Origin of the sequence: Litorimonas haliclonae (assembly GCF_965138505.1) — a bacterium.
GTDB lineage: Bacteria > Pseudomonadota > Alphaproteobacteria > Caulobacterales > Maricaulaceae > Litorimonas > Litorimonas haliclonae.
On the sequence record NZ_CBCSCO010000005.1, the window covers coordinates 172,548 to 230,065 of the forward strand.

The 57,518-nt window shown below is 51.4% G+C and carries 52 protein-coding genes (2 of these 52 cut by a window edge); 31 read left to right on the forward strand and 21 right to left on the reverse strand.

Annotation, left to right across the window (positions count from 1 at the left end):
* Together ACNA05_RS11865 and dapB are read left to right on the forward strand one after the other, a co-directional pair.
* Nucleotides 1-1,695, forward strand: partial view of an FtsK/SpoIIIE family DNA translocase gene (locus tag ACNA05_RS11865; RefSeq protein ID WP_415811712.1) — the 3' portion only. 750 nt of this gene lie to the left of the window's left edge; the window shows 1,695 of its 2,445 coding nt (coding positions 751-2,445); its start codon lies off the left edge, out of view; the stop codon is at nt 1,693-1,695.
* A 141-nt stretch (nt 1,696-1,836) separates the two neighbouring features.
* The gene (dapB, locus tag ACNA05_RS11870) at nt 1,837-2,646 is read left to right on the forward strand and encodes a 4-hydroxy-tetrahydrodipicolinate reductase (protein ID WP_415811713.1); all 810 of its coding nucleotides are present in this window, start codon (nt 1,837-1,839) and stop codon (nt 2,644-2,646) included.
* On the opposite strand, the gene ACNA05_RS11875 is transcribed toward dapB, so the two are convergent.
* Complete coding sequence (locus ACNA05_RS11875; protein ID WP_415811714.1) at nt 2,635-3,132, reverse strand: hypothetical protein; 498 nt, start codon at nt 3,130-3,132, stop codon at nt 2,635-2,637. The genes dapB and ACNA05_RS11875 overlap by 12 nt on opposite strands.
* Before the next feature lie 163 nt (nt 3,133-3,295).
* Here ACNA05_RS11875 and ACNA05_RS11880 point away from each other — a divergent pair, with 163 nt between their 5' ends.
* The 4 genes from ACNA05_RS11880 (at nt 3,296) to ACNA05_RS11895 (ending at nt 5,232) form a co-directional block, all read left to right on the forward strand.
* A complete protein-coding gene (locus ACNA05_RS11880) occupies nt 3,296-3,853 on the forward strand; it encodes an NADPH-dependent FMN reductase (RefSeq protein ID WP_415811715.1) in 558 nt (185 codons plus the stop codon).
* Between the two features lie 4 nt (nt 3,854-3,857).
* The gene (gene nth / locus ACNA05_RS11885) at nt 3,858-4,541 is read left to right on the forward strand and encodes an endonuclease III (RefSeq protein WP_415811716.1); all 684 of its coding nucleotides are present in this window, start codon (nt 3,858-3,860) and stop codon (nt 4,539-4,541) included.
* A gap of 162 nt (nt 4,542-4,703) precedes the next feature.
* A complete protein-coding gene (locus ACNA05_RS11890) occupies nt 4,704-4,976 on the forward strand; it encodes a hypothetical protein (RefSeq protein WP_415811717.1) in 273 nt (90 codons plus the stop codon).
* A 103-nt stretch (nt 4,977-5,079) separates the two neighbouring features.
* Nucleotides 5,080-5,232, forward strand: coding sequence for a hypothetical protein (locus tag ACNA05_RS11895; protein ID WP_415811718.1), 153 nt, complete (start codon nt 5,080-5,082; stop codon nt 5,230-5,232).
* Nucleotides 5,233-5,241: 9 nt separating this feature from the next.
* Here ACNA05_RS11895 and ACNA05_RS11900 read toward each other — a convergent pair whose 3' ends face one another.
* Entirely contained in the window at nt 5,242-6,660 is a 1,419-nt protein-coding gene (locus ACNA05_RS11900) for a serine hydrolase domain-containing protein (protein WP_415811719.1), read from the reverse strand.
* A gap of 682 nt (nt 6,661-7,342) precedes the next feature.
* On the opposite strand from ACNA05_RS11900, the gene ACNA05_RS11905 reads away from it, so the two are divergent.
* Nucleotides 7,343-8,122 (forward strand): DMT family transporter, encoded by a 780-nt coding sequence (locus ACNA05_RS11905; RefSeq protein WP_415811720.1) that lies wholly within the window; start codon nt 7,343-7,345, stop codon nt 8,120-8,122.
* 5 nt (nt 8,123-8,127) lie between these two features.
* Here ACNA05_RS11905 and ACNA05_RS11910 read toward each other — a convergent pair whose 3' ends face one another.
* The gene (locus tag ACNA05_RS11910) at nt 8,128-9,057 is read right to left on the reverse strand and encodes an ATP-grasp domain-containing protein (RefSeq protein ID WP_415811721.1); all 930 of its coding nucleotides are present in this window, start codon (nt 9,055-9,057) and stop codon (nt 8,128-8,130) included.
* Nucleotides 9,058-9,173: 116 nt separating this feature from the next.
* Between ACNA05_RS11910 and ACNA05_RS11915 the strand changes: the two genes are divergently transcribed.
* The 3 genes from ACNA05_RS11915 (at nt 9,174) to ACNA05_RS11925 (ending at nt 12,485) form a co-directional block, all read left to right on the forward strand.
* Nucleotides 9,174-10,160 (forward strand): adenosine kinase, encoded by a 987-nt coding sequence (locus ACNA05_RS11915; RefSeq protein WP_415811722.1) that lies wholly within the window; start codon nt 9,174-9,176, stop codon nt 10,158-10,160.
* Between the two features lie 114 nt (nt 10,161-10,274).
* Entirely contained in the window at nt 10,275-10,949 is a 675-nt protein-coding gene (locus ACNA05_RS11920) for a LolA family protein (RefSeq protein ID WP_415811723.1), read from the forward strand.
* Between the two features lie 96 nt (nt 10,950-11,045).
* Nucleotides 11,046-12,485 (forward strand): cryptochrome/photolyase family protein, encoded by a 1,440-nt coding sequence (locus tag ACNA05_RS11925; RefSeq protein WP_415811724.1) that lies wholly within the window; start codon nt 11,046-11,048, stop codon nt 12,483-12,485.
* Between the two features lie 69 nt (nt 12,486-12,554).
* On the opposite strand, the gene ACNA05_RS11930 is transcribed toward ACNA05_RS11925, so the two are convergent.
* From ACNA05_RS11930 to ACNA05_RS11955, 6 genes are all read right to left on the reverse strand, one after another.
* Nucleotides 12,555-12,896 (reverse strand): DUF6481 family protein, encoded by a 342-nt coding sequence (locus tag ACNA05_RS11930; RefSeq protein WP_415811725.1) that lies wholly within the window; start codon nt 12,894-12,896, stop codon nt 12,555-12,557.
* 176 nt (nt 12,897-13,072) lie between these two features.
* Complete coding sequence (locus ACNA05_RS11935) at nt 13,073-15,175, reverse strand: TonB-dependent receptor (RefSeq protein WP_415811726.1); 2,103 nt, start codon at nt 15,173-15,175, stop codon at nt 13,073-13,075.
* Between the two features lie 14 nt (nt 15,176-15,189).
* Nucleotides 15,190-15,372 carry a hypothetical protein gene (locus ACNA05_RS11940; protein ID WP_415811727.1) on the reverse strand — a complete coding sequence of 61 codons (183 nt, stop codon included), beginning with the start codon at nt 15,370-15,372 and terminating at the stop codon, nt 15,190-15,192.
* Nucleotides 15,373-15,567: 195 nt separating this feature from the next.
* Nucleotides 15,568-16,185, reverse strand: coding sequence for a CC0125/CC1285 family lipoprotein (locus ACNA05_RS11945; protein ID WP_415811728.1), 618 nt, complete (start codon nt 16,183-16,185; stop codon nt 15,568-15,570).
* Nucleotides 16,186-16,297: 112 nt separating this feature from the next.
* Nucleotides 16,298-16,780 (reverse strand): hypothetical protein, encoded by a 483-nt coding sequence (locus ACNA05_RS11950; protein ID WP_415811729.1) that lies wholly within the window; start codon nt 16,778-16,780, stop codon nt 16,298-16,300.
* Between the two features lie 67 nt (nt 16,781-16,847).
* Complete coding sequence (locus ACNA05_RS11955) at nt 16,848-17,759, reverse strand: LysR family transcriptional regulator (protein WP_415811730.1); 912 nt, start codon at nt 17,757-17,759, stop codon at nt 16,848-16,850.
* A gap of 91 nt (nt 17,760-17,850) precedes the next feature.
* Here ACNA05_RS11955 and ACNA05_RS11960 point away from each other — a divergent pair, with 91 nt between their 5' ends.
* From ACNA05_RS11960 to ACNA05_RS11980, 5 genes are all read left to right on the forward strand, one after another.
* Nucleotides 17,851-18,444 (forward strand): FMN-dependent NADH-azoreductase, encoded by a 594-nt coding sequence (locus ACNA05_RS11960; RefSeq protein ID WP_415811780.1) that lies wholly within the window; start codon nt 17,851-17,853, stop codon nt 18,442-18,444.
* 9 nt (nt 18,445-18,453) lie between these two features.
* A complete protein-coding gene (locus ACNA05_RS11965) occupies nt 18,454-19,212 on the forward strand; it encodes a pirin family protein (RefSeq protein ID WP_415811731.1) in 759 nt (252 codons plus the stop codon).
* Nucleotides 19,213-19,335: 123 nt separating this feature from the next.
* Entirely contained in the window at nt 19,336-19,716 is a 381-nt protein-coding gene (locus ACNA05_RS11970) for a hypothetical protein (protein WP_415811732.1), read from the forward strand.
* The gene (locus ACNA05_RS11975; protein WP_415811733.1) at nt 19,713-19,907 is read left to right on the forward strand and encodes a helix-turn-helix transcriptional regulator; all 195 of its coding nucleotides are present in this window, start codon (nt 19,713-19,715) and stop codon (nt 19,905-19,907) included. Before ACNA05_RS11970 ends, ACNA05_RS11975 begins: the two co-directional genes overlap by 4 nt.
* Nucleotides 19,908-19,942: 35 nt before the next feature.
* Nucleotides 19,943-20,914, forward strand: a complete 972-nt coding sequence (locus ACNA05_RS11980) for an alpha/beta fold hydrolase (RefSeq protein WP_415811734.1) — start codon at nt 19,943-19,945, stop codon at nt 20,912-20,914.
* A 349-nt stretch (nt 20,915-21,263) separates the two neighbouring features.
* Here the strand turns inward: ACNA05_RS11980 and ACNA05_RS11985 are convergent, their stop codons facing one another.
* From ACNA05_RS11985 to ACNA05_RS12015, 7 genes are all read right to left on the reverse strand, one after another.
* Nucleotides 21,264-23,396 (reverse strand): sodium-translocating pyrophosphatase, encoded by a 2,133-nt coding sequence (locus ACNA05_RS11985; RefSeq protein WP_415811735.1) that lies wholly within the window; start codon nt 23,394-23,396, stop codon nt 21,264-21,266.
* 333 nt (nt 23,397-23,729) lie between these two features.
* A complete protein-coding gene (locus tag ACNA05_RS11990; RefSeq protein WP_415811736.1) occupies nt 23,730-24,062 on the reverse strand; it encodes a cupredoxin domain-containing protein in 333 nt (110 codons plus the stop codon).
* On the reverse strand, nt 24,059-25,894 hold the full coding sequence (locus ACNA05_RS11995; protein WP_415811737.1) for a sensor histidine kinase: 1,836 nt from the start codon (nt 25,892-25,894) through the stop codon (nt 24,059-24,061). Before ACNA05_RS11995 ends, ACNA05_RS11990 begins: the two co-directional genes overlap by 4 nt.
* Nucleotides 25,895-26,077: 183 nt before the next feature.
* A complete protein-coding gene (locus tag ACNA05_RS12000) occupies nt 26,078-27,916 on the reverse strand; it encodes a sensor histidine kinase (RefSeq protein ID WP_415811738.1) in 1,839 nt (612 codons plus the stop codon).
* A gap of 83 nt (nt 27,917-27,999) precedes the next feature.
* A complete protein-coding gene (locus ACNA05_RS12005) occupies nt 28,000-28,446 on the reverse strand; it encodes a group I truncated hemoglobin (RefSeq protein WP_415811739.1) in 447 nt (148 codons plus the stop codon).
* Nucleotide 28,447: 1 nt separating this feature from the next.
* The gene (locus tag ACNA05_RS12010) at nt 28,448-29,434 is read right to left on the reverse strand and encodes a DUF3034 family protein (protein WP_415811740.1); all 987 of its coding nucleotides are present in this window, start codon (nt 29,432-29,434) and stop codon (nt 28,448-28,450) included.
* Nucleotides 29,435-29,473: 39 nt separating this feature from the next.
* The gene (locus ACNA05_RS12015; RefSeq protein ID WP_415811741.1) at nt 29,474-30,274 is read right to left on the reverse strand and encodes a 1-acyl-sn-glycerol-3-phosphate acyltransferase; all 801 of its coding nucleotides are present in this window, start codon (nt 30,272-30,274) and stop codon (nt 29,474-29,476) included.
* 67 nt (nt 30,275-30,341) lie between these two features.
* Here ACNA05_RS12015 and ACNA05_RS12020 point away from each other — a divergent pair, with 67 nt between their 5' ends.
* Nucleotides 30,342-30,917, forward strand: a complete 576-nt coding sequence (locus ACNA05_RS12020; protein ID WP_415811742.1) for a hypothetical protein — start codon at nt 30,342-30,344, stop codon at nt 30,915-30,917.
* A gap of 83 nt (nt 30,918-31,000) precedes the next feature.
* Here ACNA05_RS12020 and ACNA05_RS12025 read toward each other — a convergent pair whose 3' ends face one another.
* Nucleotides 31,001-32,248 carry a mechanosensitive ion channel gene (locus ACNA05_RS12025; RefSeq protein WP_415811743.1) on the reverse strand — a complete coding sequence of 416 codons (1,248 nt, stop codon included), beginning with the start codon at nt 32,246-32,248 and terminating at the stop codon, nt 31,001-31,003.
* 333 nt (nt 32,249-32,581) lie between these two features.
* Here ACNA05_RS12025 and zapE point away from each other — a divergent pair, with 333 nt between their 5' ends.
* From zapE to ACNA05_RS12045, 4 genes are all read left to right on the forward strand, one after another.
* Nucleotides 32,582-33,691, forward strand: a complete 1,110-nt coding sequence (gene zapE, locus ACNA05_RS12030) for a cell division protein ZapE (protein ID WP_415811744.1) — start codon at nt 32,582-32,584, stop codon at nt 33,689-33,691.
* Between the two features lie 202 nt (nt 33,692-33,893).
* The gene (gene mdh, locus ACNA05_RS12035) at nt 33,894-34,862 is read left to right on the forward strand and encodes a malate dehydrogenase (protein ID WP_415811745.1); all 969 of its coding nucleotides are present in this window, start codon (nt 33,894-33,896) and stop codon (nt 34,860-34,862) included.
* Nucleotides 34,863-35,070: 208 nt separating this feature from the next.
* On the forward strand, nt 35,071-35,817 hold the full coding sequence (locus tag ACNA05_RS12040; RefSeq protein WP_415811746.1) for a hypothetical protein: 747 nt from the start codon (nt 35,071-35,073) through the stop codon (nt 35,815-35,817).
* A 128-nt stretch (nt 35,818-35,945) separates the two neighbouring features.
* The gene (locus tag ACNA05_RS12045; RefSeq protein ID WP_415811747.1) at nt 35,946-36,494 is read left to right on the forward strand and encodes a GNAT family N-acetyltransferase; all 549 of its coding nucleotides are present in this window, start codon (nt 35,946-35,948) and stop codon (nt 36,492-36,494) included.
* Here ACNA05_RS12045 and ACNA05_RS12050 read toward each other — a convergent pair.
* Nucleotides 36,491-37,210 carry a LytTR family DNA-binding domain-containing protein gene (locus ACNA05_RS12050; RefSeq protein WP_415811748.1) on the reverse strand — a complete coding sequence of 240 codons (720 nt, stop codon included), beginning with the start codon at nt 37,208-37,210 and terminating at the stop codon, nt 36,491-36,493. The genes ACNA05_RS12045 and ACNA05_RS12050 overlap by 4 nt on opposite strands.
* A 225-nt stretch (nt 37,211-37,435) precedes the next feature.
* Between ACNA05_RS12050 and ACNA05_RS12055 the strand changes: the two genes are divergently transcribed.
* The 10 genes from ACNA05_RS12055 to ACNA05_RS12100 all read left to right on the forward strand — a co-directional run bounded on the left by ACNA05_RS12055 (nt 37,436) and on the right by ACNA05_RS12100 (nt 51,598).
* Nucleotides 37,436-37,930, forward strand: a complete 495-nt coding sequence (locus ACNA05_RS12055; protein WP_415811749.1) for a DUF2141 domain-containing protein — start codon at nt 37,436-37,438, stop codon at nt 37,928-37,930.
* 30 nt (nt 37,931-37,960) lie between these two features.
* Complete coding sequence (locus ACNA05_RS12060) at nt 37,961-39,442, forward strand: carotenoid oxygenase family protein (protein WP_415811750.1); 1,482 nt, start codon at nt 37,961-37,963, stop codon at nt 39,440-39,442.
* A 175-nt stretch (nt 39,443-39,617) separates the two neighbouring features.
* Nucleotides 39,618-40,811, forward strand: coding sequence for an ADP-forming succinate--CoA ligase subunit beta (gene sucC, locus ACNA05_RS12065; RefSeq protein WP_415811751.1), 1,194 nt, complete (start codon nt 39,618-39,620; stop codon nt 40,809-40,811).
* Between the two features lie 30 nt (nt 40,812-40,841).
* Nucleotides 40,842-41,726, forward strand: coding sequence for a succinate--CoA ligase subunit alpha (sucD, locus tag ACNA05_RS12070; protein ID WP_415811752.1), 885 nt, complete (start codon nt 40,842-40,844; stop codon nt 41,724-41,726).
* A gap of 67 nt (nt 41,727-41,793) precedes the next feature.
* Nucleotides 41,794-44,760: a 2-oxoglutarate dehydrogenase E1 component gene (locus ACNA05_RS12075; RefSeq protein ID WP_415811753.1), complete on the forward strand. Its 2,967-nt coding sequence runs from the start codon at nt 41,794-41,796 to the stop codon at nt 44,758-44,760.
* A gap of 29 nt (nt 44,761-44,789) precedes the next feature.
* Nucleotides 44,790-46,367, forward strand: coding sequence for a 2-oxoglutarate dehydrogenase complex dihydrolipoyllysine-residue succinyltransferase (gene odhB / locus ACNA05_RS12080; RefSeq protein WP_415811754.1), 1,578 nt, complete (start codon nt 44,790-44,792; stop codon nt 46,365-46,367).
* A gap of 95 nt (nt 46,368-46,462) precedes the next feature.
* The gene (locus tag ACNA05_RS12085) at nt 46,463-46,897 is read left to right on the forward strand and encodes a hypothetical protein (RefSeq protein ID WP_415811755.1); all 435 of its coding nucleotides are present in this window, start codon (nt 46,463-46,465) and stop codon (nt 46,895-46,897) included.
* Nucleotides 46,898-46,963: 66 nt separating this feature from the next.
* Nucleotides 46,964-48,349 (forward strand): dihydrolipoyl dehydrogenase, encoded by a 1,386-nt coding sequence (gene lpdA, locus ACNA05_RS12090; RefSeq protein ID WP_415811756.1) that lies wholly within the window; start codon nt 46,964-46,966, stop codon nt 48,347-48,349.
* Between the two features lie 313 nt (nt 48,350-48,662).
* Nucleotides 48,663-51,008, forward strand: a complete 2,346-nt coding sequence (locus ACNA05_RS12095; protein WP_415811757.1) for a TonB-dependent receptor — start codon at nt 48,663-48,665, stop codon at nt 51,006-51,008.
* A gap of 104 nt (nt 51,009-51,112) precedes the next feature.
* Entirely contained in the window at nt 51,113-51,598 is a 486-nt protein-coding gene (locus tag ACNA05_RS12100; protein ID WP_415811758.1) for a DUF302 domain-containing protein, read from the forward strand.
* 29 nt (nt 51,599-51,627) lie between these two features.
* Here ACNA05_RS12100 and scpA read toward each other — a convergent pair whose 3' ends face one another.
* Both scpA and ACNA05_RS12110 read right to left on the reverse strand, forming a co-directional pair.
* Nucleotides 51,628-53,766, reverse strand: a complete 2,139-nt coding sequence (gene scpA, locus ACNA05_RS12105) for a methylmalonyl-CoA mutase (RefSeq protein ID WP_415811759.1) — start codon at nt 53,764-53,766, stop codon at nt 51,628-51,630.
* Nucleotides 53,763-55,052: a methylmalonyl-CoA mutase family protein gene (locus ACNA05_RS12110; RefSeq protein ID WP_415811760.1), complete on the reverse strand. Its 1,290-nt coding sequence runs from the start codon at nt 55,050-55,052 to the stop codon at nt 53,763-53,765. Before ACNA05_RS12110 ends, scpA begins: the two co-directional genes overlap by 4 nt.
* Nucleotides 55,053-55,252: 200 nt before the next feature.
* Here ACNA05_RS12110 and ACNA05_RS12115 point away from each other — a divergent pair, with 200 nt between their 5' ends.
* Nucleotides 55,253-56,035 (forward strand): ferredoxin--NADP reductase, encoded by a 783-nt coding sequence (locus tag ACNA05_RS12115; protein ID WP_415811761.1) that lies wholly within the window; start codon nt 55,253-55,255, stop codon nt 56,033-56,035.
* A 33-nt stretch (nt 56,036-56,068) separates the two neighbouring features.
* Here ACNA05_RS12115 and ACNA05_RS12120 read toward each other — a convergent pair whose 3' ends face one another.
* On the reverse strand, nt 56,069-57,518 hold the 3' portion of the coding sequence (locus ACNA05_RS12120; protein ID WP_415811762.1) for an LPS-assembly protein LptD. 944 nt of this gene lie beyond the right edge of the window; the window shows 1,450 of its 2,394 coding nt (coding positions 945-2,394); its start codon lies beyond the right edge, outside the window; the stop codon is at nt 56,069-56,071.

The window sequence follows — 57,518 nt, forward strand, 5'->3', positions numbered from 1 at the left end:
CCGGCCGGAACAACTGACCTCTTCCGGGATGTGCCAGATACGCCTCCGTCTGCGCCGACTCCGAAACCAACACCCGTGGTGGAGCCTCAATATGTAGCTCCAGCGACTGTGCCGGCCCCAAAAAAGAAAAAGACAAAAAAGAAGAAAGTGGCGCCGCCTCAGCCTCAGTTCAATTTCCCGGAAGGGTCAGAATTTGTCCTGCCGGGCCTTGATTTGTTGAAAACGCCGCCGCCGCGCGCCGCCATCCACGATAAGGCCGCTTTGGAAAAAGCCGCAGAGCATTTGCATCAGGTCATGGGTGAATATGGCATAGAAGGCGAAATGGGTGCGGTGCGCCCGGGCCCCGTCGTGACCCTGTTTGAATTCGAACCTGCCCCCGGCGTGAAAAGCCAGCGGGTTATCAATTTGGCCGATGATATTGCGCGAAACATGTCTGCCAAATCCGCCCGTATCGCGGTCGTCCCAGGCCGAAATGCGATGGGCGTCGAAATGCCGAATAAGCGGCGCGAAACTGTTTGGTTAAAGAACATGCTCGCCTCGGATATCTTCGTAAATAGCGAAGCAACCCTGCCGCTGATAATGGGCGAAGATATTGGCGGAGAGCCATTCGTGGCTGACTTGGCAAAGATGCCGCATTTATTGGTGGCGGGTACGACAGGTTCCGGTAAGTCCGTTGCCGTGAACTCCATGATTCTCTCGCTGATGTACACGCTGACGCCGGATCAGTGTAAATTCATCATGATTGATCCGAAAATGCTGGAATTATCCGTTTATGATGGTGCGCCTCATTTGCTGGCCCCTGTAGTGACAGAACCGAAAAAGGCGGTGGTCGCACTGAAATGGACGGTACGTGAGATGGAAGATCGTTACCGGAAAATGTCCAAAGTCGGCGTCCGAAACATGGCGGGCTTCAATGAAAAAGTTGCCGAGTTCAAAGCCAGCGGCGAGACTCTCAAGAAAACGACGATGACGGGCTATAATAAAGAAACTGGCGAGCCGGAATACGAGGTTGAAGAGCTCGAATTCGAACCCATGCCTTATATCGTTGTGGTCATTGATGAGATGGCGGATTTAATGATGGTCGCAAAGAAAGAAATTGAAGGCTCCGTCCAACGCTTGGCACAAATGGCGCGGGCGGCAGGTATTCATATGATTACCGCGACGCAGCGTCCGTCCGTGGACGTAATTACCGGGACCATCAAGGCCAACTTCCCAACCCGCGTGTCTTTTCGTGTCGGTTCTAAAATCGACAGCCGGACTATCCTTGGCGAGCAGGGGGCGGAGCAGCTCCTGGGGAACGGGGATATGCTCTATATGGGAACCGGACGCCCGCGGCGTTACCACGGACCATTTGTTTCCGACGGAGAGGTCGAAAAGATTGCGAAATTCGTCAAAGCGCAGGGCGCGCCGAGTTATCTGGAAGATATCACCACGGAACGCGACGAAGACTCCGATGTGTCAGGCGGAAACAGCGGATCCGGCAATACGGATGAGGAAGGGTCACTCTTTGATCAGGCCGTGGCGATTGTTGCGCGCGACCGCAAGGCCTCTACGAGTTATATCCAGCGCAAACTGTCTATCGGTTATAACCGCGCCGCTGATTTGATTGAGAGGATGGAAGGCGAGGGGATGATTAGCGAAGCGGCTTCGGGTGGAAAACGTGAAGTCTTCCTTCCAGAAGAAGAGCCGTTTTAGACCTCGATACTTCTTTCTTCCAAACACGGCGATAGTTACAAGAGAGAGCGATCTACATTGCGGTCCATGCCGAATTACGACTTCGGAGAGGATTAAACTAAACACTTTCCCCAAGCGGACGGCGGCGTTAAACCCGTTCTTATGACCGACCATTTGAAAGTTTCAGTCCTCGGCGCGGATGGCCGTATGGGACGCGCCGTTATTTCCGCTCTGTCAGAGACTGCCGGCGTGAAACTTGCGGCGGCGCTAACCCACTCCGAAAGCGCTGATCTGGGCAAAGACAGTGTGGCGCTGGCTGACGCCAAAGGCGAGCCTGTTGTCCTGACGGATGATATGATGGAAGCCCGCAAAGGCGATGTGATTATCGATTTCTCAGCCCCCAAAGCCAGCCTCACCGTAGCGGAAGCTATCAAAAACAGCGGCGTGAAAGCCATTGTCAGCGGAACCACCGGCATGTCGGCCGACCAAACAGAGGTATTTCACAAAACCTGCGCCGGGCTGGTTCTGCTGCAATCCGGCAATTTCTCGCTCGGCGTGAATATGCTGGAGGCTTTGGTCGAACTCGCCGCCAACAAGTTACGCGAAGGTTGGGATATCGATGTGCTGGAAATGCATCATCGTCACAAAGTGGACGCGCCGTCCGGGACTGCTCTCATGTTGGGACGCGCAGCCGCGAAGGGACGCAATGTCGAACTGGAATCGGTACAAAAACTCTCCCGCGAAGGACAAACGGGGGCAAGACCCGAAGGCGAGATTGGGTTTGCGACCTTACGCGGCGGCGGGGTCATCGGCGAACATTCCGTCACAATTGCCTCCGAACTAGAAATGCTGACGCTGTCCCATTCCGCTTTTGACAGGTCGGTTTTTGCCAAAGGCGCGGTGAGCGCGGCGATTTGGGCGGCCAAGCAAGCGCCGGGCCGCTATGACATGAAAGATATGCTAGGCCTCTAATCCGGCGGGAGCTTCCATTTCTTTAGCAATTTCCTGGCTTAGCGTGCCCGGCGCGCGGCGATGATAGGTTCGGGCGCCCAAATAGCCAATGCCCGCCCAAGCGGCGAGAACCAACATGTAGATGGAAAACTGCCAGACCAGAAAGCCCGGCTCGAAGACGCGAGACCGCCCGGTGAACTGATAGAGCTGCTCCAAAAGGAAAGAAATAATCACAAACAGGACCGGCGTTGACAGGACGATTGCTGCCAGTGTTGCGGCCACATAAAGCGGCGCGCGCGGATTATGCAGTCGGCGATAAACGCTCAAATAGCCGTCTTTGGACAGGCCGTGCACTGACATGCCGTTTTGGATCTTATAGTCGTAATCATCGCGGGCATCCTGCGCCACGGTCCGATAGCCCCACGCCGCGCGCAGGCCATACACGGCGATGATAACTCCCAATATGACGAGAGCCCAAACAAAAGAAATTCCATGAACAACAGGCATGTTTGGTTATATGGTAACGTTTATTCGATTGTGCAAGATGTTTCCGGCGCGTCTGACATCTGTCATAAGGGCCGGCCCGTATGATGATATAATCGGGGCACGCCTTGCAACGCGCGTCCATCCTGTTTATCGCAAAAGAAATAATTTCATAAGAAAGACGTTCATGTCCGCTCCTAAAATTGCCCTGATTTGCGGGTCTCTTCGTAAAGACTCGATCAACAAAAAACTGGAACTTGCTTTGGAAAAGCGCCTCATGGCGGAAGGGGCAAAGCCGGTCCTGATTGATCTTGGAGCGTATGACCTTCCGCTTTACCACGGGGATCTGGAGCTTCCGGACGGCGTCAAGCGCTTAGTAACAGACTTAACGGCCTGCGCCGGGGTTATCGTTGTGACGCCGGAATATAATGGCGGCCTCCCACCTCTTTTAAAGAACGCGATCGATTGGACCTCCACTTTCAGCACCGATCACTTTACCGGTCCCGTTTGGGGCCTTGCATCCTGCACCCCTGGCCCGATGAGCGGGATCATGTGCATGCGCCAGCTTAATTATATCCTTATGCGCGTCGGAACCGAAGTTGTCCCGACTCAGGTCGGCGTCGGCAACGCGGCCACCGCATTTGACGGGGACGGGCATTTGGTCTCTGAACCATCATCTAGCTTGGCCGAAAAAATGATTGCGTCTCTGTTTCTGCGGATAAAGCAGAAAGCCGCGATCGAGTAGGCCCGTGGCCAAGAAGGAAAAACTCTATAAGGATTTGCCGCGTCCGCGGCTAAACCGCGCGCAAATCGCGGAGATTTACGCGCATCTGCGCCGTCTGGATCCGTCGCCCAAGACCGAGCTAAATTATTCTAATCCGTTCACGCTCGTGGTCGCGGTCGCATTGTCGGCGCAATCGACAGACGTCGGGGTGAATAAGGCGACCACGGCGTTATTTGCCAAAGCCGATACCCCGGGGAAGATGGTCGCACTCGGCGAGGATGTGGTGCGCGATCACATCAAAACGATTGGCCTTTACAAGAATAAAGCTAAAAACGTCATGGCCTTGTCTCAGATGTTGATTGACGATTTTGGGTCCGTTGTGCCGCAGACGCGCGATGAGCTGATAAAGCTGCCGGGGGTGGGACGAAAAACAGCCAATGTGGTCATGAACGAAGCTTTTGGCTATCCCACCATGGCGGTGGATACGCATATTTTTCGGGTCGCAAACCGGACGGGGATGGCGCCGGGCAAAGACCCATATGAGGTTGAGCTAAATTTGCTGCGCGTCACACCGGAAGAGTTTGCTCTCGGCGCGCATCACTGGCTTATTCTGCACGGGCGCTATACCTGCGTCGCGCGCAAGCCAAAGTGCTATAACTGCGCCGTTTCCGATATCTGCAAATACACGCCGAAAACCGAAGCCCCGTAGCCGGGGTTTTCGGCTGTAACAACCAACGAAAACTAGTTACCCAAATTTTTAATCTCGTCTCAATTGCCGCGTCGACGAAAAGTGAGCTCCAGCGATCCTTTCACATTTGCCCTCACCGGCGTTGCTAGGGAAATTTGTCATCACTTCTCCAAATTCTATGCAATGAAGGCATCCGCCGCTTTGACGTCACGTCGTTTCGTAAAGCTGCGCTTGTTCGTAGGGCAATCGAAGCATGTTTTTGAGCGCACGACGAGCTTCGAGAAATCTCGACTGCAAGGACGAGGCCTTGGATTTTCATTTGAACCCCCGCCCAACCTTGCGGAAAAAGATACGGCCATGCCGCACTTCGGCAAATTCGGCGCGTTGTTTGGCGAAGCGATTACGCTACTAAGATCCGCTCGTCCGGAGCTCTATAGGTCAGTTTCGCAGCTCTAGACACGCTCCGAATTTTTGACTTTCAAAAATCCGCTTAAGCGGCTAAACTATGGTTATTATCAGGCATGAGCCGCGATTTTAACTGACGTTGCATGGAGGCATTATGTCCAAACGTCACAGAAAGACTAAAGAATTCTCTTCTTCCGAGGAGAATGATTATGATTACGACTTGTCTATGTATGAGGCGCCCAAAGGGAAAAAACCCAAAGGCCGCCAAAAGCGCGAAAGCCATAAAAAAGCCTATTACGACGACTGATTAGAGCCGCTATTCCAGCGTCTCCAGGATGGCCGCTGTAAAAGCGGGCCCGTCGAAATAATTCCCTCTCCAATCATAACCGCGCCGGACAATGACCGTTTGGCGGGAGGGAATAATAATTAAAAACTGCCCGCGATTTCCGAGCGCGGCATAGGTATCGTTTGGCACGCCGGGATAGTTTTCATACCGCCAGAATTGCGCGCCATAGCCGCGGCCTGGCTCGCTTGCCATTTCCCCCAAACGATTTTCGGGCTGCGCCGGAGCACGCGCCGCGACATAATTGGCCCAGCCTTCGGGCAGGACGCGTTCGCCCTCCCATAGGCCGTCATTTAAATAAAGCGTCCCAAGACGGGCGAGATCCCGCGCCGTGGTCCAGACCTGACTGGACATGACGAAGTCTCCGCCCCAATCCATTTCCGGATTTGTGTCATACATGCCGATTTTGTGAAGCAGCGCTTTAAAGGGATAGGCAAAATACTTTTTATCATTCTCCATGGCTTCGCGCAGGGACCGCATGGCGAGCATGGTGTCATTATTGGCGTAACGCCACCGCGCGCCGGGCGGCGCTTCGAGCGGATTTTTCGACGCGTTCTGAACGACCAAACCGCCGCCGAAATAAACATCGTCCGTCCGGTTTCCTGCCGGGTCGCTATTCAGCCCGCTTGCCATTTGGAGAAGGTTCTCAACGGTTATTTCCGCGCGAGGGTCTCCCTTGCGCGACCAGGCCTCAAGCCCCGCCTTACCTTTGACGTCAAGTATTCCGTCCTGCTGCGCCGCGCCGATGACAGAGGCGGCTATTGATTTGGCCACAGACCAAGTACGCTGAGAGGTGTCTTTATCAAATCCGTCTTTATATTTTTCCGCAACAATCCGTCCGTTTTGCACAATGAGAACGGCAGAGGTTACGCCGCCAAAGTCCGATTGGAAGGCTTTCTCGACCGCCGCGTCTAAGTCTTCAGATTTAATTCCTGCCGGCAGCGGCGCGTTCGGGAGGCGGTCTCCCATCGGCCAGGCCAGCTCGGCCGGATCAATTTTGGGCGCTTTTAATTTCACGCGGGGTAAATGTTTCGCCTCTTCAAGGCCCGCGCCTTGCGGCAATGCGGTGCATCCCAAATGCTCTCGCCACACAGAAAGGCGAGGCGGCATATCGTCTGCAAAAGGGACGCTGACCATTTTTTTGGCCGCGTCGATTTCGGCGTCCGGCACCTCCGCCATGGCGGCGCTGTAATCGCCGTAAATATTATTTAATTCGTCCTGCGCGATTTGTTCTGGGGTCTTGTCGCCGTTAAAGGTCGCAGAGCAAGTGAACATGGCTTTATATCCTGCGGCCAAAGCGCGGTCTTGCCGCGTCGGGGCATCGTCTTGTGCCAGGGCGTTTCCAGCGAATATCAGGGGCGCCACAGCGCAGCTTAGAATTAATTTTTTCATCTCAGTCTCCTTTTAAGTCCCGTTCGCCGCGTTACGCGGGACCGTAATAAGCGCCAGTGAAAGATCTGCGTTCCCACGTGGCCAGCGCCACCTTGCGCTGTTCGGTCAAGTCACTGATAAACATGAATTGATCTTCAAGGTCAAAGGAATTGGCTTTGAGTTTATAATGCGTGCCGAGCTCCACTTGGTCGACGACCACAAAACAGGACTTTTTAATTCTGATAAGCGTTCCTATTTCACATCGGCGGCGCGGCGATTTTATCCATAAAATGCGCCTCAGCGGGCTGCAGACGTTTCAAGTCGATTCCGCCGTTTTTCGTTTCTTTTGGAAGGCGTTTAGTATGAGGCTTTTAAACGGTCGATGTTGTGATTGACGGGGGTGCTAGGCCAATCATAATTTCCGAGAGACTGGAAGGGTTTTATATTTTCGTCCGCCACATGTCCTCTTTCCTCTGGATCAGGAAATTACTGCAGCCCTGCGCTAACCGTTCCTAATTATTTAACATCTCTCTACGTGTTTTCATACAGACCCTATAATCCGTCGCAAGTCCCCTTATCGTGTAATGCCAAACTGGAATTTCTCTGCTATTGCTCCGGCATGCCGCGCCCTCTCATACTTTTATGTCTGACCTTACTCACTTTGATCGCATTTGCCGCGAATTCGGTTCTGGGGAGATTGGCTTTGGCCGAGAATGATATCGGCGCGTGGAGTTATACCCTCATCCGGATTGTTTCAGGGGCCATGGTTTTGTTATGCCTGGCCGGAGTTAAGCGGAGTGTTTCTAATGGCTCATGGATCGGCGCCGGCTCGCTTTTGGTGTATGCCGTCTTTTTCTCCTTTGCCTACCTGATATTGCCGACGGGTACGGGGGCGCTTATCCTCTTCGCGGCTGTACAGCTCACCATGTTGGGGTGGGGCTTTTCCCAAGGCGAAAGGCTAAACGGCCTCCAATGGGCAGGATTTATTTTGGCTGTTGCCGGATTGGTTTATTTATTGAGCCCTGGATTAGAAGCGCCATCTGCTCCGGGCGCGTTGCTCATGACAATGTCAGGAATTGGTTGGGGGGCTTATTCTATTTTAGGCAAGGGCGCAGGAAACCCAACAGCGCGCACGAGCGGGAATTTCTTCAAAGCCTGCTTAATTCTAATCGTGCTGAGCACACCTCTTTTATGGGCGTTGCCTGAGCCGCTTCCGACCGCGAAGGGGTGGGCATTAGCGATTGCGTCCGGAGCTATTACGTCTGCGTTGGGATACGCGCTTTGGTATCATGTATTAAAAGATATCTCTGTTACTCGCGCCGGAATCGCGCAATTAACAGTTCCTGCTCTGGCCGCCTTTGGCGGCGTTATATTTGTCTCAGAGCCCCTGACATTTCGATTTGTAACCGCGTCAGTCTTAATTCTGTCCGGCGTGGCTGCTGCGACTCTGACACGGTCAAAGGCGCTGCACAAAATTAATTGATATATTTATCTCTCGGCCCGATTTAACCGTTTTGCCAAAGCAGCAGCAAAGGTTTTCGCCCCTTTATTTTCTCCCTCTTCGCCGCCGGCAAAGTTAAGGTAGAGGTAGGGTTCGATCATCTCCATTTCGATGAGCTTTAGACCATCATCCTGCCCGCGTAGGAGGTCAATCCGGGCATAAAGCGGTGTGAAGTCAAGATTGTTGAGAATGTTTCGGGTCGTTTCACGCTCTTGGTTTGTTGGTGTATAGGCTTCTTCGCTCCCGCCATAGATGGATTGGATGCGATAATCTCCGGCCTTGGGTTTTTTGAGCACAGCATGAGAGAACTTCCCTCCGAAATAAAGGAAGCTATATTCGCCTTCGCTTTGGACGCTTGGCAGAAAGGCTTGAATCATGGCGGCTTCGGGGGGTAGCTTATCTTTCGCAGGAAAGGGGTCTCCCTTGGTGTAAAGTGCTTGGCGCCAGGCGCCGCCGCCAACCTGCGGTTTGATAACGAGTTTATCGGTTTCCAAGGTCTCAAAGGCGGCATTAACTGCCCGTTCGGTCGCGCGTTCGACATGCAGCGTCCGGATGACGGGTGCGCCCGCGCGAGACATTTCCTCGAGATAGGATTTATTGGAATTCCATTTCAGAATGTCAAAACCGTTCAGCAATTTTGTTCGGCTATCGATTTTCGCCATTTCAGACAAAAATGTGTCCTCATTCCCTTCGAAATAATCCCACACAAAAAGGGGCAGCATGGCGTCAAACTCTTCGGCGCGATCCGAGGCGTCGCGCCACGGCATCAATTCAACATTTAGGCCTTCTGCTGCGAAAGCCGGGCGCAATTTACCCATTTGCTCTTCAAGCTCGAATTGGTCGTTACGGGCCTCATCGGCGCCAGGCATCATATTGTCGGACGCCAAAATAGCGACGGAAAAGGAAGCTTTAGTCATGTTAAAAAATCCAATCAGGAATTGAACAATTGGGCTTAATCCGATAGCGCATTGCCGGAAAGATATAAGCGTTTTCTTATATTGACCATATAGGGACGCCCGAAAGGATTTAAACCATGAGTATTGATTTTGATGTATTGGGAATTGGCAACGCCTTGATGGATATCCTTGTCCCCGTGGAAGACGCGTTTCTGTCGGAACACGGACTGGACAAGGGAAGCATGGCATTGATTGACAATGATCGCGTCCGCGTATTGGGCAAAGCCTTCAACTCAAGCTCTGAAGCGCCGCGTGAAATCGCAGGCGGGTCTGCTGGAAACACCGTCGTTGGAATCGCCAAGATGGGCGTGAGCGCGGCTTATTTGGCCAAAATTGGCCAAGACGGGGTCGGCACACGTCTGGCCGAAGGCTATCGCGAGGCCGGTCTTCACTTCTCCTCTACACCTTCCACCACCGGTACGCCCAGTGGACAATGCCTCATTGCTGTTACGCCTGATGGACAACGCACCATGAGTACCTGCCTCGGGACGAACACAGAATTTGGCTTGGAAGATATCAATGAAGAAGAAATCAAGCGCGCCGGGACTATTTATCTGGAAGGATATCTGTTCGACGATGAATCCGCCAAAGCCGGTTTCGTAAAGGCCGCAGAGATCGCGCAAGCCAATGACCGCAATGTCGCGCTGACCTTGTCAGACAGCTTTTGTGTGGGTCGCCACCGCGCCAGCTTTGCCCATCTGGTGGATCATCACGTCAACATTCTTTTCGCGAATGAAGATGAGATGATGGCTTTGGCAGAGGCTAATGATCTGGACACGGCGATCAAAGCCTTTGCGCGGGAGGGTTTGACGCTCTGCGTGACGCGAAGCGAAAAAGGCTCGCTGATCATAGACAGCGGAACCCGTTACGAAATTCCGGCGGCCCCCGTCGAGAAAGTGGTGGATACAACAGGCGCAGGCGATCAATATGCCGCGGGCGTTCTGGCCGGGCGCGCCAAAGGTTTGTCATGGGATAAAGCCGGATACCTAGGTTCTCTCGCGGCGGCGGAAGTGATTTCGCATTTCGGCGCCCGTCCGGAAAAACGCGTCGAGTTACCGGAGTAGAGGCCCTTTAATCTCTCGCATTTGTAATGTTTTTGAGCGTGTTGTTCAGGCTGGATTTACCTCTCTATCCCTATAGAGACAGGGTAACAAACCCGATCCGTAGGGAGTCGCGAGATGAAAAAATTATTTTTAAGTACAGCCATTGCCGGATTGGTCATGGCAGGTCTGGCAGGCGTAAGCGCCGCCCAGGTCAGTCAAGCCAACCCATTGACTCAGGCTCCGGGTCAGTCAGCTTTCACTGATCCGGCCAATGTTCGCGCCGATTTGGCCCGAATTGACGGGGCTATGAATGCGACGACGACTTTCACCGGGAATTTCAAGCAATATTCACCTGACGGCAGCGTCGCGACCGGAAAAGTTTATCTTAGCCGCCCTGAAAATTTGCGGTTTGAGTATGACGCGCCTAATCCGCTGCTAATTGTGGCAGATAACGGGATGTTGGTTCAGCATGACAAAGACCTGCAAACTTATGACCGGGTGCCTCTCACCTCTACGCCTTTATCCTATTTTCTCCAAGAGAATCTAAATCTGGCTGAGGATACGCAGATCGTGGGCTTGTTGAAAAATGCCTCTAATTGGCGGGTGACAGCCAGAGACGGCTCCGGCGAAATGGACGGCGCGATTACCATGGTGTTTGACGCCCAAAACCTGGCGCTAAAAGAATGGATAATTACCGATGACTTTGGCGGTGAAACCCGTGTTGTCTTATCCGATCTGAGCTATAATGCCCGGCTGGACCCGCGTTTGTTTATTCTGCGCGAAGACAGTAACCGCCGCGATCGCCGCTAATTAAATTAACCGCCCTTTATCGGGTGGAAATAAATCTCAAAAACTTCGACACATTGAGTGGGGGTTGTGCGTAAACATTCTTGAGAAAGGATGTTTATGACACAGGAAAAGACTTCTGACGCCCCGGCGATTGTTTGGTTTCGCCGCGACCTTCGCTTGGCGGATAATCCCGCGCTGATGGCCGCGGTGGAAACAGAGCGGCCTCTTGTCTTGCTTTATATCGACGAGACAGACTTGGAGCGCCCTTACGGGGCGGCAAAAAAAGTCTGGCTGCATCACAGTTTGAACTCACTTTCCAAATCCATTCACGACAAAGGTGGAAAGCTCCTGCTCCGCGAAGGACCCGCCGAAGCTGTTTTGGACGACGTTATTAAGCAGAGCGGCGCAGAAGCTGTTTTCTGGAACCGTCGATATGAAGCCGATGGTATAGAGCGGGATTCCAATATTAAGGCCTCACTTCAAGACCGCGATATCGAGGTCGAAACCTTTAACGGATCTCTGCTGACTGAGCCGTGGGAAGTCGAAACCCAAGCCGGAGGGTATTATAAAGTTTTCACGCCTTACTGGCGGGCCGCGAGCCAAGTCATTGGTCCCCGCATGGCCGCTAACCCCCCGCTGAAAGCTCCGAATGAATTAATTCCGTTTCAGAAAAATTTGAAAGAGGACGAATTAGATCTCTTACCAAAAAGCCTTGATTGGGACGAAAAGGTAATGACGGATTGGAGCCCTGGAGAAAATGGGGCGAGGGACAGGCTCAATTCCTTCCTGAAAGGCCCCATCAAAGAATATACCGACGCGCGAAATATTCCTTCCAACGAAACAGGAACCTCCCGACTTTCGCCTCACCTGGCCGCGGGCGAAATCTCGCCAAAACAGATTTGGCAGGCCGCGCGGGACGGAAAACACGATGCAGATAAATTCCTGTCTGAAATAGGCTGGCGCGAATTTTCCTATGTCCTGCTGTATCACAATCCAAAACTCGCGGAGAAAAATTACAAAGCCGATTTTGATAACTTCGAATGGCGCACAGATAAAAAATCCTTTGAAGCTTGGACGAAAGGACAAACAGGCTATCCTTTCGTCGATGCGGGAATGCGAGAGCTCTGGCAAACCGGCTGGATGCATAACCGCGTTCGCATGGTGGTGGCGAGCTTTCTCATCAAACACTTGTTGATTGACTGGCGTGACGGTGAAGCCTGGTTTTGGGACACATTATTAGAGGCTGATCCAGCGGCGAATTCGGCTAGCTGGCAATGGGTTGCCGGGAGCGGCGCTGACGCCGCGCCTTACTTCCGGATATTTAACCCATTTGGCCAAGGAGAAAAATTTGATGAGGACGGGGATTACGTTCGGAAATTCGTCCCGGAATTAAAAGATATCCCAAATAAATATATTCAAACGCCGTGGAAGGCGCCGAAAGAGATTCTTAAAAAAGCCGGCGTAACGCTCGGCGAAACCTACCCCGAACCTCTTGTCGAACATACACACGCGCGGGAAAGGGCCTTGTCTCGCTATAAAGAAAGCCGGGGCGAATAAAGCGCTTGAATTTAGCCAAGAAAAAACCCGCCATTAGGCGGGTCTTTCAGTTTCAAAATAAAAGTCAACTTATCTGCGTTTTTTCCGCGCTGCGTATTTGGCGTCGCGGCGGGCTTTCTGAGCGCGCTTTAATTCTTCTTGAGCTTTCACTTTTGCCTCAGCGGCGATTTTAGCTTTCCGTTCCTTCTCCGCTTTTTCTTCTGCAAGGCGCTTTTCTCTGGCTTTGCGTTCCGCCTCTTTCTTGGCTTCGCGTTCTTCGCGGCGCTTATTCCGCTCGGCGCGTTCCTTCATCAGGCGTTCTTTTTCTTTGGGATCTAGGCGCTTTTCTTTGGCGCGTTCCAACATGGCCAGCTTGGCTTCACGTTGTTCTTTCAGGCGGTCAGTAAAATTCTGTTGTCCGGGGATACTCATAAGGGTGGCTTATCTCACATATTCATAAGGGAATTGGATTTGGCCGCTATATCGGGGCGAAACTGCGAAAAAGCAAGAGCCCCCTGCAAAAAAGACGCACCACCACCCCTCAAGAGAGGGCGGTGAGTGCATTTAGGTTAGCCTTCCATAGAGCTAGGAAACTTGTGGAGCTACGCTTAAAAACGGCTGGAGACTGTAAAGCGCGCATTGAGCGGCTTGCCGGTCGAGATATTGTCATTGCTGTGCGCCGCCGGGAAGTAGTCTGTGTCGAAAAGGTTTTCGACATTTACCTGCAACCGCAGAGTTTCTGACACATCATAAAATGCTGCCGCGTCAAATCGGGTGTAGGCCGGCACTTCAACGGTGTTATCTTCCCGGACAAAATAACTGTCTTGATAGGTCACTCCAAAGCCCAAGCCGAATTGTTGGCTGACCCGAAAGTTATTCCAAAGTGAGAACATATTCTCGGGTGTTTGCCGCGTGACATTTCCGTCAAACCCTGAACCGTCGACAACATTCACTTCTCCGTCGAGATAAGCGTAACCTGTCTGAACGGACCAGCGGTCGGTCAAGTCTCCCGAGAGTTGAACCTCGAACCCGCGAGTCTCTGATCCGTCAATAATAATAACCTGATCTGGGTTTTCCGGATCGATTGAAGTGAAGCTTTCGCGATCAAGTTCAAAAATTGCAGTCGTGAAACTCAAAGCGGAATTGATATCCCATTTTGCACCGGCTTCCTTATTTTTAAAGAACTGCGGTCGGGTGCTTTCCGTGTCCAGATTAAGTGTCAGGAATTGATCGCCGGAGCGCGGCAGAAATGTTTCACTATAACTTCCGTAAAAAGATACATTTTTGACGGGCTTATAAATCAATCCCAAACGAGGCGTAATTTCTTCATCCTTGCGTTGGAATTGATCTCCGCTCTGGATATCCGTCGCCTGAATGTCAAAGCTGTCATAACGCGCCCCGAGAACCAGTTTTATTTGCTCCGTCAGATCAATTTGATTTTGCGCGTAGACTGATAGGGTCTCCACTTCGGAGGCTCGGCTGCGCGCGGGGTTGGAAAAACTAAACGCAGGAATATTCAGCGGATCCGTGAAATCAATGACGAGGGAGTCGTCATTATTGAACTCAAAAACGTTATCATTTCGCGCATTGGCGGTGTCCTGATTTGTATATTCTGCGCCTAAAAGAACAGTATGGCTGAAAGTTCCAGTTTCAAATTCCCCGACCAGATTGCCTTGAAGAATTACATTTTCTCGCTGGGTTGTATCTTGATAGCCATCTAGTTCTACCTGAGAAATAGTCCCGCCCTCTAAAATAACTTCTTCGCTCGCATATAGATTTTGATAAAGCTTGTCATAATCAGCATATTGAGCCGTGAAGTTACCTCTCAAAGAGTTTGAAAAGTCATGTTCCATGCGCGCACGTAAGATATGAGCTTGCAGGGTTGTGAAATTTTCATCCGGAGAGCCGAAAAAGGTTTCGTCGAATCCTTCTAGCGGGACATCCGGACCGCCTTCGACATTCCGGGAAGGAACGCCGCGGTCAACGACGCGGTCATCATCCAAATATTCATAAGATAGGTCGAAACGCGTTTGCGGGCCTAATTCAAAACGCCCGGTCGGGTTAAGTCCGAAGCGTTCTCCGTCAAAAAAATCACGGTGATTATTTAAGCCCTCATAAAACCCGTTTAGTCGAAGGGCGCCTGTCTCGCTTATGGTATAATTTGCGTCCAAAGCGGCGGAATGAGCGCCGAAGGTGTCCACGCTTGTGGTCAGGTCTGTAAACTGCTCACCAATTTTTCCGGATTTGGTAACGCGATTAATAATACCGCCAGCGCCGCCGCGACCGAATAAAAGCGCATTTGACCCACGAAGAATTTCAACCTGCTCAATATTATAAAGAGGCCGAAAATACTGCACGTCATCCCGAACCCCGTCGATGAAGAAGTCGGCCGTTGTTTGTTGACCTCGGATGTTGATGGCGTCCCTGTGGCCCTCTCCCTGGCTAATAGACAGGCCGGGCGTATAGCGCAAAATGTCTCCGAAATTTGTGAAAGCCTGATCCCGAATCTGGTCCTTGGAAATAATAGACAGACTCTGGGGGACATTAATAATCGGAGTCGGGGTTTTTACAGAATTGAGTTCGTCGATTGACAAATAGCGCCCTCTCACAATGATTTCGTCATCGGGAAGAGTGGGAGAGCTCTGCGCTAAAGCCTGAGTTGCAAGCGCCGAGAGCAGGGCCGCGGCGCAGCCAGTTGTGAAGTATTTCATGGAAAGGGGTATTTCTATTTAATTTTGGGGTGATTTAACGATGTTCTGTCGTTGCATACGGTTTCGGAAGGCGGCGGCGATTTTGCGTCGCTTTGGGCCAGGCCATCAGAGCGCAAGATTGCTTTCGCCTGACGATCATATCCGCTATCTCTCGCCAATAGCGTCGCGAGAGTTTGGGACCTTAGCTGTAAAATCATGCTTACCTTCCCCTGCCTAGTTGCGACCTATTCGCATTTACTGTTTCTCTATAGGCAAGGTTTCCTCGCGGCGCAACTGCAAATCATTCTTAAAAGTGTTTTTTCTCAGTCAGGTGTATGGGAGGCAATCTTGAGTTAGCGGACATAAAAAAACCGCCTCAAATGAGGCGGTTCGAATGTTCAGCTTAGATTGGCTTATGAGTTCTCTTCCGGGAAATCGATAACCTCGGAAAGGTTCCTGAGGACCTCCCTTGCGTCGAAGGCATTATCCATATCGGGCGTTGGGCCTTTGCCAAAGCGAACTTCGGAGGTCGCACGGTATTTCGTAATTTCGCGGACATCGTAATCATTAAAGAAAGGATCGTCGAACCGGCTGTGGAAGCCGCTATATCCAAATCCCCGTCCGCGGCGGAAACCGCCAAATCGGGAATAGGCGTAACTCCGACTCCACCCAAAACCAGGGCGGTAAAAGCTATATCCGAAGTAAGGATCGTATAGGCTGGAACTCAGGCCGGGCGAAACCCTAACGCGTGTGTTTTCTTCCGTATCCCGTTGCATAAGGGAAAAATAATCAAATCCACGTTCCAGTGACATTTCGGCGGCACGGTAAAGCAAAGAATTTTCAACCGTTTCGCGGCTGGTCAACGAATTCCCGCCAAAGGTAATGCGGGCGCGGTCATTTTCGATCATGGTTTGAGAGAACCCGTCATAAGCTCCGGGAGCGGAGGCAGGCTGATAGGGCGTAGACGTTGCGCAACCAGCGATGAGGGCAGCTGAAGCGGCGCTAAGAATTAGAATTTTAAAAGATGGCATATCGGGACTCCTTACAGACTCGTCTGATAGTTAGGTTATATTATAGCGCTCCGTCCCTGAACGCGAGCTGAAAATATAAGCAGAACCGGCAGGTATTCAAATCACTAAACTGTTATTTCGCCCCAAAGTTCCGCCCCGGCCCCAGAATAAGGCTGATGATCGCCCAGAGTAGAAGAAGCGTGGAAGCGAGAAAAGCTCCGCCCGAGAGGATTTTGGAAAGCGGCGCATTGAGCAAGGCAATGACCGATAAGGCCGTCCAGGGCGCCATCAATAAAACAACCCAAACCGCATTCTTGCGGCGCAGGCCGGCTTTCCACCCCCGCCAAGCAAGCATGGCGGTTATGACGGCAGGAACCACCGCAAAGGCGCCCAGCAAAACGGCAAAGGCAAAGGCTGAAACCAATCCTGCCAAAACACTGTCATTCGCCGCGAAGCCTAAAAAAAATAAAATAGAGGTTATCGCGGCGGAAAGCGCGGCGCAGGAGGCAATGCCGCAAGCGACAAGATCAGCGGGCCGACCTCTGGCAGGGCATTGTGCCGTGTCACGTTTGGCGGGAGCTCTATCAGTAATGGGCGTTAGCGGGTCAGAATTCATAGGTCTGATATGACGGGGCAAGGCAGCGGGTGCAAATTAAAACAACGCGTTATCTCAGCCTTTCCAATTAATTGATTTCGATAGCCCAAGGCGGCGTTCCTTTGAAGCGCTCTACTAAAAAGTCGACCCAGGTTCTAACGCGAAGCGAGAGATGCCGCGTCGGCGGGTAAACCGCATAGACAGTCACCTCGGCCCAGCTATAGTCGGGCAAGACAATTTCCAGTTTTCCTGATTGAACGGCTTCACATAGAAAGAATGAGGGGCTGATAGTGATCCCCTGGCCCGCTATTGCGGCTTCGGTCAAAAAGGTCCCGTTATTCGCTCTCAAAGAGGAAGGGATTTCCACTTCCCCAGTTTCGCCATTTGGCCCCGAATAGGCCCAGCTTTTCCGTGTTTTATTGCTGTATCGCAATTCATTGAAGCCGATTAAATCTTTTGGGCGATTGGGATAACCTTGTTTTTCAAGGTAAGCCGGACTGGCCACCGCAAGCATTTCCACCGGGGCAAGTTTTCGAGCTACCATCGTTGAATCGTTTAACTCCCCGATCCGAATGGCAACATCAACCCCTTCGGAAATCAGGTCAATCTGTCGGTCGCTAAAATCGATATCAAAATCGACATCTGGATGCAGTTCCAGAAAATCAAGAATGGCAGGGCCAAGATATTGAACACCGAAAGATAAAGGCGCCGCGAGCCGAATGCGTCCGGCCAAGGCGCAATTTTCTGAGGCCGCGTCAGCCTCTGCCTCATTCCAATCCGCGAGCAATCCGACTCCTCTTTGAAACAAGCTATCGCCCGCCTCGGTCAAAGACAGGCTGCGTGTGGTTCTTTGAACAAGCTGCGTGCCGAGGCGGTCTTCCAGATCGGAGAGCCGGCGGCTTATCGCGGATTTGGACAAACCCAACTGTTTGGCGGCCTGAGTAAAGCTTCCGGCCTCAATTGTGCGCACAAAGGCTTCAATCTCTTCATAACGGCTCATTGTTTTGATTTACGCAACAATGAATTGAATAACAAGCCGCTAATCATGTTTCGCGTGACAGCCTATCTCTGACGCACAGAAAGGAAACATGATGACAAAAATAGAAAACATATTGAGAGTGGATGCCAGTGGACGAAAGTCAGGATCCATTTCCCGCAAACTTGCGAGCCATACTGTCGATCAATTAGCGGCGAATGGCGCTGTACAAGTTCACAATCGGGATCTGAGTGAAGGCTTGCCCTTTGTTGACGAGTCCTGGATTGGCGCGAATTTCACGCCAGCAGATAAAAGAACGGATGACCAGAAAACTAAATTGGCGTTCTCCGATTCTTTGGTGGACGAATTAGAAACCGCGAATACGCTCGTGATATCGACGCCCATTTACAATTTCGGGATTCCCGCCGCGCTGAAGGCTTGGATAGACTTGGTCGCCCGCGCCGGACTGACGTTCAAATATACTGAATCCGGCCCTGTTGGTTTATTGGAGGGCAAACGCGCCATTATATTGTTGGCTTCGGGCGGGACACCGATGGGCAGCGAAATTGATTACGCAACGCCTTATCTGCGTCATGCGTTAAAATTTATAGGTATTACGGATGTGACCTTTCTTGCCGCTGACGGCTTAGGCCAGGACGCCGATAAGAAAATCGAGAGCGCTCTCAAAGCCATAGAAGAATTAGATTAGGAGACTGTTATGACAACGCAAATTTCAACCGACAACAGTCGTGAAAACGGAATTTCTCTGGCGGGCGGATTGCATTTGCGGCCAGCGGAGAAGCGCGGCAAAGCCGACCATGGCTGGCTGAAAACCTCTTATAGTTTTTCATTTTCTCAATATCACGACCCGGCGCATATGGGCTTTGGTCCGCTTCGCGTTATCAATGACGATTATATAGACGGCGGGAAGGGTTTCCCGACGCATCCGCACGACAATATGGAGATTTTCTCTTACATTCTCGAGGGCGCGCTCGCGCACAAAGATTCCATGGGCAATGGTTCCACGGTCTCTGCAGGCGGCGTTCAATATATGAGCGCAGGCACCGGCGTGCGCCATTCCGAATTTAATCCGAGCGAAACAGATCAGGTTCATCTTTTACAAATTTGGCTTCTGCCAAAGGTAAAGAACGAAGAGCCCCGTTATGAAACCAAGGATCTGACGGCCGAGGAAAAAGACGGAAAGCTCGCGCTGTTTCTCTCCCATGACGGACGGGGCGACTCAATGCGGATTAAATCCAACGCGGATATCTACGCCGCCACACTTGATGGAGAGCAGTCCATCGAGACCGTTCTGAAAGACGGTCACGGCGCCTGGATCCAAGTCGCGCGCGGGGAGGTGACCGTAAACGGGCAAGCGCTGAGACGCGGCGACGGACTCGCCGTGAAAAAAGGCGGACGGATTGAGTTCACCAAGGGTGTGGATGCGGAATTTATCTATTTCGATATGTGGGGGTAAAGAACATAAAATAAATTTTATAGACGCCGTTTGAAAAAGCGGCGTCTTTTTTATGTAAAGCGCCCTTTACATTTTTCCGCGAACCTCTTATGTAAAGGTAGCTTTACAAATAGGAGGTATATCATGACGAAGAAAACGTCAAATAATATGAGGCCGTATTTTATCGAATTTGGAGGGTCGATGGTCCTCTATGTCATTGTCCTGTTCGGCGTGGTGGCGACCCGGCCTGAGGGCGGATGGGGTGTATTAGAACTTTTGCCAACCCTTCCTCTATTGCTCGGATTTTGGGCCATTATCCGCCAATATGGCCGAATGGATGAATTCTATCAGCGCATCCATTCCGAGGCTTTTGCTCTGGGGGCATTAATTCTGGGACTCGCCGCTATCATCTGGGGCTTCGGAGAAAATGCCGGATGGCCCGCTATTCCCATGATTTGGGTAACGCCTGCCTTGGTCGGTCTGTGGGGCATTTGCCTCCCAATTGTTATCCGGCGTTACAAATGAAGAACGCTTTGAAGGAAATGAGAAAAGAGCAGGGCTGGTCGCAGCAAGATTTAGCGGAGAGACTCGGCGTGTCGCGACAGTCAATCATCGCGATCGAGCGAGAAAAATACGACCCAAGCCTAGACCTCGCCTTTAAAATTGGCCGAGTTTTCGGCGCCTCAATAGAGACGATATTCACGCCGGAACCTTAACCCGGCTTACAAGTAAATTAAAAAAGGAAAATTTTATGATGCGTTATTTAAACTCGACAATATTATGCACTATTTTAGCGGGGGCTCTCGTCGCCTGCAGCCCGGATCCCGCGACGGATACGGACAGAGTAACTGAGGCAGAGCGGGCCGAGGCCATTACGTCCCCTGAGGAGGACCAGGCGCCTGAAGACCAGTCACAGGCCACCCAGACCGCGTCGTCCATTACCGTCACCCGCGCCGGAAACCCGGATGGTAGAACGGTTGTTTTAATCCCCGGACTCGCTTCCAGCGATGATGTGTGGGACGGAACGGTTGAAGCAATGGGGGATTATGACCTGCGCGTGGTACAGGTTGCAGGCTTTGCCGGCGCTGACCCTGTCGCAGATATTTCGGCTGAGAAGATAGGCGATGATATTGCCGCGCATCTGGCCGAAGATACCGGGAGCGATACGGTTCTTGTGGGTCACTCTTTGGGCGGGTTTGTTGCAATGCGCGCCGCTCTGGATCATCCGAACGTTATAGACGAGCTAGTGATTGTCGATAGCTTGCCTTATGTCGCAGGTCTCTACATGCCCGAAGCCACACCAGAGATGGCGGCCAATATGGCTCAACAAATGACTCAACAATTGGCATCATTACCCCGCGAACAATTCAATGCCCAGCAACAGGCCAGCTTTAACCGGATGTCAAATAAGCCTGAGTCACTGTCCGCTTTAAAGAAATGGGGCGAAACCTCAGACCAAGCTACTGTGGCGACGATGATGGGCGAGCTAATGGGCAGCGACTTAAGAACGGAAATTGGTAGCCTAACCCAAGACGTAACAGTCTTAGTGCCCTTTGACCCACAAATGGGGACAGAGAAAGACCAAGTTCAAGCGCTCTATGAGGCGCAATATGAGGCGGCGCCTAATGTCGATATTGAAGTGATTAATGACAGTTTTCATTTCATCATGCTGGATCAGCCGGACGCTTTTTATGAAGCGGTAAAGGCCGAACTGTCTGACTAAGGTTAGGCAAACAAAAATAAATGAAGCCCGTTAATTAAGTTAGCGGGCTTTTCTTTTGCCCTTTATCAGAGCAGGGAGGGCGAGACCCAAAAAGACCCCGATAACAGCGCCTTTGGAGAGGTCTGATATGTCGCTCGCGAAGATTATTGGTGACAGACACAATAGGAGGGCCAAGGGAAATAGGCCAAGAAACGCGGATTTTTGAAACATAGGACCCTCTAATAACAAATTCATATTTGCATACGCGGAACCAGAGAGGAGTCCCAACCAAAATAAAACCCCGCTTCCGAAAAAGCGGGGCGTTCTCCCCTCGTCTTTGCGAGACTGTCTTTATGACATTTTTGTTAAATCAATGGGCGAGCACTGCCAAGAGCAAAATTGCAATAATGTTTGTAATTTTGATCATCGGATTGACGGCGGGGCCGGCTGTGTCCTTGTAAGGATCGCCGACTGTATCGCCCGTCACCGCGGCTTTGTGAGCTTCGGAGCCCTTACCGCCGTGATTTCCGTCTTCGATATATTTCTTGGCATTATCCCACGCGCCGCCGCCGGCGGTCATGGAAAGAGCCACGAAGAGACCTGTTACGATCACGCCCATGAGCATAGCGCCAAGCGACGCCAATGCATTCTCCGTTCCGCCGACGAGCTGTACAGCGAAGAATAAGGCAATAGGCGACAGGATCGGAAGAAGCGAAGGCTTGATCATTTCCTTAATCGCTGCGCCCGTCAGCAGGTCAACGGCCTTGGCATAATCCGGACGGCTAGTGCCCTTCATAATGCCCGGGTCGGATTTAAACTGACGCCGTACTTCCTCGACAATAGAGGCGGCCGCGCGTCCCACAGACTGCATCGCCCACGCTCCAAAGAGGTAAGGAAGAAGACCGCCAAACAACAGACCGACCACGACATAAGGATTGGTCAGGCTGAAATCGGCAACCGCGCCTGTGAGAGGGTTACCTGGTTGTGCGGAGAAGAACGCGATGTCTTGGGTATAGGCCGCAAACAGGACGAGCGCGCCGAGACCGGCGGAGCCAATCGCGTAGCCTTTCGTCACCGCTTTGGTTGTATTTCCCACCGCATCGAGAGCGTCCGTTGTATTGCGCACTTCCGGATCAAGCTCCGCCATTTCCGCAATGCCGCCGGCATTGTCGGTGACAGGGCCGAACGCGTCGAGCGCGACAATCATACCGGCCACGCCGAGCATGGCTGTAACCGCAATCGCGATCCCGAACAGTCCGCCAAGCGAGTAAGTGGCGATGATGCCGGCAATAATAATCAAAGCCGGAACAGCGGTCGCTTCCATAGAAACTGCGAGGCCTTGAATAACGTTCGTGCCGTGTCCAGATTCTGACGCCTCGGCCACGGATTTAACCGGGCGATATTTCGTGCCCGTATAAAACTCCGTAATCATCACGATAAGGCCCGTGATAAGTAGTCCGATCACTGAGCAAACCAACAGATCCATTCCGGAGAATCCGGCTGGGTTCGCTAAAGTGTCTGACCCTCTTATCTCGCCGAATCCAAGCATCACATAGATGACGCAGGCAATGGCGGCGGCGGATAAAACGCCCGTCACAATCAGGCCCTTATAAAGCGCGCCCATGACATTCTCTGACCCTTTGGAAAGTTTCACGAAGAACGTGCCGATAATTGAGGTCACAATACAGACCCCGCCAATTGCCAGCGGCAACATCATCATATCGCGGCGAAGGACGCCCAAGGCATCTCCGGCGAATAAAATTGCGGCGAGAACCATCGTTGCAGCAAGTGTCACAACATATGTCTCGAACAAATCCGCGGCCATACCGGCGCAGTCACCAACGTTATCGCCGACATTATCCGCGATGGTGGCAGGGTTGCGGGGGTCGTCTTCCGGAATTCCGGCTTCGACCTTCCCGACCAGGTCACCGCCGACATCCGCGCCTTTGGTGAAGATACCGCCGCCGAGACGGGCAAAGACGGAAATCAGAGACGCGCCGAGTGAAAGCGAGATAAGACCGTCGATCACGTCGCGGGAGTCATATGAAATTCCCAGCGCTTCGGTGAGAAGCCAGAAGAATCCGGCAATGCCAAGCAGAGCTAGGCCAGCCACGAGCATACCTGTAATGGCGCCCGCTTTGAAGGCGACCTTAAGGCCTGCGCCCAGAGAGCTACGGGAGGCTTCTGTTGTCCTTACATTGGCCTGAACAGAGACGAGCATGCCGATATACCCGGCCGCGCCGGAGAGAACTGCGCCGAGGATAAAGCCGACAGGGGCAATCCAGTTGCGGAACAGAATGAAAAGCAGAATAGCGACGACAACGCCGACAATAGCAATCGTTTTATATTGTTTGTTGAGATAGGCCTTCGCGCCTTCCTGAATCGCGCCTGCGATTTCATTCATGCGCTCCGTGCCTGTGGAGGCTTTCATGAGCCCGGCACGGGTCACAAAACCGTAGAGAACAGCGAGCAAGCCCGCTGCGAGAATTAAATAGAGTGTCATAACAACCTCCCTTTGCTTTCGCCGGGTGCCAAAATAGATGTCCCCTCGCGCCATATTTGGTCGCAGGTTGGTCCGGCAATGTTATGAAGTTGGCCGTGTCAAAAACCGTAGCCTCTTATCGGGCTTAGGCGGGACACGCTTCCCCTCGCGAGTGTGAAGTTGGCCGTCCGCCCCGATGCTATCAACTAGATCTTATTCGGACGCTTCCCTTCGCGTAGGAAGTTTGTTGCAAAGTGTTAAGGTGGCGTCAAGGGATGTTTCAAAACAGTTTGGTGACAGATCCGAGACTATAACAAGCCATCAAAATCAACGTTTTGGAGCCGGAATTTCAGTCTATTCGACAGTGACGTCCAGATTCATTTTAGGGTGAATGGCACATTTCACCTGAAACTTTCCGCGCTTGTCAAACTGCACAGTTCTGGTTTCACCTTCTTCCATAGAGCCGGAATCGAAATCCATTTCGTCAGAATCAACAAATGCGTGATGCAGGAAAATGTCGTCATTGATAATCTTCAGGGATTGTCCGGCCTGAATAGTCACTTGGCCGGGGGCGTATGTTCTCTTTTTTTGTGAAATGACGATGTCACTATTGGCCTGCGCGAGAACTCCAACAGGGAAGGCGATGACGCTGACAAGGCAAATAGCATGAGAGAGTTTTAGTTTCATGCAGCCGAGGTTATAGAAGAGTCGTTAATATTCTCGGAATCTGTTGAGCCTGACTGAGCGGCGTTTTGAATATAGACCTTTGCCAGGAGGAGGGTGGCGCAGGTGCCTTTGCCGAAGGCAGATCGAAGACGTAACTCCCCGCTGTGAAAGGACATAATTTTCTGTACGACCGATAGACCGAGTCCGGCGCCTTCATACCGCCGTGAATAGCTTTTATCGGCTTGCTCAAACGGTTCAACCATCCGGGCAAGGTCTTCGGGTTTTATTCCGATGCCGTCATCAATAACATCAAGAGCAACGGAATTGTCGGGGCAAAGGCGGATGTCGACCTTAATACGTCCGCCAACATCATTGAACTTAACGGCGTTAGATAGAAGATGAAGAACGGCCTGTTGTAAGTGGATGCGGTCTCCACGAACTTTGACCGGGGCCATATGGCTATTCCAAATAAGGCGTAATTGTTTTGGTTGCATGTCCTTAGCGATAGTTTTTAAGCAAAACGTTACAACTTCTTTCAAGTCGACAACTTCCTGGTTGGCTGACAGGATTTTTGTATTAGCCGTATCGGCAACATTCAGAACGTCTTGAACAATTTTCAAAACCTGTTCCCCGTTTCGCGAGATAATCTGACACATTTCGAGTTGTTTGGAGGCTCGTCCGCTTCGCTGATGATGCATCGCCATAGCATCTGCAAAGCCGATGACAGCATTTAGCGGGGTTAAGAGTTCATGGCTCATGGCCGCCAAGAAGAGAGTTTTAGCGTGGGCCGCTTCGGTTTCGTCCTTGGAAATCGTCAAATTTTGATGAGCTTTTTTGGCCGAGGTAATATCCGTCCAAAGAATCAAGCGTCCGCCTTCCGCCGTATCAAACGCGTTGATATGGGCCCAACGCCCATCCGCAGACCGGATTTCATTTTGATCTTCATCGTAAATATGCGGAATATGTTTCGGGACTCCGCTTCGGTGAAAATAGGTCTGAAGGTCCGCGTTTAACAAGTTTGCGCCTTGTAGCTCGGGAAATAGGCTCCGCACCTGATTATTAACGACAATAATCCGTTCATCAGCATCGGTTAGAATAACAGCGTCTTTGGAGTTTTCCAAGGATTCAACCAGCCGGGTTTGCGCAAGCGCTCGCGCCGTTTGTTCAAGATCGACACGGCCGCGCACGCTATCTTGCATAGAGCGGAGTGTTTTCAGCAACGCCCCGGTTTCGTCCTCTCCGCCTTTCGGGATATGCGTGTTCAGGTCTCCAGCGGAAATTTTCCGTGCCGCTTGAGCGGCGGCTTTGAGCGGTTTTATGATGGTGACGCTGAGCCAACTGGCAAGGAGAACAGACAGAGTTAGGGCAAGCCCCGTAGCTATGAGAGAGTAGCGCTCCACCTTACCTATGCCCTTTACGGCGCTTTCTCGGTTTCTGAAACTTTCATTGGCTTGAAGCTCAATTATAGTATCGAGTTCCTCTTCAATTTGTAGCGAAAGCGTCGCTTGTTTTTGCCGCGCAGCCACACTCAGCTCTTCCTGGTTTGAGAGGAAAGTTACTGCCCACTCACTTGATAGCGTCTCCACTCGCTCAAAATGACTGGTCGCGCGTTCGGATATAGATCGTTCTCGCGCAACTACGAGGTCACTTTGAAAGACTTCAAGGCGATTTTCTAAAGTTTTTTTCTCTACGCCATTGTATAAATCACGTTCCATTTGGGCAAAGGTTTGCCCGGCGGCGCGGGCATAATTAATCGCCATAAGAGGGCGGTCATAAGTATATTCCACCACAGCGCCGGTGGTGGAAATGGCGTGAAAGGCATAGCCGCCCAATAGAGCCAGTAAGGTTGCCATCGTTAAAAAAACAAAAAACAGTTTTGCGCGGACGGATGCTAAAACTCTAAAAGCGTTATTCAGCACCTTAGAATTTCCGGCGCTTCTTCGTCGCAAGGTGTGGATTTGTATTCGTCATTGGTAAGTCCTATTAACGCCTCAAAGAGATGGCTCCGAAGACTGAGCTATAAAAACAATCTTAGGTTATGCGGCGGACTCTATATGAGAGGGGTTAACACTTTCGGAATACTCGGTTTCCGGCCCAAGCTGATTATAAGGGAGGGCTTCTGGCAGAATAAGCGTGGCGCAAGTGCCTTTGCCAAAAGAAGAGCGTAGACGTAATTGCCCCTTATGAAGTTTCATAATTTTTTGGACAACGGACAGACCAAGTCCTGCGCCTTCATACCGTCTTGAATAGCTGTTATCGGCTTGCTCAAAGGGTTCAATCATCCGTGTAAGATTCTCGGATTTAATTCCGATGCCGTCATCAATAACGTCAATAGCGACGGAATTATCAGGTTGAAGACGAATATCGACTTTAATGCGGCCGCCTTCATTGTTGAATTTTACGGCGTTGGACAAAAGATTGAGAACCGCCTGCTGAAGTCTCACGCGGTCGCCCCTGACTTTAACCGGATCCATTTGCGCATCCCAAATAACCCGCAAGCGTTTCGGCTGCATTTCAGAAGCAATTGTTTTCAAGCAAAAAACGACAACCTCTTTCAGATCAACTGTTTCCAAATTCGCCGATAATATTTCCGGGTTTTCCGTATCGGCAATGTTGAGCACGTCCTGAACAATTTTTAAAAGCTGATCGCCATTCTTGGAAATGATTTGACACATTTCGAGTTGTTTCGGGTCACCGCCTGATTGTTGATGTTGCATGGTCATGACATCGGCAAATCCGATAACCGCATTAAGCGGCGTGCGCAGCTCATGGCTCATCGCGGCGAGGAAAAGCGTTTTGGCCCGGTTGGCGGCTTCGGCTTGTTCCTTGGCGATCATCAGGCTTTGGTGGTCTTTTTTAGCGGCCGTAATATCTGTCCAGATTATCAAACGTCCGCCTTCTTCGGTGTCAGACGCGTTAATTCGCGCCCAGCGTCCGTCATCAAATCGGATTTCGTGGTGAAGCTCATCATAAATATGAGGAATATCTTTCGGTACGCCGCGGCGGTTAAACAAAGTCTCCAAAGCCATGTTCATAATGTCGACTCCGTCCAGGTCCGGAAACATAGTCTCGACCTGATTATTTGCCACAATTATCCGTCCGGACGCATCGGTCAGCACGATGGCGTCTTTGGAGTTTTCAAGGGATTCCGCCAATCGGGTCTGAGCCAGCTCTCGCGCTGATTGCTCGCGGTCCATTCGCCCGCGAATGTTATCCTGCATGGAGCTCAGCGTTTTAAGCAGAGCCCCGGTCTCGTCATCACCGCCCTCAGGGATTTTAGTATTTAGGTCCCCGGCGGAAATTTTCCGCGCAGCTAGAGCGGCAGACTTCAGCGGACGAATAATGGTCAGGCCCAGCCAACTGGACAAAAGAATAGAAAGAGCCAGCGCAAGCCCTGTCGCCATGAGGGAATAACGTTCAACCTTTCCGACCCCTTCCAAAGCGGATTCCCGGTTGCGGAAACTCTCATTGGTTTGCAATTCAACAATAATATCGAGATTATCTTCAATTTCAGCTGCCAGTCTGGCCTGTTCCGCCCGCTGGGATACGCTTAGCAGAGCCGGATTCAACATCGAAATTTTCGCCCAGCGTTCCGTTAGCGTCTCGACATCCGTAAAAAAACTTTCAGAACGGTCTGAAATAGAGCGCTCTTTCGCAACAGATAAATCGCTCAAAAATGTCTCAAGCCCCTCGGCTAAAACCTCTGGCTCTGATCCACTGACAAGGTCAAGTTCCATCTGGGTGAAGGTCTGCCCGGCAGAACGCGCGTAGTTAATGGCCATAAGCGGGCGGTCAAAGGTGTTTTTGACAACGGCCCCAGTCGTAGAAATAGAGTGAAAGGCATAACCGCCCAGCAGAGCCAATAAGACAACCATAGTCAGAAAGCTGAAAAACAACTTTGACCGAACGGATATTAGAACTCTGAAAGCGTTATTTAGCACTTCATCCTGTCCATCTCTCAGTAATCAGAATATTTCGTGATGTCGTCATGCATTGGGGCCAATATGGCGAGAAGTTTATTCTGAGTACGAAATGGAATGTCATTGTCGTCCATTGCTTTTTGCAGATCCTCGACAAGTGCGTTGAAATGCCGGTTATCTATTCCTAGCCCTGCATGTGATTTATCCATATCCTGTCCGGTATAAACGCATCCGCCATCTGTTAGGCTGCAGATGTGTTCGACCAGGAGGTTCTGAAGCCTTGGGATGTTGGAGTTATCAAATATATGAGAAATGCGCGGATTGCTCAGTGAATAATCAAGCATGTCGGAAATAATATCTGTCACGCCGTCATGCCCGCCTAGCTTGTCATAAAGCGTGGTCTCATCTGCCGAGGCCGATAGGGGGGCAAGAATTACAAAAGAAATCGCGCATATGGCCGTAAGGGTATTTCGGAATTTCAACATCTTAAAATCCTATCTGAATGGAGCCATAAGCCCCGCTCTGGTTTTCCTGAAGCGCAATGTCGCCGAGATCGACATAAGCGGCTGTGAGGGAAATGTTCTTGCTCGGAAACCAAGCGACATAAGCGGCGGCCCCGTCGTTTTCTTCGGCAAACCCCAAATTATCAGGCTTGGTACGGTAATCGACCCCGACAGCCAGATGTTTATTAAACATATAGGCCGCAGAGCCTTCAAATTCGAGTTGGTAATTGTCCGACTGATCGCCGCCAAAGCCGAGTAGGCCGAGTTGGTTGGCTTTCGTCCCGCGCGCTGTGCCGGTCAGGATAAGACCATTGTTTAAAAGCAGCTTGGTTCCCGAGACGTAGACATCGACGCCTTCATCATCCTGAGCGCCCAAAGCGGCAATCAAATCCGAGTTTTGGTTCTTTTTATATTGAGCGCCGACAGATATTTGCGGAAGCCAGCTATCCTGATCATAGACCGCGTCGCCTATGACTCGCACCTTGGCCCCGATAATATCCTGCGAGAAAGTATATCCATCGCGGAGCCCCAGCTTGGGGCCTGTATCGCCGAGATCAAAATCCTGACGGGCATAAGACAGCTCAACCCGGTTTTTAATTCCGACAGACGCGCCGTAGCTTCTGAGTTGAAAATCCGGAAGTTCGACTTGGGTGTAATGCGTGTTTCCACCCCAGGACGTGTTGCTGCCATACCCGGAGATAACGGCCCAGTTTGTCAGCCCTGACCCGGCAGAGCCTTCGACCTGACTGACCGCGCCTGTGGCCAGAAGGCGGCCTTGGTCCGGCTTTATGGACGGCGCAGCCGAGCAGGCGCCCAGAGCAAGCGCCGCAAACCCTATCACAATCGTCTTTTGAAGCATTTCCCACTCTTCAATCGGCGACCAGCCATCCCCGACCAATCCATTTAGAAGTGCAAAATCACAAAAAGACCTTAATATTTCATTGAATAACGCTGCGTAAAGCTCAGTCAAAGCGGCGAAGTTTATCCGTTAAAGGCTTAGCTTTTACATCTAACCTCTAAGCCGCAAAACAATAGACCTGATGGTTTGCGTGGCTTTTTCGGCATTTTTAGATAGGGCTTTCGGATCCAGAGCCTCGCCAAAGGTCAAACGGAAGGTTTTACCCTTTTTGTTCAACAATTCGTGAAAGAGGGTGATGTCCCTCAACTCAGCGTTGAGTTTCGAAAAGAGATAATACAGCGTAGAGTTCCTCGCTTTGATATTCAGAGGAATGATCGGGGCGTTATATTTGCGGGCGACCATCGCCGCAGAGCTTTCCCAATCATGTTCTTCTAACCCCGTCCAAGACATTTTAGCCAAACGGCCGCTCGGGAAAATTACAATACAGCGCTCAGCTTCGAGGGCCTGCTTCATCAACAATAAGGTTTCACGCGTTTTGGCATGGCTTCGCTTATCTTTGACCCACTCAACGGGAATTATAATATCTTCGCCTTTGGGAATAACGCGCAGCGCGTCGGCATTGGCCAGAAAACAGTGATCGGGACGGCGATCCCGAATGGCCTGAAACACTGCCAAGCCATCGGCCAATCCTGTCGGGTGATTGGAAATAATCACGCAGCGCCCTTCTTTTGGAATGCGGCTCAGCCCTCTGACGGCTGTCCGTGGACTGATATGGTTGGCTACACGTTTAAAAGCCTCCCGCCCTGTCAAATGGCGTACAGTGTCGGCCAGAAACACGGCGGCGTCATAGGCCAACATTCGGTAGAGCGCAGGGCGCACCGCCCGGAACAGGCGGGGGCGGGCCATAAGATGTGGCGCGCGTTCGGCAATCAATTCTTCCACAATATGCATGAGGGCCTATAAAGACGATATAAGGCAAAATAAAAAGCCTAAACTATCAGAGAAAAGGGGAGTAAATATGAAACGTCTGAAATTAAACGCGAGCCTTTTCTCGTTTATCTGCCTGAGTGGCGCCGCGTTGGCGCAGACAGCAAATGAAACGAACACTTCTTCAGAGACGCAAGCGAACGCACCTTCGCAGCCTCCAGCCCCCTGTCAGTCGGCCGAATACAGGCAGATGGATTTCTGGGTCGGTGAGTGGGATTTGACATGGCAAGCGGCGGACGGAACGACCCGCTCGGGCCAGAACGTCATTAGGCGTTCACCTTTTGGGGATTGCGTTATCACCGAAAACTTTGACGGCGCCCCCGGCAATAAGCTCAAAGGGATGAGCGTTTCAACCTACTCCAAACCGCACGGACAGTGGCGGCAGACTTGGGTCGATAACCAAGGCGGATATTTTTCTCTACACGGCGGATTGCAAGACGAGGGAACGTTCATTTTGGAAATGGATCGCCTGAACGATAAAGGTCCGTATTCGCGCATGGTGTTTGAGGACGTCAAACCCGACAGCCTCACTTGGCGCTGGCAAGGCAAAGGTGAGGCCGAGGCTGAGTGGGCCGACAGATGGGTTGTTAATTATCGGCGGCGGTAAGGCGCGACAAATCTCCAAACAAAAAAAGCCGCCCTGACGGGCGGCTTTCTAATTAATGGACTAATTAATGGACTAATTAAAGCCTATTTAAGCGGTTTACGCGTGCTGCGTTTTGCAGGCGCTTTTTTGACGGCTGGCTTGTCTTTCCCAAGGGGTTTGACATTGCTCGGCGGCAGCGCGTTGTTGAGCACTTTCGCGGCCCAGTCCCGTCCGCCGACACCAAAGGCAATCGCGGCAGCAACAGCGGCAGAGATAACCAGAGATGAGAAGGCGATTGGTACGATTTGGCCTTCGGGGTCTAGGGAAGACAAACCGATAAATATAAACAATACCATCACCGCATATTTGACAAAGGTCGCAATGCGCGGGCTGATGACCGAGGACATGAACCGGCCGAGAATACTCGCAAGGAACACACCAATGATGATCAGAATGGCTGCTTCAAGAAGCGATCCGCCAAACTCCTGCACTGAACCAAAGGCGTAGGACAGACTGTCATTACCTAATAGGTTCACAGCGGCAGAGACGCCAATAACCAGAATAATCAAGAAGGCGACATAACCTGCGGCTTTGGACGGCGAGGTTTTCAAGCCTTCACCATCGTCGAGCATCATGATTTCATTTACGGAACGGTCAAAGCCGAGACTCGGTAGGAAGTCTTGCAAGAATTCCGACACAAACCGACCGATGAAAATGGTCACAGCCAAGATAGCGGCCGCGCCGATCAATTCTGGAATGAAGTTCAAGAAGCCGCTGAGCATATTGCTGAGCGGGTCAGAAACACCGGAGATGTCCAGGGCGTCAAGCGCGGCAATAGAGAAGAGCGCAATAATCACGACAAAGACCAATGTTCCGAGGGCCCGGGCGATAGAGCCCTGAGAGCCGGTGGCAGAGGTGAAGCCTGATTTACTGGCCAGCGAGTCAAGCTGCGCGGCCTCTAATGTGGCGGTCACGGCATTTTGCGCCACTTTGGCGAGGAAATAACCGATAATGAATAACAGACCTGCGCCGAGGATATTGGCGGCGTAACTGCCGATATTGTCAAAGAAGCCGTTTACAGGGCCGAGATTTTCGGAAAGTCCGAGGCGGCCGAGGGCGAGATAGGCGGCGTATAAAACAACGAGCCAGAATAATGCGCGCCCAATGGCGTTGCCGATATTTCCGCCGCTGGTTTGGGCTTTTTTGCCAAGTCCTGTGCGGTTAATGCCGCCGGCGACGATAGATTTAATAACAAAAGCGATAATAAAGCCGAGAAGCAGAATAATCGCCGCAGAAATCGAATTGCCCACAATCGGCGGCATGCCGTCAAAGAGGCGGTCAAATTGTTCCATAATAGTATTCCCTCCAGAGAAAAATAGAAGCTGTGTAAAAGACAGGCCCGATGCCTATCAAATTAAATGCGTCTATAGGGCACGACAAACCCGTCCCCTTGCCGACAACATTAACAAAATTTCAACGTCAAAGCACGGACGAAGTTCCAAATTCTCGAAAATAGTCTTTTCAAGTGTGTTAACTCAGAGCTTTGATGCAGTCTGCCTTGACCTGGGGGAAAGGCTAGGCAAGGAGGGTTTTATGGCCCCAATACGACATAAACCGCTCTTTTACGGGCTTTGCCTATTTTCTTTTGGCCTGCTTGCTTTGGCCATTATTCTGCTCAGTCTGAAATGAGTGTTTTAGCAAAATTAAACGCCTGCATTAACGCAGGCGAGTTGGAAAAGGATCCGGCGCAAATTGAGGCCGCCAAAAAACTGGATTCCCTATTGGGTCGTTTAAGCAATCGTCCCAGCCCCGGAGTGCTCGCTAAACTTTTCGGCAAAAAGCCAGATCCCGTTATAGGGCTTTATCTTTGGGGCGGGGTGGGGCGCGGGAAATCCATGTTGATGGACTGGTTTTTTGAAGAGGCTCCGATAGAGACAAAACAGCGCGTCCATTTCCACGCTTTCATGCTTGACGTTCACGCACGAATAAATCTTCGCCGCCGCTCTGCCGACAATGACGGAGACCCCATCGCCCCAGTGGCAAAGCAAATTGCAACAAATGCAGAGCTACTTTGTTTTGATGAATTTCACGTCACAGATATTACCGACGCCATGATCCTGTCGCGCCTGTTCGACGCGCTCTGGGCCGAGGGCGTTATTGTCGTCGCGACCTCTAACCGTCCGCCGGAAGACCTTTACGAAAACGGACTAAACCGCGGATTGTTTCTTCCCTTCATAGAGAGGATGCCGGAACATTTAATCATTCACGAATTCGCCGGAGAGACAGACCACAGACTGCGCCAACTGGAAGCCGCTCCTGTTTATTACTCGCCTCTAGATGAAGAGGCCGAAGCGGGAGTAGAGGCGGCCTGGCAGCGCCTTATTGGCGGCGCGAGTCCGCGCGAAACTGTGTTGTCCGTGCAAGGGCGGGAATTAATTCTAAAGAAAACAGCAGCCGGAACGGCCCGCGCGAGCTTTGCCCGGCTCTGTGACAATACGCTCGGCGCGGCCGATTATCTTCGCCTTGCCCATGCCTTTCAGACTCTCATTCTGGAAAATGTTCCCCAAATGGGCCCGGACAGTCGGAACGAGGCCAAGCGCTTCGTGACGCTCATCGATGCCCTCTATGAAACCAGAACTAAACTAATCATGAGCGCCGAGGTCGAACCAAAAGACCTCTATCAGGACGGCGACGGCGCCTTTGAGTTTGAACGCACGGTCAGCCGCCTGATGGAAATGCGAAGCCATGACTATCTGGCCGAGCGTAGGAAGATGGAGGCACCGGCCGAGGCATAGGCTGCGCCGTTCCTCTCTACCTTGACTGCCCCCGCTTTTTTCGGATCGGCCTTTGTCCCGCCCCGCCTAACGATAGTTTCAATGTATTGAGGCGCGGATGAGACGCGGAAGAATAATGTATCCGAGGGCTTGCTTGCCATTGCAACGCCCGCCGCGCCCCGCTAAACCACGGCCAAATTCAATCGCCTGAATGGAGATTCCTATGGCACGCGCAAAAATCGCCCTTATCGGCGCCGGTATGATCGGCGGAACCTTGGCCCACATCGCGGCCCGCGAAGAGCTGGGGGATGTTGTCCTCTTTGATATCTTTGAAGGCACCGCCAAAGGGAAGGCGCTTGACCTCTCCGAAGCTGCGCCGGTTTTTGGTAAGGACTCCAACCTCAAAGGCACAAATGATTATGCCGATATTGCGGGTGCAGATGTCTGCATCATCACGGCCGGTTTCCCGCGCAAACCCGGCATGGACCGGTCAGAACTGATCGGCAAAAACCTCGGCGTCATTAAACAGGTTGCCGAAGGCATAAAGGAACACGCGCCGAAAGCCTTTGTCATCTGCATTACTAACCCGCTCGACGCGATGGTCTGGGCCTTGCAGAAATTCTCCGGTCTTCAGCCGCGCAAAGTCGTCGGCATGGCCGGCGTTTTGGACAGCGCCCGTTTCCGTTATTTCCTTGCCGATGAATTCGGCTGTTCTGTCGAAGACGTTCACGCCTCTGTTCTCGGCGGCCACGGCGACACAATGGTGCCGCTCGTGCGCTACTCCACCGTGAACGGCGTGCCGCTTCCGGATCTGATTAAAATGAAATGGACAACGCAAGAGCGCGTCGACGCTATCGTCGAGCGTACTCGTAAGGGCGGCGGCGAGATTGTCGGCCTCCTCGGAAATGGCTCGGCCTTCTACGCGCCCGCAGAATCCGCCATTGAAATGGCGAAATCTTATCTGCGCGACAAGAAACGCATCCTGCCTTGCGCGGTGCGTCTCTCCGGCCAAATCGCCGGCGTTCGCGGCCTCTATGTCGGCGCCCCGGCCATGATCGGCGCGCGCGGCGTGGAAAAGGTCATGAATATCCGCCTCAAGCAAGACGAGCGCGAAATGTTCATGAACTCCGTCGAAGCGGTCGAGAAAATCATCGCCGATTGCAAAGAGATGGAGCCGGAGCTTAAAGACTAGTCTCTCATCAGCGCCGTCTCGGTCCGCCGTGACGGATAACACCAAAATATAAAAGCGGGCCTCCGGGCCCGTTTTTTTATTGCGCAAGGGTCTCCTCGTTAATATCCACTTGTAACGATATGGCTCCACCGTGCATTTTCGACGCCCTTTTTTTTGTCGCTCCAATCTGATATTATGTTATATACATAACTATTTGCGGGGCGGCACGATGAAGAGACTTTTAACTTTGATAGCTATTTCGGGTCTGGGTTTGGCGGGGCCAGCTATAGCCCAAGGCGGGCCGGACGAGAGTCTAGAGAGTTTCTGCGCCACTGCTCCGAATGAGCTTCTTTCCACGATAGAGGGGAGCTGGAGTTTAAAACAGGGCGCGGGGGTGGCCATGGGGCAAGGATTTCTTCCGATACCTCTCATGGCTCACCCACCACAAAATATTGATATTGACGTCGATAAGGAAGCCGGTTTGGCGTCTATTCAACAGGGAGGAGAAAAGATTGTTCTTGCGCCCGTGGCTCCTGATGGCGTCGCCGAAATCGACACTATGTTGCGGGAGTCTGACGCAGAAGGTATGATCGACACGTCGGGGGGGTGTGATTGGTATTCCTTGCCGCTCATGGTTGGGTCGAATCTCTATGATTTATCAGCCGATGTCAAAGGGCTATACAAAAACTCAACTACAGTGATATTAGGGAGTTTGGGAGCGTTTATGGTCTGTAGAGATTCAAATGGTCCTATGGAGTTGGCTCGGACAACGTCTGACGCCCCTGTCATGGTGATCGAGGAGTATAGGGAGCTTTGTCCGAAACGTGATTTGGTGCCTGATGAGGGCGAACTGGTCATGACGTTGTTGGTGAAATTCAATGGCCCCAATTCCGGCTCGGGAGTCCTCTTGTTTGAAGGGTATATGAATGGTGCTTTCGCAGGGGCCAAAGCCCCGGTGACCTTGACGCGAAACTAAGCGTTTAGTCTTTCGCCCTTATCTGGCGCCTTGAAAGCAGTCCTCTGTCAAGCCCCTCTTGGCGGAGCGCTCTCGCATATCCAAAACTCAAACTTGCCAGATTTTACATTTCCCTGCATGAGGCATTCATGACCCAAACGACCCTCGAAACGAACCGTCTCCTTCTCCGACCGATTGACCCCGAAAAAGATTTTGAGGCGTGGGCAGATTGTTTCGCGGACAAATCCACCATGACCTATATTGGCGGCGGGCCGGGATACAATCGCGCGCAATCCTGGCGCAGCATGGCGACGGCGATCGGTCACCAACAGATAAGGGGATATAGCTTTTTCTCGGTGATTGAGAAATCCTCAAATGAGTGGGTCGGGCGTGTCGGTCCGTGGTATCCCGAAGAATGGCCGGAGCCGGAAATCGGATGGACGATCCATCGAAATCATTGGCGCAAAGGCTTTGCCAAAGAGGCCGCGGCGGCCTGTATTGACTACGCGTTTGAAACCTTGGGCTGGGACCGAATCATTCACACAATTCAAGACGGCAATATTGCGAGTATGAAAACTGCCGAGGCCTTGGGCTCTAAACGCGATTATTCTTTGAAAGGCATCCCCGCCATTACCGATGAGCTGTGCTGGGTCTATGCGCAAAACCGCGCGGATTGGGAAGCGCGAAAAGGGGTTTAAATCCAGCCGGCCTCACTGACCTGCGCTCGGCCTGAACGACTGACAGGGGCTGTCAGGCCGTTTTTCAAAACAAGCTCGATTTTACCATTCGCTTTTTTGACGGTTTCAATTCCTTTCTCGGCCACCCACCAGGAACGATGCGTTTGAACTCCTAAAAGCGGCGCGGCTTCTTTCACGGCATCTGAAAGACGCATCAAAATCATTTCGTCTCCGGCCGAGCTGTGCACCCGGACATAGTGATCTTCGGCGCTGATGGCGTAAATTTCGGCGTCCCGGAGTTTCGGCGGCAGGCGCTCCAGTAGCGGAGCACGGTCCGCGCGCTCCTGGATTTGTGCTTCTGCCCGGCGTTTATGAACCAGCGCGCCGACAAAACAGAGAATAGCAGAAATCAGCCAGACATATAAAATCGTCATCACGACATTCTGCCAATTATAAGGGGGGTAGAGGAGAAACATGAAAGCCGACACGCAAAGGGTCGCGCCAGCAGACTGACTCAACACGCCCTGCCAGAAGTTCAAAGTTCGGTTAAGCCGTTCCGCGACGAGGTCGACCATTCCGGCCCCGAACCCGCCCGCCAGGCACAGGCCGACCCAATAGATCAGCCGCCCTGGAAGCGGCATCCGGCTGGTTCCAAGCGGCCCCAATATGGCAAGAATTGTTCCTGCAATCAGAGAGGTCGCCATCATCGGCAAAAAGAGTTTAATTAGGAACTTCACGGGAAGGCGTTCTCTTAAAAATCGGATCCGTTGACGTATCGTGAACGGTATAGCCTTGTTATTCAAGCGTAAAACCTGACCATTCACGGCCCGTGAACGATAAAACGCGTCCTTTCACGACGCCAAAGCGCCGCTTCACGTATCCCGGCTTTTATCCCTGAATTCCCCGTGCATTATCTCTTCATACCTAAACGCGTCACGGCGCAAAACTTCAAAGGACTGAACATGACACACCTTATCAAAACCTCTTTTCTTCTTACGGCGGCTCTCGGCGCTTTAGCACTAAGCGCCTGTACGACCACAGAAGCAAAAGCGAAGCCAATGGCCGCCTCTGCCACAGAACCCGCCGCTCCTGAAATGAAGTCCGGCGCCGCAACGTTAACCATAAACGTCTCGGGGTTTGAAGTTCAGGAAGGCAACGTCATGGCCGCCCTGAGCGATGAGGCTGGATATGGCGGAAAGCCGCTGCGCGGCGCCACTGAACCTGTCACAGGCGAGACCGTGAAGCTGATCTTCAAAGAGCTGCCCGTGGGGACCTACGCGATCCGTATGTTCCATGACGTCAATGGTGACGGAGAAATGAATACTAATGTCTTCGGCATTCCGACAGAGCCCTATGCCTTCTCAAATAATGCGGCTGGCACGATGGGTCCGGCGCCGTGGTCCAAAGCCAAGTTTGAAGTCACCGGAGACGGCGCCGTCCAGAACATCACCTTTTAATCCAACTGACCCCAATTCCCGGAGGACGCTATGACCCAGTTGAATCGACGCAATATACTTCAGGCCTTCGGCGCTCTGACCGCCACGACCGCAATGCCAAAACTCGCTTTCGCTCAAGCGGCAAACATGCCCGATTGGCACATTGGATGGCAAAACTCTGTCCGCCGTCAATTGCAGACAGAATCTGTAAAGCTCGTGAGCGGGGCGTTGCCGTCTGATTTGGCCGGAACCTTTTACCGTAACGGCCCGGCCATTCACGAACGCGGCGGAGTTCGAATGACGCATTGGTTTGACGGCGACGGGATGGTTCAGGCCTTCCGGATGGGCGGCGGTGAGGTCTCTCATATTGGCCGCCCGGTCGAGACCGCGCTCTATAAACAGAACGAAAAAGCCGGGCGGTTTACAGTGGGCGGATTTGGCACGACGGTTAAAGACGCTTATCCAATGACTGGCCCGGATAGCGCTAATGCGGCGAATACCAGCGTGCTCCCCGTTGGCGATGAGCTTTGGGCACTTTGGGAAGGCGGCTCAGCCTATCGAATGAATCCCGAAACTCTGGAGACCTATGGCCCGAAAGTCTGGACAGACAAATTACACGGCATGCCTTTCTCGGCCCATCCGAAAATTGATCGGAAAGGCCATATCTGGAACTTTGGCCAAAGCGTCGATATGAGAGCGCTCATCCTATACAAGCTGAACCCGAAGGGAGAGCTGCTCGAAGCAAAGCTGATAAGAGATGTGCCGCCCGGCATGATACATGACTTCTGTATTACGGACCGACAGTTGATCTTTGTGGCGAATTCCTTTCGCGCCGTTCGGAACGGTCACAATTATCTCAGTCAGTTTGAATATCAGAAAGACGCCCCGCAACGGGTCATCGTTCTGGATATGGATGATCTGGATAATCGGCAGGATTATGACCTCTCGCCCGGCTTTCAGTTTCACTTCGGCAATGCTTATCAGGAGGATTCCGGAGATATCCGCTTCACGCTATGCAAAACAGACGGGGCTGAGTTTGTTTCGCATAGCGCAAAGTCCCTGATGCGCGGTGAACTCCCGGATCACGGGCCGACCACTTTATCGGAAGTCGTGTTAAAGGCAGGCGGCGCCGCCTCTATTGCGCCCATTACGGAAACTCTAGCCAGCCACGATTTCCCGCAGTTTAATCCTGCTTTTGGCGGAAAGGCCGCGCGCTATCTCTACACAGTGGGTAAATCTGAGGCGAACCGTCCGGGCGAGACGGCGATTTTGCGGCACGACCTTAAGACTCACGAGCTACAATCCTACGATTATGGAGCTGACTGTCTGGTTGAAGAACATTTGTTCATTCCGTCTACAGCATCAGATTTCGAAGACGGCGGCTATCTTATTGGGACCAGCCTAGACTATAAAGCAAAGGTGACCCGCTTGAATGTGCTCCGCGCAGATAAGGTTGCTAATGGTCCGATTGCCGTGTTCGAATTGCCTTACGCTTTGCCCCTGGGCTTTCACGGGGCGTGGAAGAGCGCTTGATTTTTGATTGGATGGGAAGGCCGCAAACTTTTTAGGCAAACACCCCTAACAAAAATCAGGTCTGCTATTCTGATTCCTTGGTTGCGGGGGCCGCTCGCACTGCCTATATGGGGTAGGAATTTTGGCTCGGTTTCGGGTCAAGTCCAGGAACCCTAGCTAAAGCGGACACGACTTCATGAACATTCACGAATACCAGGGCAAAGCTGTCCTCAAAGAAATTGGCGCGCCTGTTTCGAAAGGCATCGCCATCTTCAACGCCTCCGAGGCGAAACAAGCAGCCGAGGCCCTGGGCGGCCCGCTCTGGGTGGTCAAATCCCAAATTCACGCCGGCGGACGCGGCAAAGGTAAATTCGTTGGCGCCCCAGAAGACGCCAAGGGCGGCGTACGCCTTGCGTTCTCCGTCGACGAAGTTGTAAAAAATGCTGAAGAAATGCTTGGCGAATATCTCGTCACCGCGCAAACAGATGAAGACGGTAAGCAGGTCAACCGCCTCTATATCGAAGACGGCTCCGACATCGAAACAGAGCTTTACCTCTCCATTATCATTAACCGCGAAACCTCTCGCGTCTCTTTCATCGTCTCCACCGAAGGCGGCATGGACATCGAGGCGGTTGCGCATGATACACCTGAAAAAGTCATCAATTTCGACGTTGACCCGGCAACTGGATTTATGCCGCATCACGGACGGACTTTAGCCAAGGCGTTCAATCTTTCCGGCGACTTAGCAAAGCAAGCTTCCAAGCTCGGCAAGACGCTCTATGAAGGCTTCCTCGCCAAAGACATGAGCATGCTCGAGATTAATCCGCTCATTGTCACCGAAGATGGTCGCCTGCATTGCTTGGACGCGAAAATCAGCTTTGATGAAAACGCGCTCTTCCGTCATCCTGATATTCAGGAACTTCGCGACATCACCGAAGAAGATGAAAAAGAAACCCAGGCCAAGAAATTTGATCTCTCCTACGTCGCCCTCGATGGCAATATTGGCTGTATGGTCAATGGTGCAGGTCTGGCCATGTCGACCATGGACATCATCAAGCTCTATGGCGCAGAGCCGGCCAACTTTCTTGATGTGGGCGGCGGAGCGACGAAAGAAAATATCGTTGCCGCGTTTAAAATCCTGACATCGGACGACAAAGTTGAAGGCATCCTCATCAATATCTTTGGCGGCATCATGAAATGTGACGTCATCGCCCAAGGCACTGTCGATGCGGTCAAGGAAGTTGGCCTCGAAGTGCCGCTGGTGGTCCGCCTCGAAGGCACAAATGTCGAAGCGGGTAAAAAGATTATCAATGAGAGCGGCCTAAACGTTATTGCCGCTGATGATCTCGACGACGCGGCGAAGAAAATCGTTGCTGCCGTTAAGTCATAAGCCCGAAGATAATTCAAAAGAGATATATAAATGTCAGTATTAATTAACAAAGACACCAAAGTCATTACGCAGGGCATGACCGGCAAAACCGGCACGTTCCATACGGAACAGGCGATTGCTTACGGTACAAAAATGGTAGGCGGCGTCACCCCAGGTAAAGGCGGCACCGAGCACATCGGTCTTCCGAATTTCGACACGGTCGCGGAAGCCAAGCACTCCACAGGCGCAACAGCTTCTGTGATTTACGTGCCTCCGCCCTTCGCAGCGGACTCCATTCTTGAGGCGATTGACGCCGAGATGGAACTTATCATTGCGATTACCGAAGGCATCCCTGTTGCAGATATGATCCCGGTCAAGCGCGCGCTTCAAGGCTCCAAATCCCGCCTCATCGGCCCGAACTGCCCCGGCGTTCTGACCCCGGATGAGTGCAAAATCGGCATTATGCCCGGCAAAATTTTCAAAAAAGGCACATGCGGCGTGGTTTCACGTTCCGGTACACTGACTTACGAAGCTGTATTCCAAACCACTCAGGTCGGCCTTGGCCAGACGACGGCGATTGGTATTGGCGGCGACCCGATTAACGGCACGAACTTCATCGATTGTTTGGAATTGTTCCTGAATGACGATGAGACCAAGCAAATCATTATGATTGGCGAAATCGGCGGCTCAGCCGAAGAAGAAGCGGCGGAATATATTGCGCACATGGCTAAAAAGGGCATTAAGAAACCGATGGTTGGTTTCATTGCGGGCCGCACAGCCCCTCCCGGACGGACAATGGGCCATGCCGGCGCGATTGTTTCCGGCGGTAAAGGCGGCGCAGATGACAAAATCGCCGCAATGGAAAAGGCAGGCATCAAGGTGTCTGACTCGCCAGCGCGTCTCGGCGAAACCATGATGGATGTCTTAAACAGTTAGTTACGGATACATATGTAATACTCAGGCGTAGCTCGTTTGAGTATTCACTAGACCCAGAGGTCGACCTATGGCGGACAAGAGCCGTTCTGATCAAAATCAGGAATTCCTGGACACACTTTTCCTGGACGGCGGAAACGCCGCCTATCTGGAACAGATGCAGGCGCAATATACGCGCGATCCCCGAAGTGTTGATGCCAGTTGGCGGTCTTATTTTGCTGACCTTGGCGAAGAGACCGAAAATGCCCGCCACGTTGCGGACGGTCCGGCCTGGAAGCAAAAGAACTGGCCGGTTGCGGAAGATGGCGAGCTGACCTCTGCCCTGACAGGGGATTGGGGCGCAGATCCAAAAGCCGCCGAAAAAGCAGTAGCTCACGCCAATCCAAATCTGAGCGAAGACGAAGTTCAGCAGGCGGCTAAGGATTCTATTGGCGCGCTAATGATGATCCGGGCTTACCGCGTTCGCGGACATTGCATTGCCAATCTGGATCCGTTGGGTTTGGCCGAACCGGGCGAGCATCCTGAACTCGATCCTGCGACTTATGGGTTTTCAGACTCTGACCGAGATAGAGACATCTTTATCGACGGAGTGTTGGGACTGGACTATGCGACGGTGAATGAAATCATCGACATCGTCAAACGCACCTATTGTTCCACCCTTGGCGTTCAATTTACCCATGTGTCCAATCCGGACGAAAAAGCCTGGATTCAAGAACGCCTTGAGGGCCCTGAGAAAGAGATCAGCTTCTCTAAAGAGGGCCGCTTGGCGATTTTGCAGAAACTGATTGAAGGCGAAGCGTTTGAGCAGCTCCTGCATAAACGCTACCCCGGAACAAAGCGGTTTGGACTGGACGGCGCCGAAGGTTTACTCCCCGCTCTAGAGCAAATTATTAAACGGGGCGGTCAATTAGGTCTTAAAGACATTAACTTCGGCATGCCTCATCGCGGACGTTTGAACGTGATGGCGTCCGTCATGCAAAAACCTTATTCCGCGATTTTTTATGAATTTTTAGGCGGCGTCGCCGCTGGCGGTGAAGACTTTGGCTCCGGGGATGTGAAATACCATTTGGGCGTTTCGGATGACCGTGAATTTGACGGAAACTCTGTTCACCTGTCGCTCGCCCCCAACCCGTCCCATCTGGAAGTGGTCGCCCCTGTTGTGATAGGGAAAACCCGCGCCAAGCAGCAAATGGCCTCTGGCACATACCGCTCTCATAAACCCGAAGAAGTTATGGCGGTTATCTTGCACGGGGATTCGGCTTTTGCTGGCCAGGGTGTGGTCATGGAAACTTTCCAGATGTCGCAGCTTACGGGCTATAGAACGGGCGGAACCATACACGTTGTCGTCAACAATCAGATCGGCTTTACTACAACGCCGGACGAGTATCGCTCCGGCCAATATTGTTCGGACGTCGCGTTTATGGTCGAAGCGCCTGTTTTTCACGTAAATGGTGATGACCCCGAAGCGGTAGTTTATGCAGCACGTATCGCGACTGAATACCGTCAAAAGTTCGGCAAGGATGTCGTTCTGGATATTACCTGTTACAGACGCTACGGTCACAATGAGGGGGACGACCCGTCCTTTACTCAACCGCTTATGTATAAGGCGATTGCTGACCGCCTGACCACGCGTGAGATTTATGCTGAACGGCTGATAGAGCAAGGTGATCTGACGAAAGAAGATCATGAAAAGCGCGTCGAAGACTTCTATGCGTTTTTGGATGAAGAGTTTGAAAAGGCCAAAACCTACGAAACCAAACAACCGGATTGGTTGCAGGGAGTTTGGCAAGGGCTGAGCCTTCCGACGGAAAAAGACGGGAAGCGTCGAGGCGATACGGATGTTGATCTCGAGACCTTAAAAGAAATCGGTAAAAAAATCACGACGATCCCGAATAGTGTCAATATTCATAAAACGCTGAAGCGGATTATCAAAGCCCGCGCCGAGAAAATTGAAACGGGTGAAAACATTGACTGGGGTCTGGCGGAACATCTCGCGATCGGGACGCTGATTACAGAGGGCCACCCGGTTCGTTTATCAGGCCAGGATTCTGAGCGGGGAACATTTTCACAGCGCCAATCTCACTTTATCGACCAGACGGACGGCCATAAATATACGCCGTTAAATAATCTGTCTGATGACCAAGAATATTATCAAGTTCTCAATTCGCATCTGTCCGAAGAAGCGGTGCTGGGATTTGAATACGGCTTCTCTACTGCAGCTCCGAAAGCGCTTACGATTTGGGAGGCCCAGTTTGGGGATTTCGCCAATGGCGCTCAAGTTATGGTGGACCAGTTTATATCTTCCGCCGAGCAAAAATGGCTCCGCATGTCGGGTCTCGTTATGCTCTTGCCACATGGCTATGAGGGGCAAGGTCCAGAACATAGTTCCGCCCGTCTGGAACGCTATCTCCAAATGTGCGCCGAAGATAATATGCAGGTCACAAATATTTCGACGCCGGCCAATTATTTCCATGCGCTGCGCCGTCAGGTAAAACGTCAATTCCGCAAACCCCTCATAAATATGAGTCCGAAAAGCCTGTTGCGTCACAAACTCTGTGTTTCAACACTGGAAGAGATGGCAAGTGATACGGAATTCCACCGTTTGTTGTGGGATGACGCGGAATATCGTCCGGAATCAACTGAAATTAAACTGCTTCCGGACGCAAAAATTAAACGCGTGATATTGTGCTCCGGCAAAGTTTATTTCGACTTGTTTGAAGAACGCGAAAAGCAAAACATAAATGATGTTTATTTGCTCCGTATTGAACAGCTTTTCCCTTATCCGGATGATGCGGTACAGGAGGAATTAAGCCGATTCAAAAAAGCTGATATCGTCTGGTGTCAGGAAGAGCCGAAAAATATGGGCGCTTGGTCCTTCATTCATGAATTCCTTGAGGAGAGCCTTCAAGCGATTGGCGCGAAAACCACGCGGCCTCGATATGTCGGGCGCGGCGCTGCGGCCTCGACGGCGACTGGTATCAGCGCTAAACATAAAAAAGAACAACAAGCCATTCTTGACGGGGCGTTCGCCAAATAGGCGGCTCCTTAAAAGGTAAGACGAAAATTATGACAGATATTAAAATTCCAAATGTCGGCGAAAGTGTTTCGGAAGTCACAATTGCAAGCTGGATGAAAAAAGCCGGTGACAGCGTCAAGAAGGACGAAGCGATTGTAGAGCTAGAGACGGACAAAGCGTCTCAAGAGATTGTTTCGCCTGAAGACGGCGTACTGGAAGAAATTCTGGTCGCAGAGGGCGATGTCGCTGAAATTGGGAAAGTGATTGCCAAACTGGGTTCCGGCTCCGGAAAGACATCTTCCAAAGAGACTAAGGACGCCAACAAAGGTGACGCGGAAACAAAATCTCAAACTGAGGAACCGTCTTCTGATGAAGCCGCCGACGCAGGTTCTGCCCTTGATATTGATGTGCCAAATGTAGGCGAATCTGTTTCAGAAGTGACGATCGCGTCCTGGATGAAACAGGTGGGCGACACTGTTGAAAAAGACGAACCTATTGTCGAGCTTGAAACCGACAAAGCCGCTCAGGAACTCGTCGCGCCTCGCTCCGGCATTATCGTCGAGCATTTGGTCGCTGAAGGAGATACGGCGAAAGTCGGCCAAACGATTGCCCGCCTCGGCGAGAGCAATTCCGCGCCTGCCAAAGGCAAGCCTGACGCGCCTTCTAAGGGGGATGAAGGCGGCGCGGTTGGCGGAACGCCGTCTGTAAATAAAGACTCTGGATCATCAGACGCCGTTGCCATGCCATCCGCTGCTCGCATCCTCAAAGAGAGCGGGATCGATGCCGCTGACGTTGAGGGCACAGGCAAGGACGGCCGTATTACCAAAGCGGATGCGCTGAAAGCAAAAGATAATCCGCCGGTGAAAAAATCTTCTTCTGATAAATCGGATTCGGCGCCTAAAACGCCGTCCGCGCCGCGTGAACTTGGCGCTCGTGAAGAGCGTGTTCGCATGTCCCGCCTCCGCCAAACAATTGCCCGTCGGTTGAAAGACGCGCAAAACACTGCGGCCATGCTCACCACCTATAACGAAGCGGATATGAGCCATATCATGGCCATGCGATCCGATTATAAAGAACTGTTTTTGAAGAAACACGGCATCAAGCTCGGCTTTATGAGCTTCTTCGTCAAAGCTTGCGTTCAGGCGTTGAAAGACGTCCCGAGCGTCAACGCCGAAATTGACGGCACAGATATCATTTATAAAAACTATTATGATATCTCGATTGCGGTCGGCACGGATAAAGGCCTTGTTGTGCCTGTGTTGCGCGATTGCGACGAGCTGTCGCTTGGCGGCATTGAAAAAGGCATTGGCAAATTGGGCGAAAAAGCCCGCGATGGGCAACTGTCTATGGATGATATGTCCGGCGGCACCTTTACGATCTCTAATGGCGGCGTCTATGGCTCGCTGATGAGCTCACCCATTCTCAACCCGCCGCAGTCCGGCATACTTGGCATGCACAAGATTGAAAAACGCCCTGTTGTGGTAGATGACCAGATCGTTATCCGCCCGATGATGTATCTTGCTCTGTCTTATGATCACCGTATTGTGGATGGGAAAGAAGCTGTGACTTTCCTTGTTCGGGTAAAAGAATGTCTGGAAGACCCGGAGAGACTTCTTCTTGATTTGTAAAAAAAGGCCGCTTTGCGCGGCCTTTTTTATTGGAGATCTCTAAGATTGCGAAAATCCGAAATTTATGCTACTTTAAATAAAAACGAGGGGGATTTATGACAACTGTAGTGAAAACGCCTATCTGGTTCTGGCTGCTAGGCATTGTCTTTCTCGTATGGAACCTCTTTGGGGTGATGAATTATTTATCTGGCGTTATGGCAACGCCGGAAGGCCTTGCGACGCAAGGTTATACCGAAGATCAGATAGCCTTTCTACTAGACGCCCCCTCGTATTATATGACGATATTTGCTTTAGCCGTTTGGCCTGGATTGATTGGCGCTATTCTATTCCTACTTCGAAAATCTTGGGCGACGAAAGTATTTCTTTTCAGTTTGGTTTTCATTCTTTTGTCTTTGATCATAGATTTTATTGGAGGAACATTCGCCGTTCTCGGCGGGGCCTATCTCGGCATTATGATCTTCGTCACAATTATGGGTTTCGTGCAATATTTTGTCTCCAGAAACTTAGCGAGCAAAGGTATATTGCACTAAGCCTGATTGACCTCAAAGCTTCGCGCGCCTAAGTCTCTGACACTAGATTTAAGCGCGGAGTTTTCCATGTCAGAGAAATATGATGTCATTATAATTGGCGGCGGGCCAGGCGGATATAATTGCGCCATTCGCGCCGGACAGCTTGGCTTGAAAGTGGCCTGCATCGAAAGTCGGAAGACACTCGGCGGGACGTGCCTGAACGTGGGTTGTATTCCATCTAAATCTCTTCTCCATGCCACGGCTTTATACGAAACCGCGCAGAAAGACTTCCCTGCTATGGGCATGAAAGCCACGGTTGAAGCTGATGTTCCGGCGATGATTGAAGCGAAGAATAAGATTGTCGGCGGCCTAACCCAAGGCATCGAATACCTGTTCAAAAAGAACAATGTGGAACATATTAAAGGTTTTGGTAAAATAGTGGGCGAGGGCAAAGTCGACGTCGATGGCAAAGTCTATGAGACTAAAAACATTGTTATCGCCACGGGGTCGGAGGTGGCAACTCTTCCAAATGTCGAAATAGATGAGAAGCAGATTGTCTCTTCAACGGGCGCGCTCGACCTGCAGGAAACACCGAAAAAAATGATCGTTATTGGCGGCGGTGTCATCGGTCTTGAGCTCGGTTCAGTCTGGCGCCGACTGGGCGCAGAAGTGACCGTCATCGAGTTTCTTGATGTAATACTGCCGGGATCTGACTCAGAATTGCAAAAACAGGCATTACGCACGTTCAAAAAACAAAAAATGAAATTTGAGCTCGGTCGGAAGGTGACAAAAGTCACAAAGTCAAAATCAGGTTTGAAAGTCGAAACGGAAGCTTCTGACGGCGGGAAAGCCAAGAGCTTCGATGCCGACGTCGTTCTGGTGTCTATCGGTCGCCGTCCCTTTACTAAAGGATTGGGTCTGGAAACTCTGGATATCAAAACGGACAAACGCGGCTTCGTCGAAACGGACGGTCACAAAACTTCAGCCAAAAATGTTTGGGCCATTGGAGACTGCACAACAGGTCCAATGCTAGCACACAAAGCGGAAGAAGAATCCGTTGCCGTGGCGGAACTCATTGCAGGCAAAGCTGGGCATGTGAATTACGACGTAATTCCAGGCGTTGTTTATACGCATCCGGAAATTGCCACGGTCGGAAAAACCGAAGAAGAGCTGAAAGAAGCCGGTATTCCCTATAAAAAAGGTAAATTCCCTTTCACAGCCAACTCACGCGCGCGCTGTAATCATGAGACGGACGGATTTGCTAAGGTACTCGCCCATGCTGAAACAGACGAAATTCTTGGCGCTCATATTATTGGGCCATTGGCGGGAGATATGATCCACGAAGTCTGTGTAGCGATGGAATTCAAAGCAGCATCAGAAGACCTTGCTCGAACCTGCCATGCCCACCCAACAGTCTCCGAAGCCGTTCGGCAGGCAGCTATGGATATCGAAGGCTGGGCGATGCAAATGTAGTCTTTGCGGGATGACAGCTGAGCTCAACTTTAAAAATCTTTCTCATCCCGTCTCGAGCCGTCGGGATGAGGTTTATTATCCCTGACAACGTCTCCTAATAAATAACATTTTATTCATATTTGAATGCCCTTCATGCTTCAAGGGGTAGGACACCCGTTGCCAAATTGCCACATATGCTCTGTAAACTTAGTAAAGCGGCGATTTTTTGCTCGCAAGAGCCGTTCAAATGCGCATAGGTAAAGTGAAGTGACGTTAATAAACGCGCTTCCAATATAAAAAATAATAAAAATACAAATCAAATCGGGAAGAAATTATGAACAAGCAAGCCGCTTTATCTGCAAGCCTGTCTGCAATCGCGATCTCATTATTCATGAGCGAGTCTGTTCTCGCTCAGGAGAGACAATCTGCAATTGACGCTTTAACAGACGAAATCGTTGTAACGGCAACAAAAAAATCTGACGCTGAAAATGCACAGGATGTGCCGATTTCTATTACTGCTTTTAGTAGTGGAAGCTTAGAGGCCTTGAAAGTCCGAACGCTTGAAGATTTGACTTTCTCCGCTCCCAACGTTTCTCTCGACGATGTGGGTACGTCCCGCGGCGGTGCGAACTTTTCTATCCGCGGACTCGGTGTGAACTCATCTATTCCGTCAATTGACCCGACCGTAGGTGTATTTGTGGATGGCGTTTATCTGGGTACCAATACCGGAGTGGTATTTGATGTCTTCGACCTCGACAGTGTGGAAGTTTTGCGCGGACCGCAGGGTATTCTTTTTGGCCGGAACACAACAGGGGGGGCGATATTGCTCAATACCGGTAACCCCACGGACGAGCTTGAGTATAAAGCACGTTTCGCTGTGGAAGGTCCCGTCGATGAAGGGCGCGGCGGAATCAATACCTTTGCGCAAGGTGTCGTGTCTGGCCCATTGGTTAAAGATAAGCTCAACGGTAAAATTGCCGCCTATTACAACAATGATGATGGGTATTTCAAAAACCTAGCAACAGGTAACAATTTCGGCAAAGCGGAAACATATATTTTGCGCGGTGCATTGGAATTTATGGCCTCTGACAATATTCGGTTCCTAGCCAAAGGTGAATATTTTGACAGTGACGGCCAAGGCCCAGCCGGCCAGAACCGCGGTCTTTTCGAACGGGATTCATTTGATTTTTCTATCGACAATGAAGGTGATTATAAGTCCGAAGCACTATCCGGAACTTTGAAGACGGAAATTGATGTCGCCTTTGGTAACGGACAGATTACGAATATTTTCGGCTATCGGGACACCGAAGGGTCTACGAACGGAGATATCGACTCCACACCGTTAAACCTATTCCATTCCACAACGGAATATGCCCAGGATCAAATTTCAAACGAACTCCGATATAACGGAACGTTTGGAAAAATTGATCTCACGACTGGTGTTTTCTACTTTGATCAAGATGTCGCTTATACTGAGACACGCGAATTACAACGCGCTCTAACGCCTACGCCGCTCCCGATTTTTTACGGTGGTGGTTATCAAGAGCATTCCGTCTTAGGTGTGTTTGGCGCGATTGATTACAGCGTGACTGACAAACTGAAAGTGCTTCTGGGTATCCGCTATTCCGAAGAAGAAAAAGATGCTGGGATTACATATATCCAGGCCAGAACTCCGTGCAGCGTTGTAGATAAAACCTGCCCGGTCTCAGGCGTCAATATGGACGTCCCCGCCCCCTTGGGCGGAGGCCTGAATAATGGCTTCACCGATAGCGATAAATGGACAAACTGGTCTCCGAAAGTCGGTTTCCAGTATACTCCGAGCGATAACTCGCAGTTTTTTGGTAACTGGACCCGTGGCTATCGTTCCGGCGGATATAACTTCCGGATTACAGCCCCGGCTCCATTCGAGGCAATTTTCCCGCCGGGATCAGATCGGGCAACAGACGAAGAGAAAGTCGATTCTTATGAATTGGGCACCAAAATCGACTTTGCAGATCGACGAGCTCAAATTAATGCATCTGTCTTCCTGACAGATATCTCGGATATGCAGCGTGAGCTCAATTTGTCTGACCCGGTAACCGGTGTTTTGCAGACGATTGTCAACACGGCTGACGCGACGGTAAAAGGTCTTGAGGTAGAAGGGCGCCTGAAAGCGACCGACAATATCCTTTTTACAGGTAATATTGGCTTGCTCGATGGGGATTATGACTCCGTCCTATTCGATATTTCAGGTGATGGCGTGGTCGATGACGCCGATCTGGCGCTGGATATTCCGCGTGTTTCACCGATTACTTTCGGGGCCGGCGTCATTCATGACCTAGATTTAGGAACGTCGGGCGGCCTAACAACCCGCGTGAATTTCCAACGTCGTGACGAATTCGCCTATACAGATACGAACTTTGGTTGGATCCAAGCGGCGGATATTTTGGATGCGAATATTACATGGGATACACCCGTCCAAGGCGTGTCGCTTTCCTTATACGGTAAAAACCTTCTGGATGAAGTTCAGGCCGGCAATGACACACAACTTCCCTTTGGCGGAAATATAGCTCCCTTACTTGGACAACCAAGCCTCGCAAATGGTGTAAACCGCCCATATGATCGATTCCCAGCTGTGGGCACGCTTTCGCCGTTGAAAAAAGGTCGCTTAATTGGTCTGGAGCTAACCATTCGCGGTTAGGCCGAGCCACAGTTACAAAATCAAGCCCCGCTTCGGCGGGGTTTTTTACTGGGAACAGAATAGAGAGGGAGGGGTAATTTTAGCAGGATCTGTACAGAGGCTTTATGAAATACTTATATACCACACTTTGTCTCGCCGCTCTGGTTTCCGCGTGCTCGCCTTCTGATACGGCGCAGCAGACGAATTTAGCGGCTGCTTCAACTAATATCATGACAACAAATGCGTCATTTGACACCGTAGAGACAAATCTACGCCAAGCTTTGCAAAAGCGAAATTTAAAATTGTTTACTGTTGTAGATCACGGCGAAGGCGCCAAGTCTGTTGGTATGGATATTGGCCAGTCCAAACTGTTTATCTTCGGCAATCCAAAATCAGGCACCCCGTTAATGATGGAAAGTCGTGAAATGGGATTAGAGCTTCCGATGAAAATTTTGGTCTTTGAGAATAAGCAAGGAGAAATTGGGTTGCGCCGCACCGATATAAAGGCCTTGTCGGATGAATATAGTTTGACGGATCAAGCCGAGCGCATCCAGAAGATCGACATGACTCTGAGCGCCATTTCAGAAGAGGCGGTTTCAGGCTCGCAATAAATGTGAAGGACCCTAATGTTTTCTTAGGTTTAGCTTCCCTGACTCACGCGTCTGTTCACAACCTCCAACACTTCGAGAATGGCCTCAGGGATATTTGTCCCCGGAGGAAAGACCGCTTTCGCGCCCATTTTCTTCAACGTGTCGACATCTTCGGGTGGGATAACGCCGCCGACAATTATCATAATGTCCTTGCGGTTTTGAGCGCTGAGCGCGTCTCGCAGTTTTGGAACGAGACTTAAATGCCCAGCCGCCAAAGAGCTTGCGGCGATAACATCGACATCTGATTCTATGCCTAACTCCGCCGCTTCTTCAGGCGTTTGGAAAAGCGGACCAATAACAACTTCAAACCCCATATCGGAAAAGGCCGTCGCGACAACCTTTTGGCCGCGATCATGCCCGTCTTGCCCCATTTTGGCGATGAGGATTTTAGGTTTGCGGCCTTCAAGTTCTGTGAAAGCGTCAATCCTGGACTTAGCATCTTTAAAAGAGGGGTTGCTCTCATCAAAGGACGATGAATAGACGCCTGTAACGCCGGCAGGCTTAGCGTCAAATCGGCCATAGACTTTCTCTAGCGCCGAGGACATTTCCCCAACTGTTGCCTTTTTGCGGGCTGCATCAATGGCGAGTTCCAAAAGATTGCCTTTGCCGCTACCTGCCGCTTGTGTCAGGGCGTCGAGCGCTTCCATCGTGGCCTCTGTATCACGCTCAGCTTTTAATTTATTCAAGCGGGCAATCTGTCCCTTACGGACTGTATCGTTGTCGACTTTCAAAATCGGAATGTCGTCTTTCTCATCAGAAAGGTATTTATTGACGCCGACGACAGTTTGCGCGCCGCTGTCAATGCGGGCCTGAGTTCGGGCTGCGGATTCTTCGATGCGGAGTTTTGGAATTCCGGCCTCAATCGCGGCCGCCATGCCGCCCAGCTCTTCGACTTCGCGGATATGACCCAAGGCTTTTTGAGCCAAATCATGAGTCAACTTTTCGACATAATAACTTCCGCCCCAAGGGTCGATCTGGCGCGTATGTCCGCCTTCAGTCTGGAGGAAAATTTGGGTGTTTCGGGCGATTCGAGCCGAGAAATCCGTCGGCAAGGCCAGAGCCTCATCCAGAGAATTTGTATGAAGGCTTTGCGTTCCTCCGTCTACTGCGGCCATGGCCTCAATGGCGGTGCGCCCGACATTGTTAAATACGTCTTGCGCGGTCAAAGACCAGCCAGAAGTCTGGCAGTGGGTGCGGAGCATTGTCGATTTCGGATTCTCCGGTCCGAAGGGACTTATCAATTGTGCCCAGAGAAGGCGCGCGGCCCGCATCTTGGCCACTTCCATGAAATAATTCATCCCGATCGCCCAGAAAAAAGACAGGCGCGGGGCAAATCGGTCAATTTTCATTCCGGCATCTAGACCCGTGCGAACATATTCTAAACCATCTGCAAGCGTATAACCCAGCTCAATATCGGCGGAGGCTCCTGCCTCCTGCATGTGATAGCCGGAAATTGAGATGGAGTTGAATCTCGGCATATGGGTTGAGGTGTGGGAAAAGATGTCTCCAATAATCCGCATGCTTGGTTTGGGCGGATAAATGTATGTGTTCCGCACCATAAATTCTTTCAGAATATCATTCTGGATTGTGCCGGAGAGCTGCTCCTGCTTGACGCCTTGTTCTTCAGCGGCAGCAACATAAAGCGCCAAAACAGGCAATACCGCGCCGTTCATAGTCATGGAGACGGACATTTTATCAAGCGGGATTTGATCGAACAAAACCCGCATGTCGTAAAGACTGTCAATCGCGACGCCTGCCATGCCGACATCGCCCGGCACGCGCGGGTGATCGGAATCATATCCTCGATGGGTGGCCAGGTCGAAAGCGACAGAGAGGCCTTTTTGTCCGGCGGCCAGATTGCGGCGGTAAAAGGCGTTAGAGTCTTCGGCGGTAGAAAACCCGGCATATTGACGGATCGTCCATGGCCGCTGAACATACATGGTAGGGTAGGGGCCCCGAATATAAGGCTCCGACCCCGGCATAGTGTCCAGATTTTGCAATCCTTCAATGTCACGCTCAGAATAATGCGGCTGAACCGCAATACCTTCAGGAGACATCCAGTCTTTGCCGCTGCTAGGCTTTGAGAAGGTGTGGCCTAAATCAATTTTAGTGAAATCGGGATAAGTCATTTGGCGGCCTCCCGTAATTTTGCCGGTTTTGTTTCTTCGGCGCGGTGTAAAGTGACGCCCAGAATAGGGTCGTTTTTTGTGTCGCGGTCGGATTTTGCCGCCGCGATAGACTTTTGAAGAGCCCCCGAAGCAATGACACCTTCAATGCCGCCCCCGGTTTCTATCGCCTGAAATTCTGTCCAAGCGGCTTCTGCAATTTTTTGCGTGAGAGCTTCGTGGAAATAACTGCCATGGGCCGCATCATTGACCTGTCCGAGGTGGCTTTCTTCCATCATCATCAATTGCATATTGCGCGCAATTCGGTAGCCGAATGGGGTGGCTAAGCGGGGGCTATCGGAGGGTGCGTCTGTAAAGGGGCGTAACGTGATATAATCGGCGCCGCCGCAAACCGCCCCAAAACCGGAGGCCATAACACGGAGTAGGTTCGTCCAAGGATCAATGCTTTGCATCATGCGAAGACTTGAAACGCTATGAATAGGGATGTCTGTGCTTACGCCAAAACTTTCCGCAATGCGTGTTATAATTTTCCGGGCTGCCCTGACTTTGGCAATCCCGAGGTGACCGTCACGATCTGCGGCGAGACGAACTGAAAGTTTCGTCTTCGGGCCGTATTGACGCCAATAGTGAGCGGCGCTGGCCGCCATCACGCTGAGTTCTTGAGCCTCTGTTCCGCCTTGATCGTGAATGGCGGCGGCATTTACACAAAGCGCTGTCCAGTTGTCGGGCAAGCCGTCCAATAGGTCATCGAGGGAAAAGGATTCTGAAGCGTCGCCAGACAGAAGCAGGCTAATGGGATCTAAGCCCAAATCCACAACCGACTCAGCAAGCGGTCGATGGGATTTGATAAGCTGCGCTGTTTCGATAGGGGCCGACGTGATATTAAATCGGAGAGGCACAAGGTTGATCCAAACCCCTTCTAGCAGGCGTTTTAAATCAGCCCGGCTTGTCAGTTTAAGGGCGTCAGTTGAGAGCGTAATATCCAATGCGCTCGCGCCGCCTTTCAGATCCGCTAGAACTTGCTTGTTGGCAAATCGAATATCCGGATCCCGGGCGGGTGTGCACATGTGCCAAGGGCGCTCATCTAAGAGCGGTGTTTTGAGGCGTGATTGCGGGGTCAGGGTTTCCGGTAGGTCTTTAGCGCTAAAAAATGGCCCGCGCTCCAAATCATCATCAGTTTGCCGGAGGAGGCTCTCGAAACCGGCGTCCTTCAGCCCCTTTTTCACTTGCTCCGCCCACTCATCGCGGGAAGGCGTTTCAAATTTGTTCGTTAAAGCAATATCAGTCATAAAAATCTTATATTAGTGGACAGTCAGTCTTTATGGTTTGAGGACGCGCAAGGCCAGTGTGGAACTGTGATAAAGCCTTAAAATGCAAAATTATACTCGTTCTTTATATAGGACAATTGTTTGCTGTATAGAATGTTGCCTTTCGGCGCCACCCCGCCTATATGGCGGCTAGAACACCACACACACGTTTTGGAAGATGTATGTCAAACGCCCCAACAGAAGAAACTGTCATTGATGTCGAACATTATACAGATCGTCTTTTTAGCTTCAATATCTCGCGCCCGAAATCTTTCCGGTTTCGTTCTGGTGAGTTTATTATGATTGGCTTGCCGGCTTTGCCTGATCAAAAACGGCCTATCATGCGGGCTTACTCAGTCGCATCCCCCAGCTGGGATGAAAGCCTGGAGTTTTTTTCTATTAAGGTGCCGGACGGCCCCCTTACTTCGCGCCTTCAAAAGATTAAAAAAGGCGATACGGTCCTTCTCGGGCGCAAGCCAGTAGGAACTTTGGTGCTGGATGCGCTTCTCCCGGGAAAGCGGTTGTACATGTTCTCAACAGGTACAGGTATTGCGCCCTTTGCTTCGCTTATCCGCGATCCAGAAACCTATGAACGCTATGATCAGGTTATTCTGACACATACCTGTCGCCAGAAGGCGGAGCTCTCCTATGGGCTGCGTCTTGTTGAAAGTTTGAAAGATGATCCGCTCGTCGGTGAAATGATCGGGGATAAGCTTTTACATCTGACATCACTTACCCGCGAGGACTATCCCTTGAAAGGCCGCATCACAACTTTGATAGAATCAGGTGATTTATTTACGAATGCCGGCGTTCCGCCGCTCAATCCTGAAGAGGACCGTGTTATGATTTGCGGCTCAAAAGACATGATCGATGATACCGCAAAGTTGGTTGAAGGCTTCGGTCTGAAAGAAGGGTCAAACTCTCAACCGGCTGAATTTGTCGTCGAAAAATCTTTTGTAGGTTGAGAGGGGGCGGCAAAGAAGTCCGTCTTTCTTAGCCTAGTTTCCGCTATCTCCGAGCGTCAATAATGCAATCCGAATCCCAAAACCAGAGGAGTCGCGAATGGCGTCATTGCTCAGGTTCTCTTTGGTGTAAGTCAGCTCAATGAGCGTACAATCATCCTGATAGGTTAAAGATAAGCTTTGACGGCGAAGATTATTACTGTCGATATCATAAAACCCTTTATATCTCGCTCTCCATTTGTCTGCGATCTTAACCCCCAGAGCGCCGGAGACTTCTTCTGACGGGGCATTATTTATCGCTAGTAAGGGATTGCTTTCGGAATCAATCCGATAATATCGCGTCGATAGATCAAACCTTTTGTCTCGGTAACGAAGTGATGAATCAATTCGTCTGAAACTGGAGGAGTCTTCGTCGTAGCGAACACGTGTTTTGGTTGTGAAGCGGTTTCCTAGATCCAGTACAAATAAGCCAACTAAGTCAGAATTATCGGCTAGCAGGCCAGAATTTGCTTCAAACTCGGTATTCCTGTCTGTTGTATAGCTCTGACCAAGAAATAGATGAGCACGGCTTGAGTTCCAATTGGCGCTTACAGAGGCTCCGACATCAGCGCGAAGTCCGTCCTCCCAAAGATCATAGCCAGCGGCCTTGTTAGACTGCCAAAACAGGGCTTGATCCAAGTCTATATCCGTACCGTCTTGAGCCAAGTCGACTTCAAACCCGCCTTGGTCAATAACCGTAAATTGATCCAACTTAGCGTCGCCAAAATTCTGCGTCACTTGCACCCGGGGCTCAAGGATCCAGGTCACGTCGCCACCGGAGCGAATAAAGGGATAACGGGCGTCAACGCCGACCTGTCCTAAAGTCCTGCTGAAGTCAGTTTTAGAGCCACCCTCGGGTTCAATTTCGTAATAGTCTAAACGGGCATTGGCAAAGGGTTGAACTTCAATTCCCCCTGGCGCAATCCAAGTGCGGGAATAGTCCAGGCCCAGTGTGCCGCGGCCATAATCAGTTCCCTCCTGGCGTGTAAGCCAAGTCGTATCGCCGAACAGCTTTAAGCGGCCATCCAGAACAGGGTCGGAAAAATATTTTTGGAGTTCGATCTTGGGCGCAATGATTGGGAGTGCGTCATCATTGTCTTCAAAGACGCGGAGCTGATCGTTTCCTAATTCCACAATGCGGGTGCGAAGGTCTTGAAAACCGACCGTTGAGACGCTGAGCCGTGTATTGTCATCTTGACCAACAAGATATGCCTGCGAGGTATTGCGGCGGCTCTCGGAATCGTAAACTCCACGCGTGCCGGGCTGCTCGTTCAAGTCGTAGCGGTTTAAATAATTGTCATCAGTCGCGAGCTGAACACCGAAACCATATGTCCAGAAATCCGTCGGTTCAAAATAACCGTCGGCATAAATGTGCGACCGAAGGCGTTTACCAATTGGAGCTGTGCTAGGATCGAAAAATCTGTTCGGATCGTCTAAAGCATTGCCA

Excerpts from the sequence above, each read along its gene's own strand:
- dapB (WP_415811713.1), top strand. The coding sequence starts at position 1,837 with ATGACCGACCATTTGAAAGTTTCAGTCCTCGGCGCGGATGGCCGTATG.
- ACNA05_RS11875 (WP_415811714.1), bottom strand. The coding sequence starts at position 3,132 with ATGCCTGTTGTTCATGGAATTTCTTTTGTTTGGGCTCTCGTCATATTG.
- ACNA05_RS11880 (WP_415811715.1), top strand. The coding sequence starts at position 3,296 with ATGTCCGCTCCTAAAATTGCCCTGATTTGCGGGTCTCTTCGTAAAGAC.
- ACNA05_RS11890 (WP_415811717.1), top strand. The coding sequence starts at position 4,704 with ATGAAGGCATCCGCCGCTTTGACGTCACGTCGTTTCGTAAAGCTGCGC.
- ACNA05_RS11895 (WP_415811718.1), top strand. The coding sequence starts at position 5,080 with ATGTCCAAACGTCACAGAAAGACTAAAGAATTCTCTTCTTCCGAGGAG.
- ACNA05_RS11900 (WP_415811719.1), bottom strand. The coding sequence starts at position 6,660 with ATGAAAAAATTAATTCTAAGCTGCGCTGTGGCGCCCCTGATATTCGCT.
- ACNA05_RS11910 (WP_415811721.1), bottom strand. The coding sequence starts at position 9,057 with ATGACTAAAGCTTCCTTTTCCGTCGCTATTTTGGCGTCCGACAATATG.
- ACNA05_RS11915 (WP_415811722.1), top strand. The coding sequence starts at position 9,174 with ATGAGTATTGATTTTGATGTATTGGGAATTGGCAACGCCTTGATGGAT.
- ACNA05_RS11920 (WP_415811723.1), top strand. The coding sequence starts at position 10,275 with ATGAAAAAATTATTTTTAAGTACAGCCATTGCCGGATTGGTCATGGCA.
- ACNA05_RS11925 (WP_415811724.1), top strand. The coding sequence starts at position 11,046 with ATGACACAGGAAAAGACTTCTGACGCCCCGGCGATTGTTTGGTTTCGC.
- ACNA05_RS11930 (WP_415811725.1), bottom strand. The coding sequence starts at position 12,896 with ATGAGTATCCCCGGACAACAGAATTTTACTGACCGCCTGAAAGAACAA.
- ACNA05_RS11935 (WP_415811726.1), bottom strand. The coding sequence starts at position 15,175 with ATGAAATACTTCACAACTGGCTGCGCCGCGGCCCTGCTCTCGGCGCTT.
- ACNA05_RS11940 (WP_415811727.1), bottom strand. The coding sequence starts at position 15,372 with ATGATTTTACAGCTAAGGTCCCAAACTCTCGCGACGCTATTGGCGAGA.
- ACNA05_RS11945 (WP_415811728.1), bottom strand. The coding sequence starts at position 16,185 with ATGCCATCTTTTAAAATTCTAATTCTTAGCGCCGCTTCAGCTGCCCTC.
- ACNA05_RS11950 (WP_415811729.1), bottom strand. The coding sequence starts at position 16,780 with ATGAATTCTGACCCGCTAACGCCCATTACTGATAGAGCTCCCGCCAAA.
- ACNA05_RS11955 (WP_415811730.1), bottom strand. The coding sequence starts at position 17,759 with ATGAGCCGTTATGAAGAGATTGAAGCCTTTGTGCGCACAATTGAGGCC.
- ACNA05_RS11960 (WP_415811780.1), top strand. The coding sequence starts at position 17,851 with ATGACAAAAATAGAAAACATATTGAGAGTGGATGCCAGTGGACGAAAG.
- ACNA05_RS11965 (WP_415811731.1), top strand. The coding sequence starts at position 18,454 with ATGACAACGCAAATTTCAACCGACAACAGTCGTGAAAACGGAATTTCT.
- ACNA05_RS11970 (WP_415811732.1), top strand. The coding sequence starts at position 19,336 with ATGACGAAGAAAACGTCAAATAATATGAGGCCGTATTTTATCGAATTT.
- ACNA05_RS11975 (WP_415811733.1), top strand. The coding sequence starts at position 19,713 with ATGAAGAACGCTTTGAAGGAAATGAGAAAAGAGCAGGGCTGGTCGCAG.
- ACNA05_RS11980 (WP_415811734.1), top strand. The coding sequence starts at position 19,943 with ATGATGCGTTATTTAAACTCGACAATATTATGCACTATTTTAGCGGGG.
- ACNA05_RS11985 (WP_415811735.1), bottom strand. The coding sequence starts at position 23,396 with ATGACACTCTATTTAATTCTCGCAGCGGGCTTGCTCGCTGTTCTCTAC.
- ACNA05_RS11990 (WP_415811736.1), bottom strand. The coding sequence starts at position 24,062 with ATGAAACTAAAACTCTCTCATGCTATTTGCCTTGTCAGCGTCATCGCC.
- ACNA05_RS11995 (WP_415811737.1), bottom strand. The coding sequence starts at position 25,894 with ATGGCAACCTTACTGGCTCTATTGGGCGGCTATGCCTTTCACGCCATT.
- ACNA05_RS12000 (WP_415811738.1), bottom strand. The coding sequence starts at position 27,916 with ATGGTTGTCTTATTGGCTCTGCTGGGCGGTTATGCCTTTCACTCTATT.
- ACNA05_RS12005 (WP_415811739.1), bottom strand. The coding sequence starts at position 28,446 with ATGTTGAAATTCCGAAATACCCTTACGGCCATATGCGCGATTTCTTTT.
- ACNA05_RS12015 (WP_415811741.1), bottom strand. The coding sequence starts at position 30,274 with ATGCATATTGTGGAAGAATTGATTGCCGAACGCGCGCCACATCTTATG.
- ACNA05_RS12020 (WP_415811742.1), top strand. The coding sequence starts at position 30,342 with ATGAAACGTCTGAAATTAAACGCGAGCCTTTTCTCGTTTATCTGCCTG.
- ACNA05_RS12025 (WP_415811743.1), bottom strand. The coding sequence starts at position 32,248 with ATGGAACAATTTGACCGCCTCTTTGACGGCATGCCGCCGATTGTGGGC.
- zapE (WP_415811744.1), top strand. The coding sequence starts at position 32,582 with ATGAGTGTTTTAGCAAAATTAAACGCCTGCATTAACGCAGGCGAGTTG.
- mdh (WP_415811745.1), top strand. The coding sequence starts at position 33,894 with ATGGCACGCGCAAAAATCGCCCTTATCGGCGCCGGTATGATCGGCGGA.
- ACNA05_RS12040 (WP_415811746.1), top strand. The coding sequence starts at position 35,071 with ATGAAGAGACTTTTAACTTTGATAGCTATTTCGGGTCTGGGTTTGGCG.
- ACNA05_RS12045 (WP_415811747.1), top strand. The coding sequence starts at position 35,946 with ATGACCCAAACGACCCTCGAAACGAACCGTCTCCTTCTCCGACCGATT.
- ACNA05_RS12055 (WP_415811749.1), top strand. The coding sequence starts at position 37,436 with ATGACACACCTTATCAAAACCTCTTTTCTTCTTACGGCGGCTCTCGGC.
- ACNA05_RS12060 (WP_415811750.1), top strand. The coding sequence starts at position 37,961 with ATGACCCAGTTGAATCGACGCAATATACTTCAGGCCTTCGGCGCTCTG.
- sucC (WP_415811751.1), top strand. The coding sequence starts at position 39,618 with ATGAACATTCACGAATACCAGGGCAAAGCTGTCCTCAAAGAAATTGGC.
- sucD (WP_415811752.1), top strand. The coding sequence starts at position 40,842 with ATGTCAGTATTAATTAACAAAGACACCAAAGTCATTACGCAGGGCATG.
- ACNA05_RS12075 (WP_415811753.1), top strand. The coding sequence starts at position 41,794 with ATGGCGGACAAGAGCCGTTCTGATCAAAATCAGGAATTCCTGGACACA.
- odhB (WP_415811754.1), top strand. The coding sequence starts at position 44,790 with ATGACAGATATTAAAATTCCAAATGTCGGCGAAAGTGTTTCGGAAGTC.
- ACNA05_RS12085 (WP_415811755.1), top strand. The coding sequence starts at position 46,463 with ATGACAACTGTAGTGAAAACGCCTATCTGGTTCTGGCTGCTAGGCATT.
- lpdA (WP_415811756.1), top strand. The coding sequence starts at position 46,964 with ATGTCAGAGAAATATGATGTCATTATAATTGGCGGCGGGCCAGGCGGA.
- ACNA05_RS12095 (WP_415811757.1), top strand. The coding sequence starts at position 48,663 with ATGAACAAGCAAGCCGCTTTATCTGCAAGCCTGTCTGCAATCGCGATC.
- ACNA05_RS12100 (WP_415811758.1), top strand. The coding sequence starts at position 51,113 with ATGAAATACTTATATACCACACTTTGTCTCGCCGCTCTGGTTTCCGCG.
- scpA (WP_415811759.1), bottom strand. The coding sequence starts at position 53,766 with ATGACTTATCCCGATTTCACTAAAATTGATTTAGGCCACACCTTCTCA.
- ACNA05_RS12110 (WP_415811760.1), bottom strand. The coding sequence starts at position 55,052 with ATGACTGATATTGCTTTAACGAACAAATTTGAAACGCCTTCCCGCGAT.
- ACNA05_RS12115 (WP_415811761.1), top strand. The coding sequence starts at position 55,253 with ATGTCAAACGCCCCAACAGAAGAAACTGTCATTGATGTCGAACATTAT.